The 55,479-nt window shown below is 60.2% G+C and carries 53 protein-coding genes (1 of these 53 cut by a window edge); 17 read left to right on the top strand and 36 right to left on the bottom strand.

The window, feature by feature from the left end; translation table 11 throughout:
* Positions 1 to 324: 324 nt before the first annotated feature.
* Together BLL38_RS08775 and BLL38_RS08770 are read right to left on the bottom strand one after the other, a co-directional pair.
* Entirely contained in the window at positions 325 to 1,344 is a 1,020-nt protein-coding gene (locus BLL38_RS08775) for an IS30 family transposase (RefSeq protein WP_048377755.1), read from the bottom strand.
* 51 nt (positions 1,345 to 1,395) lie between these two features.
* Complete coding sequence (locus tag BLL38_RS08770) at positions 1,396 to 2,091, bottom strand: PA1041 family peptidoglycan-binding anchor lipoprotein (protein WP_076962195.1); 696 nt, start codon at positions 2,089 to 2,091, stop codon at positions 1,396 to 1,398.
* A gap of 190 nt (positions 2,092 to 2,281) precedes the next feature.
* On the opposite strand from BLL38_RS08770, the gene BLL38_RS08765 reads away from it, so the two are divergent.
* The 6 genes from BLL38_RS08765 to BLL38_RS08740 all read left to right on the top strand — a co-directional run bounded on the left by BLL38_RS08765 (position 2,282) and on the right by BLL38_RS08740 (position 7,548).
* Positions 2,282 to 2,779 carry a DUF6231 family protein gene (locus tag BLL38_RS08765; RefSeq protein ID WP_076962194.1) on the top strand — a complete coding sequence of 166 codons (498 nt, stop codon included), beginning with the start codon at positions 2,282 to 2,284 and terminating at the stop codon, positions 2,777 to 2,779.
* A gap of 2 nt (positions 2,780 to 2,781) precedes the next feature.
* A complete protein-coding gene (locus BLL38_RS08760) occupies positions 2,782 to 3,252 on the top strand; it encodes a YchJ family protein (protein WP_076962193.1) in 471 nt (156 codons plus the stop codon).
* Between the two features lie 139 nt (positions 3,253 to 3,391).
* Complete coding sequence (locus BLL38_RS08755; protein WP_076962192.1) at positions 3,392 to 3,883, top strand: LEA/WHy family protein; 492 nt, start codon at positions 3,392 to 3,394, stop codon at positions 3,881 to 3,883.
* Positions 3,880 to 4,080 carry an SEC-C metal-binding domain-containing protein gene (locus BLL38_RS08750; protein ID WP_076962191.1) on the top strand — a complete coding sequence of 67 codons (201 nt, stop codon included), beginning with the start codon at positions 3,880 to 3,882 and terminating at the stop codon, positions 4,078 to 4,080. Before BLL38_RS08755 ends, BLL38_RS08750 begins: the two co-directional genes overlap by 4 nt.
* A 155-nt stretch (positions 4,081 to 4,235) precedes the next feature.
* Positions 4,236 to 4,880 (top strand): glutathione S-transferase N-terminal domain-containing protein, encoded by a 645-nt coding sequence (locus BLL38_RS08745; protein ID WP_076962190.1) that lies wholly within the window; start codon positions 4,236 to 4,238, stop codon positions 4,878 to 4,880.
* Positions 4,881 to 5,106: 226 nt separating this feature from the next.
* The gene (locus BLL38_RS08740) at positions 5,107 to 7,548 is read left to right on the top strand and encodes a penicillin acylase family protein (protein WP_076962189.1); all 2,442 of its coding nucleotides are present in this window, start codon (positions 5,107 to 5,109) and stop codon (positions 7,546 to 7,548) included.
* A gap of 64 nt (positions 7,549 to 7,612) precedes the next feature.
* On the opposite strand, the gene BLL38_RS08735 is transcribed toward BLL38_RS08740, so the two are convergent.
* Complete coding sequence (locus BLL38_RS08735; protein ID WP_076962188.1) at positions 7,613 to 7,810, bottom strand: hypothetical protein; 198 nt, start codon at positions 7,808 to 7,810, stop codon at positions 7,613 to 7,615.
* A gap of 107 nt (positions 7,811 to 7,917) precedes the next feature.
* Complete coding sequence (gene dcd / locus BLL38_RS08730; protein ID WP_003219273.1) at positions 7,918 to 8,484, bottom strand: dCTP deaminase; 567 nt, start codon at positions 8,482 to 8,484, stop codon at positions 7,918 to 7,920.
* Between the two features lie 390 nt (positions 8,485 to 8,874).
* On the opposite strand from dcd, the gene BLL38_RS08725 reads away from it, so the two are divergent.
* Positions 8,875 to 9,084 carry a cold-shock protein gene (locus BLL38_RS08725; protein ID WP_002554837.1) on the top strand — a complete coding sequence of 70 codons (210 nt, stop codon included), beginning with the start codon at positions 8,875 to 8,877 and terminating at the stop codon, positions 9,082 to 9,084.
* A gap of 226 nt (positions 9,085 to 9,310) precedes the next feature.
* Here the strand turns inward: BLL38_RS08725 and rpoS are convergent, their stop codons facing one another.
* The 8 genes from rpoS to BLL38_RS08685 form a co-directional block, all read right to left on the bottom strand.
* A complete protein-coding gene (rpoS, locus tag BLL38_RS08720; RefSeq protein WP_038446486.1) occupies positions 9,311 to 10,315 on the bottom strand; it encodes an RNA polymerase sigma factor RpoS in 1,005 nt (334 codons plus the stop codon).
* 105 nt (positions 10,316 to 10,420) lie between these two features.
* Positions 10,421 to 11,254, bottom strand: coding sequence for a peptidoglycan DD-metalloendopeptidase family protein (locus BLL38_RS08715; protein WP_076962200.1), 834 nt, complete (start codon positions 11,252 to 11,254; stop codon positions 10,421 to 10,423).
* Between the two features lie 211 nt (positions 11,255 to 11,465).
* A complete protein-coding gene (locus BLL38_RS08710; RefSeq protein WP_169865481.1) occupies positions 11,466 to 12,101 on the bottom strand; it encodes a protein-L-isoaspartate(D-aspartate) O-methyltransferase in 636 nt (211 codons plus the stop codon).
* Positions 12,102 to 12,142: 41 nt separating this feature from the next.
* Positions 12,143 to 12,892, bottom strand: a complete 750-nt coding sequence (surE, locus tag BLL38_RS08705) for a 5'/3'-nucleotidase SurE (RefSeq protein ID WP_076962187.1) — start codon at positions 12,890 to 12,892, stop codon at positions 12,143 to 12,145.
* Positions 12,880 to 13,938, bottom strand: coding sequence for a tRNA pseudouridine(13) synthase TruD (gene truD, locus BLL38_RS08700; RefSeq protein WP_076962186.1), 1,059 nt, complete (start codon positions 13,936 to 13,938; stop codon positions 12,880 to 12,882). The genes surE and truD overlap by 13 nt, the downstream gene beginning before the upstream one ends.
* Positions 13,935 to 14,408 carry a 2-C-methyl-D-erythritol 2,4-cyclodiphosphate synthase gene (gene ispF / locus BLL38_RS08695; RefSeq protein WP_029297241.1) on the bottom strand — a complete coding sequence of 158 codons (474 nt, stop codon included), beginning with the start codon at positions 14,406 to 14,408 and terminating at the stop codon, positions 13,935 to 13,937. Before ispF ends, truD begins: the two co-directional genes overlap by 4 nt.
* 54 nt (positions 14,409 to 14,462) lie before the next feature.
* Positions 14,463 to 15,308, bottom strand: coding sequence for an S-formylglutathione hydrolase (gene fghA / locus BLL38_RS08690; RefSeq protein WP_076962185.1), 846 nt, complete (start codon positions 15,306 to 15,308; stop codon positions 14,463 to 14,465).
* An 8-nt stretch (positions 15,309 to 15,316) separates the two neighbouring features.
* Positions 15,317 to 16,429, bottom strand: a complete 1,113-nt coding sequence (locus BLL38_RS08685) for an S-(hydroxymethyl)glutathione dehydrogenase/class III alcohol dehydrogenase (RefSeq protein ID WP_076962184.1) — start codon at positions 16,427 to 16,429, stop codon at positions 15,317 to 15,319.
* Positions 16,430 to 16,538: 109 nt separating this feature from the next.
* On the opposite strand from BLL38_RS08685, the gene BLL38_RS08680 reads away from it, so the two are divergent.
* Positions 16,539 to 17,435 carry a LysR substrate-binding domain-containing protein gene (locus BLL38_RS08680; RefSeq protein ID WP_038446476.1) on the top strand — a complete coding sequence of 299 codons (897 nt, stop codon included), beginning with the start codon at positions 16,539 to 16,541 and terminating at the stop codon, positions 17,433 to 17,435.
* 611 nt (positions 17,436 to 18,046) lie between these two features.
* Here the strand turns inward: BLL38_RS08680 and ispD are convergent.
* The 23 genes from ispD to rpsB form a co-directional block, all read right to left on the bottom strand.
* Positions 18,047 to 18,754, bottom strand: a complete 708-nt coding sequence (gene ispD, locus BLL38_RS08675; RefSeq protein ID WP_076962183.1) for a 2-C-methyl-D-erythritol 4-phosphate cytidylyltransferase — start codon at positions 18,752 to 18,754, stop codon at positions 18,047 to 18,049.
* Positions 18,751 to 19,029, bottom strand: coding sequence for a cell division protein FtsB (gene ftsB, locus BLL38_RS08670; RefSeq protein WP_029297251.1), 279 nt, complete (start codon positions 19,027 to 19,029; stop codon positions 18,751 to 18,753). Before ftsB ends, ispD begins: the two co-directional genes overlap by 4 nt.
* A 171-nt stretch (positions 19,030 to 19,200) precedes the next feature.
* A complete protein-coding gene (gene eno, locus BLL38_RS08665) occupies positions 19,201 to 20,490 on the bottom strand; it encodes a phosphopyruvate hydratase (RefSeq protein WP_076962182.1) in 1,290 nt (429 codons plus the stop codon).
* A gap of 156 nt (positions 20,491 to 20,646) precedes the next feature.
* On the bottom strand, positions 20,647 to 21,492 hold the full coding sequence (kdsA, locus tag BLL38_RS08660; protein WP_076962181.1) for a 3-deoxy-8-phosphooctulonate synthase: 846 nt from the start codon (positions 21,490 to 21,492) through the stop codon (positions 20,647 to 20,649).
* 5 nt (positions 21,493 to 21,497) lie between these two features.
* Positions 21,498 to 23,129: a CTP synthase gene (gene pyrG, locus BLL38_RS08655; RefSeq protein WP_076962180.1), complete on the bottom strand. Its 1,632-nt coding sequence runs from the start codon at positions 23,127 to 23,129 to the stop codon at positions 21,498 to 21,500.
* Between the two features lie 273 nt (positions 23,130 to 23,402).
* Positions 23,403 to 24,722 (bottom strand): tRNA lysidine(34) synthetase TilS, encoded by a 1,320-nt coding sequence (gene tilS, locus BLL38_RS08650; protein WP_076962179.1) that lies wholly within the window; start codon positions 24,720 to 24,722, stop codon positions 23,403 to 23,405.
* A 206-nt stretch (positions 24,723 to 24,928) separates the two neighbouring features.
* On the bottom strand, positions 24,929 to 25,876 hold the full coding sequence (locus BLL38_RS08645) for an acetyl-CoA carboxylase carboxyltransferase subunit alpha (protein ID WP_029297260.1): 948 nt from the start codon (positions 25,874 to 25,876) through the stop codon (positions 24,929 to 24,931).
* A gap of 139 nt (positions 25,877 to 26,015) precedes the next feature.
* Positions 26,016 to 29,537, bottom strand: a complete 3,522-nt coding sequence (dnaE, locus tag BLL38_RS08640) for a DNA polymerase III subunit alpha (protein WP_076962178.1) — start codon at positions 29,535 to 29,537, stop codon at positions 26,016 to 26,018.
* 77 nt (positions 29,538 to 29,614) lie between these two features.
* Positions 29,615 to 30,247: a ribonuclease HII gene (gene rnhB / locus BLL38_RS08635; protein WP_076962177.1), complete on the bottom strand. Its 633-nt coding sequence runs from the start codon at positions 30,245 to 30,247 to the stop codon at positions 29,615 to 29,617.
* On the bottom strand, positions 30,244 to 31,383 hold the full coding sequence (lpxB, locus tag BLL38_RS08630; RefSeq protein WP_076962176.1) for a lipid-A-disaccharide synthase: 1,140 nt from the start codon (positions 31,381 to 31,383) through the stop codon (positions 30,244 to 30,246). Before lpxB ends, rnhB begins: the two co-directional genes overlap by 4 nt.
* A 2-nt stretch (positions 31,384 to 31,385) precedes the next feature.
* The gene (lpxA, locus tag BLL38_RS08625; RefSeq protein WP_076962175.1) at positions 31,386 to 32,162 is read right to left on the bottom strand and encodes an acyl-ACP--UDP-N-acetylglucosamine O-acyltransferase; all 777 of its coding nucleotides are present in this window, start codon (positions 32,160 to 32,162) and stop codon (positions 31,386 to 31,388) included.
* Complete coding sequence (gene fabZ / locus BLL38_RS08620) at positions 32,159 to 32,599, bottom strand: 3-hydroxyacyl-ACP dehydratase FabZ (RefSeq protein WP_029297270.1); 441 nt, start codon at positions 32,597 to 32,599, stop codon at positions 32,159 to 32,161. Before fabZ ends, lpxA begins: the two co-directional genes overlap by 4 nt.
* 110 nt (positions 32,600 to 32,709) lie before the next feature.
* Entirely contained in the window at positions 32,710 to 33,765 is a 1,056-nt protein-coding gene (gene lpxD / locus BLL38_RS08615) for a UDP-3-O-(3-hydroxymyristoyl)glucosamine N-acyltransferase (RefSeq protein ID WP_076962174.1), read from the bottom strand.
* Positions 33,766 to 33,768: 3 nt separating this feature from the next.
* Positions 33,769 to 34,272 carry an OmpH/Skp family outer membrane protein gene (locus BLL38_RS08610; protein ID WP_003219314.1) on the bottom strand — a complete coding sequence of 168 codons (504 nt, stop codon included), beginning with the start codon at positions 34,270 to 34,272 and terminating at the stop codon, positions 33,769 to 33,771.
* A 45-nt stretch (positions 34,273 to 34,317) separates the two neighbouring features.
* Entirely contained in the window at positions 34,318 to 36,705 is a 2,388-nt protein-coding gene (bamA, locus tag BLL38_RS08605) for an outer membrane protein assembly factor BamA (protein ID WP_076962173.1), read from the bottom strand.
* Between the two features lie 74 nt (positions 36,706 to 36,779).
* Positions 36,780 to 38,132, bottom strand: coding sequence for a sigma E protease regulator RseP (rseP, locus tag BLL38_RS08600; RefSeq protein WP_076962172.1), 1,353 nt, complete (start codon positions 38,130 to 38,132; stop codon positions 36,780 to 36,782).
* Between the two features lie 35 nt (positions 38,133 to 38,167).
* A complete protein-coding gene (gene ispC, locus BLL38_RS08595; protein WP_076962171.1) occupies positions 38,168 to 39,358 on the bottom strand; it encodes a 1-deoxy-D-xylulose-5-phosphate reductoisomerase in 1,191 nt (396 codons plus the stop codon).
* Complete coding sequence (locus BLL38_RS08590) at positions 39,355 to 40,161, bottom strand: phosphatidate cytidylyltransferase (protein ID WP_076962170.1); 807 nt, start codon at positions 40,159 to 40,161, stop codon at positions 39,355 to 39,357. Before BLL38_RS08590 ends, ispC begins: the two co-directional genes overlap by 4 nt.
* Positions 40,161 to 40,916 (bottom strand): polyprenyl diphosphate synthase, encoded by a 756-nt coding sequence (gene uppS / locus BLL38_RS08585; protein ID WP_076962169.1) that lies wholly within the window; start codon positions 40,914 to 40,916, stop codon positions 40,161 to 40,163. Before uppS ends, BLL38_RS08590 begins: the two co-directional genes overlap by 1 nt.
* A 17-nt stretch (positions 40,917 to 40,933) precedes the next feature.
* Complete coding sequence (gene frr, locus BLL38_RS08580) at positions 40,934 to 41,491, bottom strand: ribosome recycling factor (RefSeq protein ID WP_076962168.1); 558 nt, start codon at positions 41,489 to 41,491, stop codon at positions 40,934 to 40,936.
* Positions 41,488 to 42,231 carry a UMP kinase gene (gene pyrH, locus BLL38_RS08575; RefSeq protein ID WP_003172271.1) on the bottom strand — a complete coding sequence of 248 codons (744 nt, stop codon included), beginning with the start codon at positions 42,229 to 42,231 and terminating at the stop codon, positions 41,488 to 41,490. The genes frr and pyrH overlap by 4 nt, the downstream gene beginning before the upstream one ends.
* Positions 42,232 to 42,442: 211 nt before the next feature.
* Positions 42,443 to 43,306 (bottom strand): translation elongation factor Ts, encoded by an 864-nt coding sequence (gene tsf, locus BLL38_RS08570; protein WP_029297289.1) that lies wholly within the window; start codon positions 43,304 to 43,306, stop codon positions 42,443 to 42,445.
* Positions 43,307 to 43,499: 193 nt separating this feature from the next.
* Positions 43,500 to 44,240 (bottom strand): 30S ribosomal protein S2, encoded by a 741-nt coding sequence (gene rpsB / locus BLL38_RS08565; RefSeq protein ID WP_029297291.1) that lies wholly within the window; start codon positions 44,238 to 44,240, stop codon positions 43,500 to 43,502.
* A 386-nt stretch (positions 44,241 to 44,626) separates the two neighbouring features.
* On the opposite strand from rpsB, the gene map reads away from it, so the two are divergent.
* The 4 genes from map to BLL38_RS08545 all read left to right on the top strand — a co-directional run bounded on the left by map (position 44,627) and on the right by BLL38_RS08545 (position 50,386).
* Positions 44,627 to 45,409 carry a type I methionyl aminopeptidase gene (gene map, locus BLL38_RS08560; protein WP_038446451.1) on the top strand — a complete coding sequence of 261 codons (783 nt, stop codon included), beginning with the start codon at positions 44,627 to 44,629 and terminating at the stop codon, positions 45,407 to 45,409.
* A gap of 66 nt (positions 45,410 to 45,475) precedes the next feature.
* Complete coding sequence (locus tag BLL38_RS08555) at positions 45,476 to 48,178, top strand: [protein-PII] uridylyltransferase (RefSeq protein ID WP_076962167.1); 2,703 nt, start codon at positions 45,476 to 45,478, stop codon at positions 48,176 to 48,178.
* Positions 48,179 to 48,323: 145 nt separating this feature from the next.
* On the top strand, positions 48,324 to 49,523 hold the full coding sequence (dapC, locus tag BLL38_RS08550) for a succinyldiaminopimelate transaminase (protein ID WP_076962166.1): 1,200 nt from the start codon (positions 48,324 to 48,326) through the stop codon (positions 49,521 to 49,523).
* 122 nt (positions 49,524 to 49,645) lie between these two features.
* Positions 49,646 to 50,386 (top strand): M12 family metallopeptidase, encoded by a 741-nt coding sequence (locus BLL38_RS08545; protein ID WP_083743047.1) that lies wholly within the window; start codon positions 49,646 to 49,648, stop codon positions 50,384 to 50,386.
* A gap of 171 nt (positions 50,387 to 50,557) precedes the next feature.
* Here the strand turns inward: BLL38_RS08545 and BLL38_RS08540 are convergent, their stop codons facing one another.
* Positions 50,558 to 52,201 carry a Na+/H+ antiporter gene (locus BLL38_RS08540; protein WP_076962164.1) on the bottom strand — a complete coding sequence of 548 codons (1,644 nt, stop codon included), beginning with the start codon at positions 52,199 to 52,201 and terminating at the stop codon, positions 50,558 to 50,560.
* A 192-nt stretch (positions 52,202 to 52,393) separates the two neighbouring features.
* Between BLL38_RS08540 and BLL38_RS08535 the strand changes: the two genes are divergently transcribed.
* The 5 genes from BLL38_RS08535 to BLL38_RS08515 form a co-directional block, all read left to right on the top strand.
* Complete coding sequence (locus BLL38_RS08535) at positions 52,394 to 52,735, top strand: type II toxin-antitoxin system RelE/ParE family toxin (RefSeq protein ID WP_076962163.1); 342 nt, start codon at positions 52,394 to 52,396, stop codon at positions 52,733 to 52,735.
* Between the two features lie 10 nt (positions 52,736 to 52,745).
* A complete protein-coding gene (locus BLL38_RS08530) occupies positions 52,746 to 53,048 on the top strand; it encodes a helix-turn-helix domain-containing protein (protein WP_076962162.1) in 303 nt (100 codons plus the stop codon).
* A gap of 104 nt (positions 53,049 to 53,152) precedes the next feature.
* On the top strand, positions 53,153 to 53,515 hold the full coding sequence (locus BLL38_RS08525; RefSeq protein ID WP_076962161.1) for an ArsC family reductase: 363 nt from the start codon (positions 53,153 to 53,155) through the stop codon (positions 53,513 to 53,515).
* Between the two features lie 32 nt (positions 53,516 to 53,547).
* The gene (gene dapD / locus BLL38_RS08520) at positions 53,548 to 54,582 is read left to right on the top strand and encodes a 2,3,4,5-tetrahydropyridine-2,6-dicarboxylate N-succinyltransferase (protein WP_076962160.1); all 1,035 of its coding nucleotides are present in this window, start codon (positions 53,548 to 53,550) and stop codon (positions 54,580 to 54,582) included.
* A 70-nt stretch (positions 54,583 to 54,652) separates the two neighbouring features.
* Positions 54,653 to 55,479: the 5' portion of an aminotransferase class V-fold PLP-dependent enzyme gene (locus BLL38_RS08515; protein WP_076962159.1), read on the top strand. The gene runs 379 nt beyond the window's last position; 827 of the gene's 1,206 nt are visible here — the first part of the coding sequence; the start codon lies at positions 54,653 to 54,655; its stop codon lies beyond the right edge, outside the window.

The raw sequence follows: 55,479 nt of genomic DNA, 5'->3' as shown, positions 1-55,479 counted from the left end.
AGTTGTCTCAAGGAGCAAGTGCAACAGTCAGTTAATTTTCTGAGCTTGCTAAGCGAAACAATCCCGCTTCCAAAACATCGTTATCAATGGGCGTCTGACCGAACCGAGCTTACCTGACTAAGCACAATTTCCACTACCAAGTGCTTAGCCGTGATCAAGCCCTTCGGTGGCTGCAGCAGCGGCTATACACACCCCCCCCTCATCGCTTAAACAATGGCTATACACACCCCCCCCTCCATCGCCAATGTGACGGCTTGGAATGACCCAATAGAAACACCCATTAGACGCATCCACCAGATAACTTGGAGGGCTTGCCCTTACCGGTCAGTTTATCGTTTCAAGCTTGTTGGTCGCGGAAAGCTGAAGATGATCTACTAGCACCTCAACCGGAAATTTCCAGCCCAGTGTCTGGCGGGGTCGGGTATTGAGCAGATCAGCGATTTCGTCCAGCCGTGCCTGCGTCACCAGAGAGAGATCTGTGCCTTTGGGGAGGTACTGACGCAACAAACCGTTCGTATTTTCATTGCTACCACGCTGCCAAGGCGAGTGTGGATCGGCGAAATAAATCTTCATCCCCGTGCGCGCAGTAATTTCGGCATGACGGGCCATTTCGCTGCCTTGATCATGCGTCATGGTTTTTAGGAGCGATGGCGCCATCCGCGACATTTCCCTCACGATCGCTTCCGCCGCCGCCTCTGCGGTGGGGGCTTCGAGCTTGGCGAGAATCACATAACGGCTCGTACGCTCGACCATGGTGGCAACCGCTGAGCGATTATTGGCGCCCATGATCAGATCACTCTCCCAATGCCCAGGGACCAGACGATCTGCAACCTCAGGGGGGCGTAGGTGAATACTCAGATGCGCAGGGTAACGTTCTCGACGCACATTGCTTTGGGTTCGCTTAGGACGTTTGCCGTCAGCCTGACGTAGATAACTGATCAACTGGCGTTTCAGCTCGCCGCGCGGATAGGCATAGATGGCGAGGTAGATAGTTTCGTGGCTCACATGTCGCTCGGATTGGCCTGGCCAGATACTGCGTAGTCTGCGGGCAATTTGTTGCGGTGACCAGCCGATGCGGAGCATTTCGACGACCACTTGAAATAGCTCTGAGTCTGGAGACAAACGCCGCTGACGGCGAGGCGCATGTCGAAGCTGTTGAGCCCTGCTGGTAGCTTGGATGGCGTCATAGTGAGGCTGCTGGGGGTTGCGTTTGATCTCACGACTAATGGTGCTGGGGTGACGGCCTAGCAAAGCGGCAATAGCTCGCAGCGTCTGTCGTTGAAAGAGCATCACCATAATGGTGACGCGCTCCTCGGTACTCAGGTGGTTGTATTGGGTAGACATGGCAACACCTTACATGAGGTGTTGCACTTGCTCCTTGAGACCGCCAACCCCTTAACGGTTGATCTGGATTTCCACACGGCGGTTCTGGGCCCGACCGTCGGCGGTTTTGTTATCGGCCACCGGGTGGGTCTCGCCGGCGCCCGTCACCGAGACAAAGTTGCTGCGGGGCACGCCGGAGCGGACCAGGTAATCGGTCACCGAATGGGCGCGTTTTTCCGAGAGCCTCTGGTTGTAGGCATCTTTACCGACGCTGTCGGTATGCCCACTGACCCGCAACCGGGCACCCGGAGCCTCCTGTTTCAGGCGCGTGGCGACCGTGTCGAGCTTGGTTTTATCCGCCGCCGTCAGCCGGGCCGAGTCAAACTCGAAGCGTACATCACGAATCACAATGGTCTCTTCCCGGACCACCACTACTTCTTCCACGACAACCGCCTCAGGCACCGGTGGGCAGCCATTGGCATCGACCTGTACGCCTTTGGGGGTGCCCGGGCACTGGTCACGGCTGTCGGGTACGCCATCGCCGTCCTCGTCACCGTCGCCATGGACCCAGCAATAGGCGCCGGCCATGCTGCCAATCAACAATGCGCCACCGCCGGCCCATGACGAGCTTTCGGTCGCGCCCAGTGCCGCACCGGTAACACCGCCAAGGGCCGCACAGGTGGGCCAGTCGGTTTTTTGCAAGCCTGCGCAACCTGTCAATACTCCGGTTAGCAGAACCAAGGGTAGAGCTGTCCGCATGATGCTCATTTGCTTTCTCCTGAGGGATCGGCCGCAAGCCGATAGGTGGAGTAAAGACCGCTCTTTTCATCTGCGCCAGCCCGCCAAACCCCCGTATTCATTGGCCAAGGCGGCTTTTACCGAGCAACAGGCCAGCGCCGGCTCTAGGCCCGCACGCTCAAGCAGGCTAGTCTTCATGGTTCTGATATGAGGATCTTCGATGACCGCCGGCAATTCTTCCCGTACGCCACAGCAAGCACTCGCGGCCCTGCTTGATCGCCAAGCCCCCAAACGCCTGCTGGTCCTGGGCTCCAGCCACTTCCCGGCGCTGGAGGCGTTCCAGCAGGCGCACCCTGAGACCGTCGTCTGCGTCGCAGGGCCAGGGCCATTGCCTGGCGAACTGGCCGCCCAGCGCTTTGACCTGGCCCTGGTGGTCGATTGCCTGGAGCACCTGTCAAAACGTGCAGGGTTGGAGCTGCTGGGCGGGGTGCGCAACCTCAACGCCAGCCGCATCGCAGTACTCGCCGACCTGGCTGCCTGCGGCTGGAAGGACACCGACTTTTTCTCCCTGGCCCTGCAGACCAGCGAACAGTTTTGCCGCGACAATCAGGTACTGACGCTGTTTACCTACGATCTGCTTGAATACAAACAGGTACCGGACTGGCTGAACGCCCGGTTCTGGGCCAACCCGGAAAACTTCGGAAAGTATTGGTGGTAACCATGAGTACATCCATTTGCCCCTGCGGCAGCGGCAACCTGCTGGATGCCTGCTGCGGCCATTACCACACTGGCCACCCTGCGCCCTGCGCCACCGCGCTGATGCGTTCACGCTACAGCGCCTATGTACTGGGGCTGGTGGACTATCTGGTGGCGACCACGCTACCGGCGCAGCAAAGCGGCCTGGACCGGAATGCCATCGGGGCCTGGAGCGCGCAAAGCACCTGGCTGGGCCTGGAAGTGGAAAGTTCCGAGGTGTTTGGCGGGCAGCCGGAACATGCCTTCGTCACCTTTACCGCGCGCTGGCATGACAGCACCGGCGAACACAGCCACCGGGAACAGTCATCCTTCGTACAGAACGATGGGCGCTGGTACTTTATTGATCCTACGGTGGAGGTGAAGAGCGGGCGCAATGATGCCTGCCTGTGTGGCAGTGGGCAGAAGTTCAAGAAGTGCTGTTCCGGCTATTTGTAAAAAACCGGTTCTTTGTAGGCCCGGGCTTGTCTGAGGGCGGCGTTCCGACAAAGCACTGTAAGGACACCGCGTTTATCCAGGCTGTGTGCGTTATCGTTAACGCCTTTCGCGAGCAAGCTCGCTCCTACAGGATCACGCCATGGTTAGCCGGTTATTCGCCTATAGCTGCCTGCTCGCAGTGACCGTTGGCCTCTCGGGCTGTGCCTCGTGGTTCGCCGATGAGACGCCGCCACCGCAAACCCACCTGGTCAAGGTCGAGTTGGTACGCGCCAAGCTGCTGGAGCAGAAGTTCAAGCTGCATTTTCGCGTGGATAACCGTGGCGACTCGGACCTCACCGTGCGCGGCCTGATCTACAAGATCAGCCTGGCTGACGTGGAGCTGACCGAAGGCGAGTCCGACGAGTGGCTGACCATACCGCCCCATGGCCGGGGATTTTTCAAGGTCACGGTGCGCACCAACCTGTGGCCACAGGTGCGGGAAATCGCCGACCTGCTGAAAAACCCGGACCGTCCCATCCCCTATCGCCTGGAAGGTGAGCTGAAAACCGGATTATTCATCGGTAACGACGTGCACGTGATACGCAATGGCGAGATAATCCCCGGCGATTTTATTCCGGAGCGACACCAATGACCCAGCAACCCCATGTCCATGGTCCTGACTGCAACCACGATCACGATCACCACGATCACGACCAAGGCCATGTGCACGGCCCGAACTGCGGCCATGCCCACCAGGAACCGGTGCGCAACGCCCTGAAGGACGTTGGCCGCAACGATCCATGCCCATGCGGCAGCGCCAAAAAGTTCAAGAAGTGCCACGGCGCCTGATACACATCCTGCAGGAGTCGGTAACCCGGCTCCTGCAGTTATATCGATAGATGCAAATGTTTCATTGAATTTTCCCTGGTCGAGCATTACCTATACCTACAGGCACATCAGCGAGCGTCCTGCCCGTTCAAGCATCACCAATCCTGGAGAGCTTCATGATCGACCTGTATTACTGGACCACCCCCAACGGTCACAAGATTTCGTTGTTCCTGGAAGAAGCCGGCCTGCCCTACGAGGTGCATCCGATCAACATCGGTCAGGGCGACCAGTTCAAGCCAAACTTCCTGAAAATCGCGCCCAACAACCGTATTCCCGCCATTGTCGATCAGCAGCCGAGCGATGGTGGCGCGCCCATTTCCCTGTTTGAGTCCGGCGCTATCCTGCTGTACCTCGCGGAAAAAACCGGCCAGTTCCTGCCCAAGGACCTGCGCGGTCGCCAGGAAGTGCTGCAATGGCTGTTCTGGCAAATGGGCGGCCTGGGCCCGATGGCCGGGCAGAATCACCATTTCAGCCAGTTCGCCCCGGAAAAAATCCCCTACGCCATCAAACGCTACGTCGATGAAACCGCGCGCCTCTATGGCGTGCTGGACCGGCGCCTGGCGGACCGCAGCTTCGTGGCCGGCGAGGCCTACAGCATTGCCGATATGGCGATCTACCCGTGGATCGTTTCCCACAAGTGGCAAAGCCAGCGCCTGGAAGACTTCCCCCATCTGCATCGCTGGTTCAACCTGATCAAGGAACGTCCGGCGACGGTGCGGGCCTATGACCTGGTGCAGAAGGTCAACCCGCCAAAATCCTGATACACGCCCCCCTGTGGGAGCTGTCGAGCCCCGGTGAGGCGGCGATGCAGGCGCTGCGGTCTGCCAGATACCGCGCGGTGATCCTATCGTCGCCTCGCTAAAGCCCGACAGCGCCCACATTTGCTCAATCAAATCCTGAAAATTAGCATCGCCTCCCGCTTGCGTCGGTTCGCCGCGCTCACTAACGTAGCGCCTTTACTGACGTTACCCCCGCAGGAGCTTTGCCATGGCCTCGCCAGCCCTCTCACATTTTCTTCCCCGGTTCGGCGTTGCCGCGGCAATGGCCAGTGCCTTGGGCCTGGCCGGTTGCCAGTCACTGAACAGCCAGGACACCCTGCCTCCCGTTTCCGGCGTGCAGCCGCTCAAGGGCCTGGCGCAGAATGTTTCCGTGCGGCGCAACAGCCAGGGCATGCCGCTGATTGAAAGCAATACCTTCCACGACGCGCTGTTCACCCTCGGCTATGTGCACGCCAGCGACCGGATCAACCAGATGGTCACCCTGCGCCTGCTGGCCCAGGGCCGCCTGGCGGAAATGTCCGGGCCGGACGTGCTGGATGTGGACCGCTTCATGCGCGCCGTCAACCTGAAAAAAAGCGCCAGCGAGCTGTACAACGCCTCGTCGCCGCGCCTCAAGCGCTTCTTTGAAGTGTATGCGCGCGGGGTCAACGCCTACCTGTTCCGCTACCGTGACAAACTGCCGGCAGACCTGGCCCAGACCGGCTACAAGCCCGAATACTGGAAGCCGGAGGATTCGGCGCTGCTGTTCTGCCTGCTCAATTTCAGCGAGTCGGCCAACCTGCAGGAAGAGTTGTCCGCCCTGGTCCTGGCGCAAAAAGTCGGCGCCGACAAACTCGCCTGGCTGACCCCAAGCTACCCGGACGAACCACTGCCGGTGGCCGAGTCCGACAAGCTCAAGGGCATCAACCTCGGGCAAATTCCTGGCCTTGCCACGCTCAACAACATCAACGAGCACCTGGCCAGCCTCAACACCCTTGGGGTTTCCACCTCCAGCAACTGGGCCATCGCCCCGCAACGCAGCCGCAGTGGCCGCAGCCTGCTGGCGAACGACCTGTCAACACCGATGCAGGCGCCGTCCCTGTGGAATTTCGTACAAATCCGCGCGCCAAAATACCAGGCGGCCGGGGTGTCGCTTGCCGGGATTCCTACATTGCTCTCGGGCTTCAACGGCAAGGTGGCCTGGAGCATGAGCCAGGTGTCCGGCGATACCCAGGACCTGTTCCTGGAGAAGGTCAAGCGCCAGGGCGGCGCGCTGTACTACGAGCACAACGGCAAATGGCTACCGGCCATCGTGCGTAACGAAACCTTCTTCGCCAAAGGCCAGCGGCCGATTCGCGAGGCGGTGTACGAAACCCGCCACGGGCCGCTGCTCAACAGCGCCCAGTCGCTGAGCAGCGGCTACGGCCTGGCCCTGCAAACCGCCGACTTCAAGGATGACAAGAGCCTGGATGCGTTCTTCGACCTGTCCCGGGCGCAGAACGTGGAAAAAGCCTCGGACGCCAGCCGCGAGATTCGGGCCATCGCCCTGAACATGGTATTTGCCGATGCCAGCAATATCGGCTGGCAGGTCACCGGGCGCTTCCCCAACCGCCGCGAAGGCGAAGGCCTGCTGCCCTCACCGGGCTGGGACGGGCGCTTTGACTGGGATGGCTACGCCGACGCGATGCTGCACCCCTATGACCAGGACCCGCCACAGGGTTGGGTCGGCACGGCCAACCAGCGCAGCGTGCCCCATGGCTATGGCATGCAACTGTCCAACTCCTGGGCCGCGCCGGAGCGCAGCGAACGCCTGGCGCAACTGGCCGGCAACGGCAAGCACGACAGCCGCAGCGTGATCGCCATGCAGTACGACCAGACCACGCTGTTCGCCGCCAAACTCAAGAGCATGTTCCAGGCGCCGGGCATGGCCCAGCCATTGAAACAGGCGATCGATGCCCTGCCCGCCGCCGAGCGGGCCAAGGCCCAGCAAGCCCTGGGCCGCCTGATGGCGTTCGACGGGCGCCTGGCCGCCACGTCGGCCGACGCCGCGATCTACCAATTGTTCCTGCAGGAAAGCGCCAGGCAGATTTTCCTCGACGAACTGGGCCCGCAAACCAGCGCCACCTGGAAAGCCTTTGTCAGCAACGCCAACCTGTCCTACGCGGCCCAGGCCGACCATCTGCTAGGGCGTGAAGACAGCCCCTTCTGGGACGACCTGCGGACCCCGGCCAAAGAAGACAAACCGGCGATTCTCGCCCGCAGCCTGGCCGCCGCGATCACCGCCGGCGACAGCCAGTTGGGTGCGGATCACAAAGCCTGGCAATGGGGCAAGTTGCATAGCTACACCTGGAAAAACACCCGCGGCCAGACCCTGCGCGGCCCATTGGCAGCAGGCGGCGATCACACCACGTTGAACGCTGCGCCCTACAACTGGGGGCAGGATTTCGCCACCACCCAGGTCCAGGCCCTGCGCATGATTGTGGATTTTGGCCAGGTGGAACCGATGATGGGCCAGGGCGGGATCGGCCAATCCGGCAACCCGGCCAGCCCGAACTATGTGAACGGCATCGATCCGTGGCTCAAGGCACAATATTTGAGCTTCCCGATGCAGCCGCAGAACCTTGACAAGGTGTATGGCAAGACCCGATTGACCCTGGTCCCGGGAAAATAAAACCGGTTCTACGGCCTACCCGCAGCCGCGCCCCAGCGGCTACAGGGCGGTTGTGGGAGGTCTATCAGGCCACTGGCGCGGGAGGTGGCTCGTCCGGCAGGGTCGGCACACCAGGCTCGGTGGGTTGTTCCGGGGTATCGGGGTCAGGCTGGCCCGGGATGCCGCCGGCGGCGGGGTCGGCCATCAGGGACCAGGCCAGAACACCAATCTGATTGGGTTCCAACCGGGCAAGTTCGGCGCTGATTCGCGGGTCGAGCTTCATAGGGTACTCCTCAAGCGTGGCTCGGCGCGCTGTGCACGCGCCGAGGCAGTACACCCAATAGAGTGCCTGCCCGCTGACAAATTCCCTTGTGCTGTAAGACGTTTCTATCAGGTGCGTGGCAGAGTGACGCCGCGCTGGCCCTGGTACTTGCCGCCCCGGTCCTTATAGGACACTTCGCACTCTTCATCGGATTCAAAAAACAGCATCTGCGCCACGCCTTCATTGGCGTAGATCTTGGCCGGCAAGGTGGTGGTGTTGGAGAACTCCAGGGTCACGTGGCCTTCCCATTCCGGCTCCAGCGGGGTCACGTTGACGATGATGCCGCAGCGCGCGTAGGTGCTCTTGCCCAGGCAGATGGTCAGGACATTGCGCGGGATGCGGAAGAACTCGACGGTACGCGCCAGGGCGAAAGAGTTTGGCGGGATGATGCACACATCGCTCTTCACATCGACAAAGCTCTTTTCATCGAAGTTTTTCGGGTCGACGGTGGCCGAGTTGATGTTGGTGAACACCTTGAACTCATCGGCGCAACGCACATCGTAGCCGTAGCTGGAAACCCCGAACGAAATCAGGCGCTCGGCGCCCTCTCCGCGCATCTGGCGCTCGACGAAGGGTTCGATCATGCCGTGCTCTTGCGCCATGCGGCGAATCCACTTGTCCGATTTGATGCTCATGGCGGGTGTCCTGAATAGCGAGGTGGAAAAATTCTGTTGGGCATCTTACCGGGGCTGGCCTCGCGGTTCAAAGGAGGCGGGGGTTTTTCTTGATTAAGTTGCGCCGGGGCATTGTCAGCCGTAAAGATCGGGCCAGCCCCTGAATTGACGGGGCGCGGGCCTGCAAAGCGCGCCGCCAGTCACGAAAATAGAGAAACCTTCGGAAATACCATTGGCACGTTCCAGAAAAAGGGTTAAGGTGGCGCCACTGTGCTGCTTGTGTCACTGAGAATCTCTACACGATGTTGAATTTCGATCCAACCATCTCCAAGAATTTTTCCTGCTCTTTGCACTCAGTCTCGGCCAGGGCTTTTCCTGAGTCGCAGTTAACTTTGTCCAAGGAGATACACCATGTCTAATCGCCAAACTGGTACCGTTAAGTGGTTCAACGATGAAAAAGGCTTCGGCTTCATCACTCCACAATCCGGTGACGACCTGTTCGTTCACTTCAAAGCTATCCAATCCGACGGCTTCAAAAGCCTGAAAGAAGGCCAACAGGTTTCTTTCATCGCTACCCGCGGTCAGAAAGGCATGCAAGCTGAAGAAGTTCAAGTTATCTAACTTGTACTGACTTAGTCGAAAGAACCCCGCCCTTAAAAGCGGGGTTTTTTTATGCCTGATCGTTCCTACGCTCCGCGTAGGAATGCAGCCCAGGACGCTCCGCGTCCCCCATGCGACGCAGAACGTCACAAGAGGCGCTACGTAGAGCGTGGGCGCGATCAGTGCATAGCAAAACGCCCGGTGCATTCCCATGCACCGGGCGTTCTTATCGCCAGCTTACAAGCCGCTATTGAAACAACGACTCACTCGACAAGCCATTCTTCTCCAGGATCTCCCGCAAGCGCTTGAGACCCTCCACCTGGATCTGCCGTACCCGCTCACGGGTCAAGCCGATCTCCAGGCCAACGTCTTCCAGGGTGCTGCTTTCATGGCCACGCAGGCCGAAGCGGCGAATCACCACCTCGCGCTGCTTGTCCGTCAGCTCTGAAAGCCATTGGTCGATACTCTGTGATAAGTCATCGTCCTGCAACAGCTCACACGGATCCGTTGGTCGGTCATCCGTCAGGGTGTCCAGCAGGGTTTTATCCGAATCCGGGCCCAGCGAGACATCGACCGAAGACACACGCTCATTAAGACCCAGCATGCGCTTGACCTCTCCCACTGGTTTTTCCAGCAGGTTGGCGATCTCTTCAGGCGAAGGTTCATGATCCAGTTTCTGGGTGAGCTCACGTGCTGCCCGCAGGTAGACGTTAAGCTCCTTGACGACATGAATCGGCAACCGGATGGTCCGGGTCTGATTCATGATTGCGCGCTCAATGGTCTGGCGAATCCACCACGTCGCGTAGGTCGAGAAGCGGAAACCCCGCTCGGGGTCGAACTTCTCCACCGCCCGGATCAAGCCGAGGTTGCCCTCTTCGATCAGGTCCAACAGGGACAGCCCACGATTGACGTAGCGTCGGGCGATTTTCACCACCAGGCGCAGGTTGCTTTCAATCATGCGCTTGCGCCCAGCCGGATCGCCCTTTTGCGACAATCGCGCAAAATGGACTTCTTCTTCGGGAGTGAGCAAGGGGGAAAAGCCGATTTCATTGAGGTACAACTGGGTCGCATCGAGCGCCCGGGTGTAATCAATATACTTATGCTGTTTTAACGCTGTGGAGTTTTTGGACTTGGTACGAACTGAAGGTACAGCGGGTCCCTCATTCGACATCGATTCCGTACCGATGCCGGTCTCCATAAGGAGAACCTCATCGTCGATGTCAAACTCCGGCGCTTCTTTACTGAGAGCCATTGTTATAGTCCTTTGGTGAGTTCGACCTCAAGCTCAAGCGACGCCTTTATCCTTGGCAACGCTGGAGCCTGTTCCTTCTACGTGAGGGAACAGGCTGACAACACATCAACGCCGGGGTAGGAATTGCAGTGGATCTACAGGTTTACCTTGGCGGCGAATCTCAAAGTGCAGTTTCACCCGGTCTGTACCAGTCGACCCCATTTCGGCAATTGTCTGTCCGACTTTGACCTGCTGCCCCTCCCGAACCAACAACCTGCGGTTATGACCGTAGGCACTGACGTAGGTATCGCTGTGTTTGATGATGACCAATTCGCCGTAGCCCCGTAAACCACTCCCGGCGTATACAACAGTCCCATCAGACGCAGCTAAAACAGGCTGTCCCAAATCCCCGGCGATATCAATGCCTTTATTCAAACTACCGTTTGAAGAGAATTTTCCAATAAGGATGCCATTTGAGGGCCATCCCCAACCGGTCGGCGCCGGTCCCGCAGGCGGCAACGGCGCGGGTGCCGGCTTGCTCGCAACCTTAGGCGCAGCGGTGCCTGCAGGCCGGGTGAAGACCGTCGTCCTGCTGGAGGAAGAGGCCGACGAACCGGATTTTGTCACAACTGCCGTGGGCGCCGACCCCGTGCGTCCATCGAAACGGATAGTTTGCCCCGGATGGATCGTATAGGGCACGGGAATGTTGTTACGTGCAGCCAGCGCCTTGTAATCCCAGCCATAACGGAAGGCGATGGAAAACATCGTATCGCCCTTGCGCACCACGTATTGCCCGGTGGTTACCGTAGGCCGTTGTGGCGCCGCATTATTGCGGTCGACTACCCGCGCCCCGCTACCAGTGCTGGAGCAGGCCGCCAACAAGGAACTCAAGACAAGGCCAATCACCAGTCGCTGAAAGCTCGTTTTACTCATACGCTGCGCAATGACCGTGAGACTCACCCGCCGCTCCCTTTGTGGTGGCTGAAACATGAACGCCTGTATCAGGCTTGAAATATGTCGCAAGTATAACTGGCTGCCGGACTTTAACCGGCAACAAGGTAGAAACGAAAAATTCATCTCGTTTAATAACTACCCAACTTGATGTTGACTCAACGAACCCCGCTGTAAGACACATACCCGACAATAGAATTCAGTACGCCGTGATAAATGATCAGGCCAGCGGGCCATTGAGTAACGGAACGAAACGCACCGCCCCCAGGACATGCCGTGAAAAACCCTCTTCTTCGCGCACGATCAACATCAGTTGTTGCACTTCCCCCGAGCCCACTGGAATCACCAGACGCCCACCCGGGGCCAACTGGTCGAGAAGCGCCTGGGGTACATCGGTGGCCACGGCCGTCACGATGATGCCGTTGTAGGGTGCCAGTGCCGGCCAACCTTCCCAGCCGTCGCCCCAACGGAACACCACATTGCGCAGGTTCAACTCCACCAGGCGCTCCTTGGCCCGGTCCTGCAATACCTTGATCCGCTCGACCGAGAACACCCGCTCCACCAATTGCGAGAGCACGGCGGTCTGGTAGCCGGAGCCGGTGCCGATCTCCAGCACCTTGTCCAGGGGCCCCGCCGCCAACAGCAGCTCACTCATCCGCGCCACCATATAAGGCTGGGAGATGGTCTGGTTATGGCCAATGGGCAACGCGGTGTCTTCGTAGGCGCGATGGGCCAGGGCCTCATCGACAAACAGATGGCGCGGGGTACGACGGATGACTTCCAACACCTGGGCGTTGGACAGTCCCTCTTCATAGAGTCGCTGGATCAAACGCTCACGGGTGCGTTGGGAGGTCATGCCTATGCCCCGGCGCAACAGGTCGTCCTGTTCACGAGCCATCAGCGCAGCCCCTCCAGCCAGGGATCGAGACCACCGAAGGCATCATTGAAGGTGCGATCGAGTTGCAGCGGGGTAATCGAAACATAACCTTGCATCACCGCATGAAAGTCCGTGCCCGGCCCGCCATCCTCGGCGTCGCCCGCTGCGGCAATCCAGTAGCCTTCCCTGCCACGGGGATCCACCACTTTCAGCGGTGCCGCAGCGCGGGCGCGGTGGCCCAGGCGGGTCAACTGGATGCCGCGAATATGGTCCAGGGGCAGATTGGGAATATTGACGTTGAGCACCGTACGCGGCGGCAGCACCAGAGTGCCATGGGCCTCCACCAGTTTGCGCGCAAAATACGCCGCAGTGGCCAGGTTATCCACCTGCCGCGACGCCAGCGAAAAGGCAAATGCCGTGCGCCCCAGGAAACGCCCCTCAAGGGCCGCCGCCACAGTGCCGGAATACAGCACATCATCGCCCAGGTTGGCGCCCAGGTTGATCCCGGACACCACCAGGTCCGGCTCATCGGCCAGCAAGCTGTTGATCGCCAGGTGCACGCAATCGGTCGGCGTGCCATTAACGCTGATAAAGCCATTGGCCAGGGTCTGCGGGTGCAACGGACGGTCGAGCGTCAGCGAACTGCTGGCGCCGCTTTTGTCCTGGTCCGGGGCAACCACCACGCACTCGGCATAATCTGCCAGCGCAGCATAAAGCGCGGCAAGGCCGGGTGCGGTGACCCCGTCGTCGTTAGATATCAGAATACGCATGGGCTGTCCGTCTGCCCCACCGGCACCAGATCAACAAGCTCGCGCACCAAGACAGTGGCGAAGCATCCGGCCGGCAGGACGAATTCCAATTGCAGAATGTCAGTCTCGGGATAATGCCACGTCAACCCGCCAATGGGCAGTCGCAGAATGCGCCGTTCCTGGCTCATGCCGGCTTTGGCCAGCCACTCGCACAGGTGCGCCTCGCTCGCGGCGACGGCTTGCTCCAGCTCATGGGTGGCGCCAGCGGCGGGCGAATCGCCTTCACCCCACTGTGGGCCGGTGGGATGCAGGTCGAGGATGGCCAGGCGCGGATCGCTGCACTGCGCCTCCCCCGCCGGGAAAAAGCTGCGGCTGTCGGTGAACGCCAGCAGGTCACCGACCTGGGCACGCTGCCATGAACCATCGGCAACCCGCGCCGCCAACACCTTATTGAACACAAAGCTGCGCGCGGTCGACAGCAGGCGCGAACGTACATTGCGCTGTTCCGGCAAGGCCTTGCGGGCCGCCCAGTCGCGGGCATCGACGATGTTGCCGCCGTTGTGGCCAAAGCGCTGGGCGCCGAAATAATTGGGAATCCCATGCTTGGCGAGCAGTTGCAGGCGCGCATCGATAGCGGCCTGGTCGCCCACTAGTTGGGTCAGGCGCAGGGTAAAACCATTGGCCGCATGCGCGCCACGCTGCAACTTGCGCTTGTGGCGGGCGGTCTTGAGGATCTTCAGGGTGTCGTTTTGCGCCGCACTCAGGTCCGGGTCGGCCTTGCCCGGCAGTTGCACGCTGAACCACTGGCGCGTCAACGCCTGGCGGTCCTTGAGGCCGGCATAGCTGACCGTGCGCAACGGCACGCCGGCAGCCTTGGCAATGCGCCGCGCCGCTTCCTCGGTGTTCAGGCCGCGCTTTTCCACCCACAGCCACAGGTGTTCACCCTCGCCGGTCAGCGGGATATCCAGCACTTCATCGACCTGAAAATCTTCGGCTGTCGCCTTGAGCACCGCACTGCCCAGTGCCTCGCCATAGGCCCGCGGGCCCAATAGTTGCAGGTCGTTCATGCGCGCAGCAACAAGGCGACGGAGTGCACCGCAATGCCCTCTTCACGACCGGTAAACCCGAGCTTTTCGGTGGTGGTGGCTTTCACGTTGACTTGATCCAGTTCTATTTGCAGGTCGGCGGCAATCACTGCGCGCATCGATTCGATATGCGGGGCCATTTTGGGTGCCTGGGCGACGATGGTGTTATCGACATTGCCGACCTTCCAGCCCTTGGCATGGATCAGGCCGACCACATGCCGCAGCAGCACGCGACTGTCCGCGCCCTTGAAGGTGGGATCGGTGTCCGGGAAGTGCTTGCCGATATCCCCCAACGCCGCCGCGCCGAGCAAGGCATCGCTCAAGGCATGCAGCACAACGTCGCCGTCGGAATGAGCCAGCAACCCATGGTGGTGCGCAATGCGCACGCCGCCCAGGGTGATGAAGTCGCCTTCGGCGAAACGGTGCACATCATAGCCGTGGCCAATACGCATAAAAAAACGCCCCGAGTTAATTCAGGGCGTGATTCTACCTACTTTTGCCGGACATTAACCGAGCAAAGCACGTCCATGATGACGCAAGTGGTCCTCGATGAAGCTGGCGATAAAGAAGTAGCTGTGGTCATAGCCCGGTTGCAGGCGCAGCTCCAGCGGATGGCCGGCGGCCTTGGCGGCGTGTTGCAAGGCCTCGGGCTTGAGTTGGGTGGCGAGGAAGTCGTCGCGATCGCCCTGGTCGACCAGCAGTGGCAGTTTTTCCGAGGCTTCGCTGAGCAGCACGCAGGCGTCCCATTCGCGCCACTTGGAGCGCTCTTCCCCCAGGTAGCGGGCAAAAGCCTTCTGCCCCCAAGGGCAATCCATCGGATTGTTGATCGGCGAAAACGCCGACACTGACTGGTAGCGCCCCGGATTGCGCAAGGCGCACACCAACGCACCGTGGCCGCCCATTGAATGCCCGCTGATGCCGCGCTTGTCGGACGCCGGGAAATGAGCTTCAACCAACGCCGGCAATTCCTGCACGACATAGTCATGCATCCGATAGTGCTTGCTCCACGGTTCTTGCGTGGCATTCAAGTAAAACCCGGCACCCAGGCCAAAATCCCAGGCATTGTCCGGGTCGCCCGGCACACCCGGCCCACGGGGGCTGGTGTCCGGGGCGACGATGATCATCCCCAGCTCAGCCGCCACACGCTGCGCGCCGGCCTTCTGCATAAAGTTTTCATCGGTGCAGGTCAGCCCCGACAACCAGTACAACACCGGCAGCTTGCCACCCTGCTCCGCCTGCGGTGGCAAGTAGACGGCGAAGGTCATATCGCAGTCCAGCACATCGGAATGATGTTTGTAACGCTTATGCCAGCCGCCGAAGCTCTTCTGGCATGACAGGTTTTGCAGACTCATGGCCGACCTCAGAAATGGATGACGGTGCGAATGCTCTTGCCTTCATGCATCAGGTCGAATGCCTTATTGATATCTTCCAGGCCCATGGTGTGGGTGATGAAGGTATCCAACGGGATTTCGCCGGTCTGGGCCATTTCCACATAGCTTGGCAACTCGCTGCGGCCACGCACGCCACCAAAGGCCGAACCGCGCCAGACGCGACCGGTCACCAGTTGGAATGGACGGGTGGCGATTTCCTGGCCAGCCCCGGCGACACCGATGATTACCGACTCGCCCCAGCCTTTGTGGCAGCACTCAAGGGCCGCACGCATCAGTTGGACGTTGCCGATGCACTCGAAGGAAAAGTCCACGCCACCGTCGGTCAAATCGACAATCACGTCCTGGATCGGCCGGTCGTAGTCTTTCGGGTTGATGCAGTCGGTGGCGCCCAGTTGCTTGGCGATCTCGAACTTGGCCGGGTTGATGTCGATGGCGATGATACGAGCGGCCTTGGCTTTCACCGCACCGATCACAGCCGACAAGCCGATCCCACCCAGGCCGAAGATGGCCACGGTGTCGCCAGGCTTGACCTTGGCGGTGTTGATCACCGCACCGATACCGGTGGTGACGCCGCAGCCCAGCAGGCAGACTTTTTCCAGCGGGGCTTCTTTGGGGATCTTGGCCACGGAGATTTCCGGCAACACGGTGTATTCGGAAAAGGTCGACGTGCCCATGTAGTGGAAAATCGGCTGCCCCTTGTAGGAAAATCGTGTAGTACCGTCCGGCATCAGGCCTTTGCCCTGGGTTGCACGGATGGCCTGGCACAGGTTGGTCTTGCCCGACAGGCAGAACTTGCACTTGCCACATTCCGGGGTGTACAGCGGGATCACATGGTCACCCACCGCGACCGAGGTCACACCCTCGCCAATCGCTTCTACGACCGCGCCGCCTTCGTGGCCGAGAATCGATGGGAAGATGCCTTCCGGGTCGGCACCCGACAGGGTGTAGGCGTCGGTATGACACACCCCGGAAGCGACCACGCGCAACAGGACTTCGCCGGCCTTGGGCATGGCCACATCCACTTCCACGATCTCCAGCGGTTTCTTGGCTTCAAAGGCGACAGCGGCGCGTGACTTGATCATCCGGGTTTCTCCAGGAACTTTAAAAGTGAGACGGGCAGTGTAAAACAGGGCTCTTTGATTAATAATCCAGGCAAAAGCAAAACATTATTGCTGTACTGGGATAATCACCATGCTGGAAAACCGCTGGGAAGGCATCGATGAGTTCGTCGCCGTGGCCGAGTGCAGCCAATTTACCGCGGCCGCCGAACGCCTGGGCGTGTCCTCGTCCCATATCAGCCGCCAGGTGGCACGCCTGGAAGAACGCCTGCAAACCCGCCTGCTCTACCGCAGCACCCGGCGTGTCACGCTGACCGAGGCCGGGCAGACCTTCCTGCAACACTGTCAACGCCTACAGGATGGGCGCGAAGAAGCCCTGCGCGCCGTAGGCGACCTGACCAGCGAACCCAAGGGCATGTTGCGCATGACCTGCGCCGTGGCTTATGGCGAACGCTTTATTGTGCCGCTGGTCACGCGTTTCATGGGGCTGTATCCGCAATTGCGCGTGGATATCGAACTGAGCAACCGCCCCCTCGACCTGGTGCATGAGGGCCTGGACCTGGCGATCCGCCTGGGCCGCCTGCAGGATTCGCGGATGGTCGCCAGCCGCCTGGCGCCGCGACGCATGTATCTGTGCGCATCGCCATCCTACCTGGAGCGGTATGGACGCCCACATAGCTTGTCGGAACTGAGCCGGCACAACTGCCTGATCGGCAGCTCGGATATTTGGCAATTGGCCCAGGATGGGCGCGAATTTTCCCAAAGGGTGCAGGGAAACTGGCGCTGCAACAGCGGGCAGGCAGTGCTGGATGCGGCGTTGCAGGGGGTGGGGTTATGCCAGTTGCCGGATTATTACGTGCTGGAGCACTTGCACAGCGGCGCGCTGGTTTCACTACTTGAGGCCCACCAACCGCCGAATACTGCAGTGTGGGCGCTGTATCCGCAGCAGCGGCATTTGTCGCCGAAGGTGCGCAAGTTGGTGGAGTTTTTGAAGGAGGGGCTGGCTGGGCGGCCGGAGTATGGCGGGTGATCTGGGGTGTCAGGTCTGGCCTCATCGCAGGCAAGCCAGCTCCCACACTTGACCGCATTCCAACAGGCACATGCAGTCGAGTGTGGGAGGGCTGGCTGGGCGGCCGGAGTATGGCGGGTGATCTGGGGTGTCAGGCCTGGCCTCATCGCAGGCAAGCCAGCTCCCACACTTGACCGCATTCCAGCAGGCACATGCAGTCGAGTGTGGGAGGGCTGGCTGGGCGGCCGGAGTATGGCGGATGATCTGGGGTGTCAGGCCTGGCCTCATCGCAGGCAAGCCAGCTCCCACACTTGACCGCATTCCAGCAGGCACATGCAGTCGAGTGTAGGAGGGCTGGCTGGGCGGCCGGAGTATGGCGGATGATCTGGGGTGTCAGGCCTGGCCTCATCGCAGGCAAGCCAGCTCCCACACTTGACCGCATTCCAGCAGGCACATGCAGTCGAATGTGGGAGGGCTGGCTGGGCGGCCGGAGTATGGCGGGTGATCTGGGGTGTCAGGCCTGGCCTCATCGCAGGCAAGCCAGCTCCCACACTTGACCGCATTCCAGCAGGCACATGCAGTCGAGTGTGGGAGCTGGCTTGCCTGCGATGAAGTCACCTCGGTCCAGCAGCCTACCGGCGATTAGCCCACCGCAACCTAAGCCACTCCAGATCCTCCGGCCGGGTCACCTTGATATTGTCCGCACGCCCTTCGACCAGGCGTGGCGCCTGGCCGGACCATTCCATGGCCGAGGCTTCATCGGTGATGAGCGCATCGGCCACCAGGCTATCGGCCAAGGCCCGATGCAAGGCGCCCAGGCGGAACATTTGCGGGGTGTAGGCTTGCCAGATCAGGCTGCGGTCAATGGTTTCCACCACCCGCCCCTGCTTGTCGACGCGCTTGAGGGTGTCGCGGGCCGGCACCGCCAGCAAGCCGCCCACCGGGTCGTCCGCCAGCGCCGCCAGCAACGTGTCGAGATCCTCGCGGCTCAGGTTCGGCCGGGCGGCATCGTGCACCAGCACCCAATCGTCATCGCTGGCGCCCAGGGCATTGAGTTGCAGCAACGCATTAAGCACCGAGCCTGAACGCTGTGCCCCGCCATCCGCGCGCTGGATACGCGGGTCGCCGGCACACCCCAGGTTGGGCCAGTAAGGATCATCCACCGCCAGGCTGACCACCAGCCCCTTGAGGCTCGGGTGGTCAAGGAAACAGCCCAGGCTGTGTTCGAGAATCGTGCGCCCGCCCAACTGCAGATATTGCTTGGGGCGGTCCGCGGCCATACGGGCACCGACGCCCGCGGCAGGAATCACGGCCCAGAAGGCCGGTAAACAGGCGTTCATTGGGCCAACTGGTAGAGGGTTTCGCCCTCCTTGACCATGCCCAATTCATGACGAGCCCGCTCTTCAACGGTCTCCATGCCTTTTTTCAACTCAAGCACTTCGGCATCGAGTACACGGTTGCGCTCCAGCAACACCTCATTCTCGGCGTGCTGCGCGGCAATTTGCTGGGTCAGGTCGGTTACCTGCGCCAGGCTGCCATTGCCCACCCAAAGGCGGTACTGCAGGCCAGCCAGCAGCAAGAGCAAGACGAGGAACAACCAATTGGGACTGCGCATCGAATATCGGGTATCCAGTGAAAAAAGACAGCCATGCAAAACTTTTGAAGCAACTGATAGCACGAAGCCTGGAAGACCCAGGCTTGTGCTTGATAGGCATCAGATTAGTGCGCAAATTCACTCTAAAGTGAGTTTTCCGACACAATCCGTTGTCTTTTTACCATCAACGACTCAGCCGCGAAACTCACCACGACCGTTGTATTTGGCTTTACCGCCCAATTGCTCTTCGATACGCAGCAGTTGGTTGTACTTGGAAACGCGGTCGGAACGGCACAGGGAACCGGTTTTGATCTGGCCTGCCGAGGTGCCCACGGCCAGGTCGGCAATGGTCGAATCTTCGGTTTCGCCGGAGCGGTGCGAGATCACGGCGGTGTAGCCCGCAGCCTTGGCCATCTGGATGGCTTCCAGGGTTTCGGTCAGGGTGCCGATCTGGTTGAACTTGATCAGGATCGAGTTGGCGATCTTCTTGTCGATGCCTTCTTTCAGGATCTTGGTGTTGGTCACGAACAGGTCGTCACCGACCAGTTGGGTCTTCTCGCCGATCTTGTCGGTAAGGATTTTCCAACCGTCCCAGTCAGACTCGTCCAGGCCGTCTTCGATCGAAATGATCGGGTAGCGCTGGGTCAGGCCCTTGAGGTATTCCGCGAAACCTTCGGAGTTGAACACCTGGCCTTCGCCGGACAGGTTGTACTTGCCGTCTTCATAGAACTCGCTGGCCGCGCAGTCCAGGGCCAGGGTCACGTCGGTGCCCAGCGTGTAGCCAGCGTTGGCCACGGCTTCAGAGATCACTTTCAGTGCATCTTCGTTGGACGCCAGGTTCGGTGCAAAACCCCCTTCGTCACCCACCGCAGTGCTCAGGCCACGGGCCTTCAACACAGCCTTGAGGTGATGGAAAATCTCGGTGCCCATGCGCAGGCCTTCGGAGAAGGTCTTGGCGCCCACTGGCTGCACCATGAATTCCTGGATATCGACGTTGTTGTCTGCGTGTTCGCCACCGTTGATGATGTTCATCATGGGCACCGGCATCGAGTAGACGCCTGGGGTGCCGTTCAGGTTGGCAATGTGCGCGTACAGCGGCAGGTCCTGGTCCTGGGCAGCGGCCTTGGCAGCAGCCAGGGATACAGCGAGGATCGCATTGGCGCCGAGGCTGCCTTTGTTTTCGGTGCCGTCGAGCTTGATCATCGCGTGATCGAGGGCTTTCTGGTCCAGCGGGTCCTTGCCCAGCAACAGGTCGCGGATCGGACCGTTGATGTTGGCTACGGCCTTGAGGACACCCTTGCCCAGGTAACGGCTCTTGTCGCCATCACGCAGTTCCAGCGCTTCGCGCGAACCGGTGGAAGCACCGGACGGCGCGCAGGCGCTGCCGATGATGCCGTTATCGAGAAGCACGTCGGCTTCGACGGTGGGGTTGCCACGGGAGTCGAGAACTTCACGACCTTTGATGTCGACGATTTTTGCCATTGTTGTAAACACTCCAAAGTTGACGAAAACGACGCAGCTGAAGGAAATCTTTTGACCGACCGCAAGGGTGGAACAACGGGGCAGGCTTGCAGACGACAAGGCTCAGGCCCGGGGGCCTGAGCATAAAACGCGGAAAGTTTACCGGAGAAACGCGGGTTACGCGGTCTCTACCGTCGGAAAACTCTTGACCAGTTCGTCCAACTGCTTGAGCTGGGCCAGGAATGGCTCCAGCTTGTCCAGGCGCAGGGCACACGGGCCGTCGCATTTGGCGTTGTCCGGGTCCGGGTGGGCTTCCAGGAACAGGCCAGCCAGGGACTGGCTGATACCGGCCTTGGCCAGGTCCAGCACCTGGGCACGTCGGCCACCGGCGGAATCGGCGCGACCACCCGGCATTTGCAGCGCGTGGGTCACGTCGAAGAACACCGGGTATTCAAACTGTTTCATGATGCCGAAACCGAGCATGTCCACCACGAGGTTGTTGTAGCCGAAGCTCGAACCACGCTCGCAGAGGATCAACTGGTCGTTACCCGCTTCCACGCACTTGCTCAGGATATGTTTCATTTCCAGGGGTGCGAGGAACTGGGCTTTCTTGATATTGATCACCGCGCCGGTCTTGGCCATCGCGACGACCAGGTCGGTCTGGCGCGACAGGAAGGCCGGCAACTGGATGATGTCGCACACCTCGGCGACCACCGCAGCCTGCTCAGGCTCGTGGACGTCGGTGATGATCGGCACGCCGAAGGCTTGCTTGATGTCCTGGAAGATCCGCATGCCTTCTTCAAGGCCCGGGCCGCGATAGGAGGTCACGGACGAACGGTTGGCCTTGTCGAAGCTGGCCTTGAACACGTACGGGATACCCAGCTTTTGGGTAACGCGCACATACTCTTCACAGACCTGCATCGCCATGTCGCGGCTTTCCAGCACGTTCATGCCGCCAAACAGCACCATGGGCTTGTCGTTGGCAATTTCGATATCGCCTACGCGAATGATCTTCTGGGCCATCAGGTTTACGCCTTCTTCTGATGTTGCGTCAGTGCAGCCTTGACGAAACCGCTGAACAACGGGTGACCGTCGCGTGGAGTCGAGGTGAACTCAGGGTGGAACTGGCAAGCGACGAACCATGGATGATCCGGGGCTTCGACCACTTCAACCAGCTTGCCATCGCCGGAGCGACCGGAGATTTTCAGGCCGGCTTCCTTGATCTGCGGCAGCAGGTTGTTGTTCACCTCATAACGGTGACGGTGACGCTCGACGATCACATCCTTGCCGTAGCAGTCGTGCACCAACGAACCGGACTCCAGCAGGCAATCCTGTGCGCCAAGGCGCATGGTGCCGCCCAGGTCGGAGCTTTCGGTACGGGTTTCGACAGCGCCGGTGGCATCTTCCCACTCGGTGATCAGGCCCACGACCGGGTGGCCGCTGGTGTGATCGAACTCGGTGGAGTTGGCGTCTTTCCAGCCCAGCACGTTACGAGCAAACTCGATAACGGCCACTTGCATGCCCAGGCAGATCCCCAGGTACGGCACCTTGTTCTCACGAGCGTACTGTACGGCGGTGATCTTGCCTTCCACGCCACGCAGGCCGAAACCGCCTGGTACGAGGATCGCATCAACGCCTTCGAGCAGCGCGGTGCCCTGGTTCTCGATGTCTTCGGAGTCGATGTAGCGCAGGTTGACCTTGGTCCGGTTGCTGATGCCGGCGTGGCTCATCGCTTCGATCAGCGACTTGTACGCGTCCAGCAGTTCCATGTACTTGCCGACCATGGCGATGGTCACTTCGTGCTCGGGGTTGAGCTTGGCATCAACCACCGCTTCCCACTCGGACAGGTCCGCGCCATTGCACTGCAGGCCGAAACGCTCGACCACAAAGTCATCCAGGCCCTGGGAATGCAGGATGCCCGGGATCTTGTAGATGGTGTCGGCGTCTTCCAGGGCAATCACCGCACGTTCTTCAACGTTGGTGAACTGGGCGATCTTGCGGCGCGAGGAAATGTCGATCGGGTGATCGGAGCGGCACACCAGCACGTCCGGCTGCAGGCCGATGGAGCGCAGCTCCTTGACCGAGTGCTGGGTAGGCTTGGTCTTGGTTTCGCCAGCGGTGGCGATGTACGGCACCAGCGTCAGGTGCATCAGCATCGCGCGCTTGGCGCCGACTTCAAAACGCAACTGGCGGATGGCTTCGAGGAACGGCTGGGATTCGATGTCACCCACGGTGCCACCGATCTCGACCATGGCCACGTCGGCATCACCTGCACCCTTGATGATGCGGCGCTTGATTTCGTCGGTGATGTGCGGGATCACCTGGATGGTTGCACCCAGGTAGTCACCACGGCGCTCCTTGCGCAGCACGTGCTCGTAGACACGGCCAGTGGTGAAGTTGTTGTTCTGGGTCATGGTCGTGCGGATGAACCGCTCGTAGTGGCCCAGGTCCAGGTCGGTCTCGGCGCCGTCGTGGGTGACGAACACTTCACCGTGCTGGAACGGGCTCATGGTGCCCGGGTCGACGTTGATGTACGGGTCCAGCTTGAGCATGGTGACCTTAAGTCCCCGCGCCTCCAGGATGGCCGCCAACGAAGCGGAGGCAATGCCTTTCCCCAATGAAGAAACAACACCGCCCGTGACGAATATGTAGCGCGTCATGAAAAACCCTAGAAGTCTGCGTTAAAGCGGTCGGAGCCGCCGGGGAAAGCGAAGGAAGGCCGAAGCCCCCGATCACCTGCATTAATCACAGTGCACCTTTCAAAAAAACCGCCGCGTTGTGACAGACCAGCAATGGAACACCGGTACGTTGATCGCTACACATTTTTTGGAATCGCCCAGCAAAGACTGCTTGGTAATCGGCAACGACTGTGTTTCAGGAGAATCCACAGAAGTTGTATCAAGAAGGGAGCGTAGTCTACCGGAAAGGCGCTATCAGCTCAAACCTTGATCGCAGGTGGGTGGCGCCCACTGTAATTGCCAGTCATCCCCCTGCCCTGTCGAGGCCCTGGCCAGGTTGGCCACAGCCAGTAAACGGGAGCCCTGGTACAGCAGCGGCAATCTGCCACGGATAAAGCCCGGCACAGCACTTTCGTTGAGCAAACGCTTGAGGTCGCGACGGCCGCGGCCTGGCAGTTCCATGACTTCACCGCCCTGGCGATAGCGGACGCTCAACGGGCCATCAGGGGCGTGCCCGCTGAAATACAACTGGCCGTTACCGGGTAACTGTAGTGGGGTTTGCAGGTGCGACCAGCTCAATGGACTGTCGGAAAACTCTGACCATTTGGTAGGGATCCACCAGATACGATCGTTGCAACGCTGCAATTGGCCATCGGCCAAACGCCAGATTGGCTGTGCATCGCCTTTGGCATCGCGCAGGGTGCTCCAGCCAATCCAGTGCTCGCTGTCAGGCAAGGGTGTCAGCGGCGCCAGCCAGTAGCGCAGGGCATTGCGCTGCCGGGCGTCAGAAAGATCGCATAGCGGGGCAAGCGCCAACGATGGCAGCCCCAACCAGGGAAACGCCGACGGCAGTTGAGCGGCCTGCATATCCAGTTGCGCCAACTCATCGAGCAGCCCCTGGGCCTCTGCCACATGCCCGGCGGTACGGGCCAGGCTATTCACGGCCTGGGGCCAGCGCGCCGCCAGTACGGGAAACACATGATGACGCAGGTAATTACGGGAGAAACGTGGATCGCCGTTGGAGGGATCCTCGATCCAGCTCAACGACTGCTCGCGGGCGTAGGTTTCCAGCTCGGCTTGCGACACCTCCAGCAGCGGCCGTACCAGGTGCCCCTTGCCCAAGGGGCGCTGTGCTGGCATGCCGGTCAGGCCCCGCACCCCAGCGCCCCGCAGCAGGCGGAACAGCAAGGTTTCGGCCTGATCATCACGGTGCTGGCCAGTCAGTAGCAACTCCCCTGGGCCGATCGCCTCGGCGAACGCCTGGTAGCGCGCATCACGGGCTGCACGCTCCAGGCTTGCGCCCGGTTGCACGCTCACACGCATGACGCGTAGCGGCACGCCTGCGGCCTCACAGACCGCCTGGCAATGAGCGGGCCAGGCGTCAGCTGCGGCTTGGAGGCCATGGTGCACATGGACGGCATGCAGTGGCGGTAGAGGTTGGGTTTTTGCCAGACCGGCGAGAAGGTGCAGCAGGACTGTGGAGTCGAGCCCGCCGGAGTAGGCGATATGCCAGGCCGGAGCGTTGTGCCAGGGGGCCAGGGCTTGCAGGAGTTTGGCGGGGAGGGTTGGTTTCATCGCACGTTACCGCCGCAAAACTGGAATACGTTAGCCAAGCATATACAACGCAAATGTGGGAGCGGGCTTGTCGGGTCGCCGCATCGCCGCGATAGCGGTGTCCCAGTCAACCCATCTGGCACTGATACATTGCTATCGCGGGCAAGCCCGCTCCCACACAAGCCTGCTCCCACATAAGCCCGCTCCCACAGGGGTGATGCAGTGGCTTAGAGGCCGTAGCTCATCAGGCGCTCGTAACGACGGGCCAGCAGCGCCTCGTTGTCGAATTTCTTGAGCATGTCCAACTGCGCGCAAAGTTCGGCGCGGATGGTGGCCGATGCAGCAGCCGGGTCGCGGTGGGCGCCGCCCAGGGGCTCGGCGATCACTTTGTCGACGATGCCCAGGCCTTTGAGGCGATCAGCGGTGATGCCCATGGCTTCGGCGGCATCCGGGGCCTTTTCGGCGGTTTTCCACAGGATCGAGGCGCAACCTTCCGGCGAGATCACCGCGTAGGTGGAATATTGCAGCATGTTCAGTTGGTCGCAGACGCCAATGGCCAGCGCACCGCCAGAACCGCCTTCACCGATCACGGTCGCGATGATCGGGGTTTTCAGGCGTGCCATCACTCGCAGGTTCCAGGCAATCGCTTCGCTCTGGTTGCGCTCTTCAGCGTCGATGCCTGGGTAGGCGCCCGGGGTGTCGATAAAGGTCAGGATCGGCATTTTGAAGCGTTCGGCCATTTCCATCAGGCGGCAGGCCTTGCGGTAGCCTTCCGGGCGCGGCATGCCGAAGTTGCGACGCACTTTCTCGCGCACTTCACGGCCCTTCTGATGGCCGATCACCATCACTGGCTGGTCGTCCAGGCGGGCAATACCGCCGACAATCGCCGCGTCATCGGAGAAGTGACGGTCGCCATGCAACTCGTCGAACTCGGTGAAGATGTGATCGATATAGTCCAGGGTGTACGGACGGCGCGGGTGGCGGGCCAGGCGCGCGATCTGCCAGCTGGTCAGCTTGCCGAAGATGTCTTCGGTGAGCGTCTTGCTCTTGTCTTGCAGGCGGGAGATTTCATCGCCGATATTCAGCGAATTGTCATTGCCGACCAGGCGCAGCTCTTCGATCTTGGCTTGCAGGTCAGCGATCGGCTGTTCGAAATCAAGAAAATTCGGGTTCATAAGCGTCCGTCTTGGGTCGACGGCCAGGGAGTGCCTGGCCAGCCGGTGGTCTATTCGCGCCCTACCTTAAGGGAGAGGCGCGTCAAGGTCGAGATTAAATGTTGAGTCGAGGTCAGGGGTAAAAAACCAGCCCTGACCGTCAACGGTATTGGAGGAAGACGTTGTCACGCCCGAACTGGTCACGCAATGCTTGAATCAAGCCATCGGCCGGGTCAATTCGCCACGTCTCGCCAAACTGCAACATCGCCTTGGCATCGCTGCCGGTGTATTCCATGGTCACCGGGCACGCGCCACGGTGACGCTTGAGCAAGTCCCCCAGCCAGCGTAGCTGATCGCCCTTGAGCGCTTCGGTTTTCACCTTCAGGCGCAGGCTTTCGGCCAGGTTGGTGCGGGCATCTTCCATGCTCATCACGCGCTTGATCCGCAGGCGCAGGCCGCCGGAGAAGTCATCGTTGCTGACCTCGCCCTCCACCACCACCATCGCGTCGGTCTGCAACAGCGACTGCGCGGAATGGAACGCGTCGGCAAACAGCGACGCTTCGATACGCCCGGAGCGGTCGTCAAGGGTGATGAACCCCATCTTGTCGCCCTTTTTGTTCTTCATCACCCGCAGGGCAATGATCATCCCGGCCACGGTCTGGGTATCGCGCGCCGGTTTCAGGTCGATGATGCGCTGGCGGGCGAAACGGCGGATCTCGCCTTCATATTCGTCAATCGGGTGACCGGTGAGGTACAGGCCCAGGGTGTCTTTTTCACCCTTGAGCCGCTCCTTGAGGGTCAGCTCCTTGGCCTTGCGGTGGTTGGCGTACACATCGGCGTCTTCTTCGACGAACAGCCCGCCAAACAGGTCGGCATGCCCGCTGTCATGGGTGCGGGCGGTCTGTTCGGCGGCCTTGATCGCTTCTTCCATGGCGGTCAGCAGCACCGCGCGGTTACGGTCGATATTGGCCTGGTAGGCCTTCGGCTCGTCATGGAAGTACGGGCCGAGACGGTCGAGTGCGCCGCTGCGGATCAGGCCATCCAGGGTCCGTTTATTGATGCGTTTGAGGTCGACCCGGGCGCAGAAGTCGAACAGGTCCTTGAACGGCCCATCCTGGCGCGCCTCGGTGATCGCCTCAACCGGGCCTTCGCCCACGCCCTTGATCGCGCCCAGGCCGTAGATGATGCGGCCTTCGTCGTTCACGGTGAACTTGAACTCCGAGGCGTTCACATCCGGCGCGTCGAGACGCAGCTTCATGGTCCGCACTTCTTCGATCAAGGTCACGACCTTGTCGGTGTTGTGCATATCCGCCGAAAGCACCGCCGCCATAAATGGCGCCGGGTAGTGGGCCTTCAGCCAGGCCGTCTGGTACGACACCAGGCCGTAGGCGGCGGAGTGGGATTTGTTGAAGCCATAACCGGCGAATTTTTCCACCAGGTCAAAGATGTTACCGGCAAGGTCAGCATCGATATTGTTGGTGGCGCAACCTTCAATGAAACCGCCGCGCTGCTTGGCCATTTCTTCGGGTTTTTTCTTACCCATGGCCCGGCGCAGCATGTCCGCGCCACCCAGGGTGTAACCGGCCATGACCTGGGCGATCTGCATCACCTGTTCCTGATACAGGATGATGCCGTAGGTCGGCGCCAGTACCGGCTTGAGGCCTTCGTACTGGTAGTCGGAGTGCGGGTAGGCCAGTTCGGCACGCCCGTGCTTACGGTTGATAAAGTCGTCAACCATGCCCGATTGCAGCGGGCCCGGACGGAACAGGGCCACCAGTGCGATCAAGTCTTCCAGGCAGTCGGGCTTGAGCTTTTTGATCAGCTCCTTCATGCCGCGGGATTCAAGCTGGAATACCGCCGTGGTTTCGGCTTTTTGCAGCAGGGCGTAGGTCGGCTTGTCGTCCAGCGGGATAAAGGCGATATCCAGCGGTGCTTCATTGACCTTGGCGCGCTCGCGGTTGATGGTCTTGAGCGCCCAGTCGATGATTGTCAGGGTTCGCAAGCCGAGGAAGTCGAACTTCACCAGGCCGGCCGCCTCCACGTCGTCCTTGTCGAACTGGGTTACCAGGCCATCGCCTTCTTCGTCGCAATAGATCGGCGAAAAGTCGGTCAGCTTGGTCGGCGCGATGACCACACCACCGGCGTGCTTGCCGACGTTACGCACCACGCCTTCGAGCTTGCGCGCCATCTCCCAGATTTCGGCGGCTTCTTCATCGACCTTGATGAAGTCGCGCAGGATTTCTTCCTGCTCGTAGGCTTTTTCCAGGGTCATGCCGACTTCAAAGGGGATCATCTTCGACAGACGATCCGCCAGGCCGTAGGACTTGCCCTGCACCCGCGCCACGTCGCGGATTACCGCCTTGGCCGCCATGGAACCAAAGGTAATGATCTGGCTTACCGCGTTGCGGCCATATTTCTCGGCCACATATTCGATGACCCGGTCACGACCATCCATGCAGAAGTCGACGTCGAAGTCGGGCATCGATACCCGTTCCGGGTTCAGGAACCGCTCGAACAGCAGGTCATATTCCAGCGGGTCAAGGTCGGTGATCTTCTGCACATAAGCCACCAGCGAGCCGGCACCCGACCCCCGGCCAGGCCCAACCGGCACGCCGTTGCTTTTGGCCCACTGGATAAAGTCCATTACGATCAGGAAGTAACCGGGGAACCCCATCTGGATAATGATATCCAGCTCGAAATTCAGCCGGTCGACATACACCTGGCGCTTGGCGTCATAATCTTCGGTGGTGTCCCTGGGCAGCAGGACGGACAGACGCTCTTCCAGGCCATCGAACGACACCTTGCGGAAATATTCATCGATGGTCATACCATCGGGAATCGGGAAGTTGGGCAAGAAGTGCTTGCCCAGCTTCACTTCGATATTGCAGCGCTTGGCAATTTCGACGGAGTTTTCCAGGGCCTCGGGCAGGTCGCTGAACAGCTCGGCCATTTCCTCGGCGCTCTTGAGGTACTGCTCTTCGCTGTAGTTCTTCGAGCGACGCGGATCGTCCAGCGCCCGGCCTTCGCCGATGCACACGCGGGTTTCGTGGGCCTCGAAGTCTTCCTTCTTGATAAAGCGCACATCGTTGGTCGCCACCAGCGGCGCGCCCAGCTTTTCGGCCAGGGCCACGGCGGCGTGCAGGTGTTCTTCGTCGTTGGGGCGGTTGGTACGCTGGATTTCCAGGTAGAAGCGGTCAGGGAATACCGTCATCCAGTCACGGGCGAGAACCTCAGCCTCCTGGGGGTTGCCGCCCAGCAAGGCAATCCCGACCTCCCCTTCCTTGGCCGCCGACAGCATGATCAGCCCTTCACTGGCCTCGGCCACCCATTCGCGCTCGATGATGATCGAGCCATTGCGCTGGCCATCGATAAAACCACGGGAAATCAGTTCAGTCAGGTTGCGATAACCTACGCCGTTCATCGCCAACAGGCTGATACGGCTCAATGGGTTATCGGGGTCCTTGTTGGACAGCCACAAGTCGGCGCCGCAGATCGGCTTGATGCCCGCGCCCATGGCGCTCTTGTAGAACTTGACCAGGGAGCACATGTTGTTCTGGTCGGTCACCGCCACCGCAGGCATATTCATGCCCACCAGGGTTTTGACCAGCGGTTTGATCCGTACCAGGCCGTCGACCAGGGAGTATTCAGTGTGCAGGCGCAGGTGAACGAATGAAGCCGGCATAGTGATCCTGTCTAGATACGTGTGAAAACAACAAGGCCCGGATTGTACCGGGCCTTGCGTAAAACATCAGCCTGCGCCTAAATCTCGACCTGGCTTTCGCGTGCCTCGTAAGCCTGGCGGACCGGGGCGAACGAGCGGCGGTGGATCGGCGTGGGGCCCAACCGGGCCAGGGCTTCCAGATGAACGGGCGTCGGGTAGCCTTTATGGCCGCCAATGCCATAGCCCGGATAGATCAGTTCAAACGCCGCCATTTCACGGTCGCGACTGACCTTGGCCAGGATAGAGGCGGCGGCAATCGCCGGCACCTTGCTATCGCCCTTGACCACGGCTTCGGCCGGCATCGCCAGCTTCGGGCAGCGATTACCGTCGATCATCGCCAGTTTTGGGGTGATGTGCAGCCCCTCGACAGCGCGCTGCATGGCCAGCATCGTGGCATGCAGGATGTTCAGTTCGTCGATTTCCTCGACTTCGGCCCTGGCAATATGCCAGCTGAGGGCTTTTTCGCAGATTTCGTCAAAAAGCTTTTCACGACGGGCTTCGGTGAGTTTCTTCGAGTCATTGAGGCCGAGAATCGGACGACTCGGGTCAAGAATCACCGCTGCCGTGACTACCGCACCACACAACGGGCCGCGCCCGACCTCATCGACACCGGCGACCAGTTCGTGGGTTTGGGCGACCAGGCTGAAATCCAGGCCCATTTGCGTCTTCATAGGGTTTCCTGATGGCGGCCGATCAAGGTCAACACGGCATCGGCGGCCTGGTTTGACGCATCACGGCGCAAGGTACGGTGAATTTCGTCAAACCCACGGGTCTGCTCTTCGCCACCGTCGATCAACGGCAGAAGGGTCTGGGCCAAGGCGTCGGGGGTTGCAGCATCCTGCAACAGCTCCGGCACCAACAACCGCTGGGCCAGCAGGTTGGGCAAGGAGATGTAGGGACTTTTGACCATGCGCTTGAGAATCCAGTAGGTCAGCGGCGCCAGGCGGTAGGCCACGACCATCGGGCGCTTGTAGAGCAAGGCCTCCAGCGTGGCGGTGCCGGAAGCAATCAGCACCGCATCACACGCAGCCAGGGCCAGGTGCGAACCACCGTCGAGCAGGGTCAAGGGCAGGTCGCGCCCCACCAGCAGGGCCTCGATCTGCGTACGCCGCTGCGGGCTGGCGCATGGCAGTACAAAACGGACCCCAGGCTTCAAGGCCTGTAGGCGCTCGGCCGCATCGAAAAATAGTGCGCCCAGGCGCCCGACTTCACCGCCACGGCTGCCGGGCATCAACGCCACCAGCGGCCCTTCGGGCAAGCCCAGCTCGGCGCGGGCGGCGGCGCGATCCGCTTGCAGCGGGATGGTATCGGCCAGGGTATGGCCGACAAACTTCACCGGCACGCCCTTCTCTTCGTAGAACCGCGCCTCGAACGGCAGCAGGGTCAGCATCAGGTCGCAGCCTTCGCGGATCTTCAGCACGCGCTTCTGCCGCCACGCCCACACGGACGGGCTGACGTAATGCACAGTCTTGATCCCGGCCTGACGCAACTTGAGTTCGATATTGAGGGTGAAGTCCGGTGCGTCGATACCGATAAAGACGTCCGGCTTTTCGGCAATCAGGGTCTGGATCAGCAGTTTGCGCCGAGCCAGCAGCTCACGCAGGCGCCCCAGCACTTCCACCAGCCCCATGACCGACAAACGCTCCATGGGAAAGTAGGAGGTCAGGCCTTCAGCCTGCATCAGGGGGCCGCCGACCCCAATGAATTCCACCGCCGGATGCTGCGCCTTGATGGCTCGCATCAGGCCCGCGCCGAGAATATCGCCGGAAGCTTCTCCGGCCACCAATGCAATACGCAGTGTGGCCATGGTCAGCGGGTGATGCCGCGAGTCGATGCCTGGATCGAATCACGGAATATGGCAACTTCTGGAAACAGCGCTGCCGGCTCGGCCAGATCGGCCAGTGCCTGGTCAACCGTCAGGCCCTGGCGATACACCACCTTGTAGGCTCGACGCAGGGCGTGGATGGCATCTTCGCTGAAACCACGGCGGCGCATGCCTTCAAAATTCATGCTGCGGGCTTCGGCAGGGTTGCCAAAGACCGTGACGAACGCCGGTACATCCTTGCCGATAGCCGTACCCATGCCGGAAAAGCTGTGGGCGCCGATATGGCAGTACTGATGCACCAGGGTGAAACCAGACAGGATCGCCCAGTCGTCAACGTGTACATGACCAGCCAGCGCGGTGTTATTGACCAGGATGCAATGGTTGCCAATCACGCTGTCATGACCGATATGGGCATAGGCCATTACCAGGTTGTGATCGCCCAGGGTGGTTTCTGCCCGATCCTGCACGGTGCCACGATGAATGGTCACGCCTTCACGAATGATGTTGTGATCACCGATTACCAGGCGGGTTTCTTCACCCTTGTACTTCATGTCCGGCGTGTCTTCACCTACCGAGGAAAACTGGTAGATGCGGTTGTGTTTGCCAATGCGGGTCGGACCCTTGAGGATCACGTGCGGCCCGATGACTGTCCCCTCGCCGATTTCCACACCTGCGCCGACGATCGACCAGGGGCCGACCTCAACGTCGGCGGCCAGTACGGCCGTCGGATCGATGATTGCGCGAGGGTCAATCAAACTCATAGTTTGCGTTCCGCGCAGATGATTTCGGCGGAGCACACAGGCTTGCCATCAACGGATGCCTGGCATTCAAACTTCCAGATCTGGCGCTTGCAACTCACAAACTTGGCTTCCAGGATCAACTGGTCACCTGGGGTGACCGGATTGCGGAAACGCAGTTTGTCGGAGCCCACGAAATAATAAAGCGTGCCATCGGCAGGCTTCAGGTCGAGCATTTTAAAACCCAGGATACCAGCGGCCTGCGCCATTGCTTCGATGATCAACACGCCCGGCATGATCGGGTGCGCGGGGAAGTGACCATTGAAGAAGGGTTCGTTGATGCTGACATTCTTGTAGGCACGAATGCGCTTCTCCTCAACATTCAGCTCCACTACACGGTCCACCAGCAGGAACGGGTAACGGTGAGGCAGGTATTCGCGAATCTCGTTGATGTCCATCATTTCGGGGGGAAGCCTGTAATAAAGATTGGGAGCGCGCGGACTAAGGCACGCCCCTCTAGCAAATCAAGAAGGCAGTCTAGCTGCTGTGCACACTTGATATGGAAATGGTATCAGCCATCTGATGAAACATTACTGCCAGGGGTCACGTCCCCAACACGTTTTTCCAGATGTTTCAGGCGCCGGGCTATGTCGTCCAACTGCCTTAAACGGGCCGCGCTCTTGCGCCACTCGGCCGCGGGTTGCATCGCTGTACCGGAAGAGTAAGCCCCAGGCTCGGTAATCGAGTGGGTGACCATGGTCATGCCAGTAATGAATACGTTGTCGCAAACTTCAATATGACCCACCAGCCCGACACCACCGGCCAGCATGCAATGCTTGCCGATCCTGGTGCTACCGGAGATGCCAACGCACGCGGCCATGGCCGTGTGATCGCCAATCTGTACGTTGTGGGCGATCTGGATCTGGTTGTCCAGCTTCACACCATTGCCAATCACGGTATCGGCCAAGGCCCCGCGATCGACGGCGGTGTTGACGCCAATCTCCACATCGTCACCGATCAGCACACCGCCGACCTGGGCGATCTTCTGCCAAATGCCCTTCTCATTGGCAAAGCCGAAGCCTTCGCCGCCGATCACGGCACCCGACTGAATCACTACCCGCTGCCCGATACGCACATCGTGGTATAGGGTCACGCGCGGCGCGAGCCAGCCGCCTGCGCCGATTTCGCTGCGAGCACCGATAAAGCAATGGGCACCAACAGTCACGCCGGCACCAATGCGCGCACCACTCTCGATCACCGCAAACGCACCAATGCTCGCCGCAGGATCAACCTGGGCGTCATCGGCAACCACGGCCGACGGATGAATACCTGGGGCAGCCTTGGGTTTCGGGTCGAACAAATGGGAAACCCGCGCATAAGCCGCGTAAGGGTCAGCCACCACCAGCGCATCCCCGGCAAACGTCTCGGCGTCAGCGGCCTTCAGCAATACGGCTGCGGCCTGGCTGTCGCCCAGGTATTTACGGTATTGGGGGTTTGCGAGGAAGCTCAACTGAGCTGGGCCAGCCTCCTGCAAGGTGGCTAGCCCAGTGATTTCCTTCTCCTTGGAGCCACGCAAGGTAGCTCCCAGGAACTCGGCCAATTGACCGAGTTTGATAGTCGCAGTCATGGTTTACTTCAGCTGGTTCATGCGCTCGATCACCTGGCGGGTGATGTCGTATTGAGGCTTGACGTCAATCACGGCGCCACGCTCGAAGACCAGGTCAAAAGCACCTTTCTTGATGACTTCTTCCACGGCGCTGTCGAGTTTTGGCTTCAGTTGCTTGAGCATTTCGCGGTCGGCAACAGCCTTGGCCTCGTTCAGCTCCTTGGACTGGAACTGGTAGTCACGGGCCTTTTGCTTGAATTCAAGCTCCAGACGCTCACGCTCGCCTTGCTGCATTTTATCGCCACCGGCGACCAGACGATCCTGGATACCCTTGGCGCTGCTTTCCAGGGTCTTGAGCTTGGTCAGTTGCGGACCGAATTTTTTCTCGGCATCCACGGCGTACTTCTTGGCCGCGTCGGATTCCAGCAGGGCCATCTGATAGTTCAGGACGGCGATTTTCATTTCGGCAAACGCCGGGGTTGCGACCAGCACGGTTGCCAGAAGAACCAATTGAGTCAACTTACGCACGATGCACTCCTACAGAATCCGTTGTCGTTATCTTGGGTCGGACGCTTAGAACGTCTGGCCGAGGGAAAATTGGAAAATCTGGGTTTCAGCGTTATCCGGTTTCTTGACTGGCATCGCCAAGGCGAAGCTCAACGGGCCCAGGGCGGTAATCCAGGTCACACCCACACCCACGGAACTGGCCAGATTGCTCAGGCTGACGTCGTTGCACTGGGTGTTGGACTTCAAGCCACTCGGGTTACGGATCTGCTCGCACTTGGAGTCGAATACGTTACCCACATCCCAGAAGACCGAGGTCCGCAGGGAACGCTGGTCCTTGACGAACGGCAGCGGGAATAGAATTTCCGCACCGCCTTGAATCAGCACGTTACCACCAAATGGCAGCGGATCATTGTCCGAGTCCGCAACTGTGCCCACGTTACCCGTCTTATCAACACCACGGCTCGGCGTACCGCGAGGACCCAGGGTACTGTCCTTGAAACCACGTACCGAGTTGAAACCACCGGCGTAGTAGTTCTCGTAGAACGGCAGGCCATCGGTCGAACCGTAGCCATCACCATAGCCCAATTCCGTGTGCAGGCGCATGGTGTAGTTATCGCTCAACGGTGTGAACAACTGGCCACGGTAGTCGAGCTTGAAGAACGACAGGTCGCTACCTGGGGTGGTGGCTTCCAGGGTCAGGCTCTGGGAGTGACCACGGGTGGCCAGCACACCTTTGTTCAGGGTGGACTCGGACCAACCGGCCGAGGCCTTGAAGTTGAGGAACTTGTCACCTTCGCGGCGGGTGAAGTCGAAGATCTCGTCCACGGTGTAGACACCGGTCTTGATCTCATCCTGCTGCGCGGTCAGACCGAAGGTCAGGCGCGAGGTCTCGCTGATCGGGTAGCCCACGTTGACACCGGCACCCAGGCTGTCGATCGCATAGCTTGCCACGTCGACGTCGAGGTCTTTGTAGTCGGTGGTGCGGTAGAAGGCGTTGTAGCCCAGGCTCACACCGTCAGCCGTCCAGTAGGGGTCCACATAACCGAAGTTGTAGCGGCTCTGGTATTCGCTACGGGTCAGGCCGATGGAAACCTTGTTACCGGTACCCAGGAAGTTGTTCTGGGTGATCGAGCCACCGAGGATCAGGCCGGCACTCTGTGCAAAGCCGACACTGGCGGTGATCGAGCCGGACGCCTGTTCTTCCACGGCGTAGTTCACGTCGACCTGGTCATCCACACCCGGTACGGCCGGGGTTTCGACGTTGACTTCCTTGAAGAAGCCCAGGCGCTCAAGACGGGTCTTGGACTGGTCGATCAGGTAGGTCGAAGCCCAGCCTCCTTCCATCTGGCGCATTTCGCGACGCAGCACTTCGTCCTCGGACTTGGTGTTGCCACGGAAGTTGATGCGGTTGACGTAGGCACGCTTGCCCGGGTCGACGACAAAGGTGATGTCCACAGTGTGGTCATCATCATGGGGGGTCGGCACGCCGTTGACGTTGGCGAAGGTATAACCTTCGTTACCCAGGCGACGGGTGATCAGTTCGGACGTAGTGGTCATCAGCTTGCGCGAGAACACCTGGTCCTTCTGGACCAGCAGCAGGGACTTGACCTGGTCTTCAGGCACTTTCAGGTCGCCGCTGAGCTTCACGTCGCGAACGCGGTACTTCTCGCCTTCGTTGACGTTGACCGTGATGTACACGTGCTTCTTGTCCGGGGTGATGGACACCTGGGTCGAAGCGATATCCATGTTGATATAGCCACGGTCCAGGTAGTAGGAACGCAGGCGCTCCAGGTCACCGGAGAGTTTTTCACGGGCGTACTTGTCGTCGTTCTTGAAGAACGACAGCCAGTTGGTGGTCTTGAGCTCGAACAGGTCGATCAGGTCTTCGTCGGCAAACTTGGTGTTGCCCACTACGTTGATGTGCTGGATCGCCGCCACGGTGCCTTCGTTGATGTTGACCTTCAGGCCGACACGGTTGCGCGGCTGCGGGACCACTTCGGTTTCCACGGAAGCAGAGTAGCGGCCCTGGGCAACGTATTGACGTTGCAGCTCGTTACGCACGCCTTCAAGGGTGGCACGCTGGAAGATCTCGCCTTCGGCCAGGCCGGATTGCTTGAGCCCCTTCATCAGGTCTTCAGTGGAGATCGCCTTGTTGCCTTCGATCTCGATACTGGCGACAGAAGGTCGCTCGACGACAGTGATGACCAGGACGTTGCCTTCACGGCCCAGCTGGATATCTTGAAAGAAGCCGGTTTTGAACAGCGCTCGAGTGGATTCCACCAGGCGACGGTCGTCAGCCTGTTCCCCAACGTTCAACGGCAAGGCGCCAAAGACGCTACCCGCGGAAACCCGCTGGAGGCCGTTGACGCGAATATCGGAGATGGTGAAGGACTCGGCGTGAACTTCGGCGATCATCAATACGGTGAGAACCGCAGTTAGCAGCAGACGTTTCATGAAGTCCTTTCTTATTCCAACTGGCAATAAACAAACTGCCGCAAAATGCGGCAGATTCGCAATTCAGCGAAGCGTTACAGACGTCCCAGATCGTTGACCAAGGCTAACAACATCACCCCGACCACCAAACTGATACCGATCTGTATCCCCCAACCCTGCACCCGATCCGACAAGGGGCGACCACGCACCCACTCGACGAGATAAAACAACAGATGCCCCCCATCCAATACTGGAATGGGCAACAAATTCAGAACCCCAAGGCTAATACTCAGATAAGCCAGGAAATTCAGGAAATCAGCAACACCCGACTGGGCAGAAGCGCCCGCCACTTTAGCAATGGTTATCGGTCCACTCAAGTTTTTTACCGAGAGCTCGCCGAACAACATTTTCTTCAGTGAATCGAGGGTCAGCACACTCATGGTCCAAGTGCGTCGTGCACCCTCGCCAATTGCCGCCAATGGCCCGAAGCTGACCTCCCGCACCATCGATGGCGGCCAGTCGACAGCCTTGACCCCGGCGCCCAGATACCCGCCGGCCGCCTTGGCCTCCCCGCGCACCGCGAGGGTGACCGGGACGTCGATTTGAGCACCGTCGCGCTCAATTTTCAGCACAATTTTCGTATCAGGACGTACACGAACCAGATCGACCACTTGCTGCCAGTCGCCCAGTGCCTGGCCATCAAGGGCCAGCAAACGGTCGCCGGTCTTCAGGCCGGCAGCCTGGGCCGGGCCTTTGGGATCGAGTTCCGCCAAGACCGGCGGCAGCGCCGGGCGCCATGGACGAATCCCCAGGGACTTGATCGGATCAGGCTCATCAGCACCCTTGAGCCACTTGTCCAATATCAGTTCACGCGGCGTCTCGGCCGTCGAGTCCTGCTCGCGCACCATCAGCTGTACGGTGCCGCTTTCACCCAGGCGTCGCACCAACTGCAGATTGACCGCGCCCCAGCCGGTAGTTGGCTCGCCATCAATAGCAACAATTTCCTGCCCGGCGCTCAAACCAGCCTTGGCGGCGATACTGCCCGCCTCCACCGCCCCGATGACCGGACGCACTTGCTGGCTGCCCAGCATGGCCAGAACCCAGAAGAACACCATGGCCAGCAGGAAGTTGGCGATCGGGCCGGCGGCCACGATGGCGATACGCTGACGGACGGTCTTGCGGTTGAAAGATTGGTCCAGTTGATCAGCCGGCACTTCGCCTTCACGCTCGTCGAGCATCTTGACGTAGCCGCCCAGGGGAATGGCGGCAATCACGAATTCGGTGCCCTGCCGGTCGTGCCAGCGCAGCAGCGGCATGCCAAACCCCACGGAAAAACGCAGGACCTTGACGCCACAACGGCGCGCCACCCAGAAATGACCGAATTCGTGGAAGGTGACCAGCACACCCAGAGCAACCAGGGTGCCGACAATCATGTAGAGCGCACTCATCTAATCTCTCCGCATTCCAATCCCGCGCCTGCCGACTAACCTGCGTGGCGTTTCAACCATTGCCAGGCCAAGAGCCGGGCCTTGGCATCCGCCTCGAACACGGCGCCCAAATCATTCACGGCAACCACCGGCTCAAGGCTCAAAATTTCCTCGATGATACTCGCGATCTGTGGAAAGCGGATGCGCCGCTCAAGAAACGCGGCAACCGCCACTTCATTGACCGCATTGAGCATCGCCGGAGCACTGTTACCCGCCTCTGCCGCCTCACGCGCCAGGCGCAGGCAAGGGAAGCGCTGATCATCCGGCGCCTCGAAATCCAGGCGTGCAATGGCAAACAGGTCCAGGGGCGCCACACCCGAGTCAATCCGCTCGGGCCATGCCAGGGCATTGGCAATCGGCGTGCGCATGTCCGGGTTGCCCAACTGGGCCAGCACCGAACCGTCCACATAGTCGACCAGGGAGTGAATCACGCTTTGCGGATGAATCACCACTTCGACCTGATCGGCACGGGCATCAAACAGCCAGCAGGCCTCGATCAGCTCCAGACCCTTGTTCATCATGCTCGCCGAATCCACCGAGATCTTGCGCCCCATCGACCAATTGGGGTGGGCACAGGCCTGATCGGGAGAAACGTGTTCCAGCTCGGCCAATGGCGTCTGGCGGAACGGGCCGCCGGAGGCGGTCAGCAGAATACGCCGCACGCCGACCTGGCTCAGGCCGCGGGCGAAGTCACCCGGCATGCACTGGAAAATCGCGTTGTGCTCGCTGTCCAGCGGCAGCAGCACGGCGCCGCTCTTGCGCACGGCCTGCATAAACAGCGCGCCGGACATCACCAGCGCTTCTTTATTGGCTAGCAGGATTTTCTTGCCGGCATCAACCGCCGCCAGGGTCGGACGTAAGCCGGCAGCACCCACAATAGCAGCGACCACCGTGTCCACCTCAGACGCGGCGGATACCTGGCACAAACCCTCCTCGCCGACCAAGACCTCGGTCGCCAGGCCCGCCGCCCGCAGGTCGTCCTGCAAACCACGGGCGGCGGCCGCATCCGGCACCACCGCGAACTGCGGCACATGGCGCACGCACAGCGCCAACAGCTCGCTCAAGCGGCTGAAGCCGGTCAGGGCGAATACCTGATAGCGCCCAGGGTGACGGGCAATCACATCCAGGGTGCTCAACCCGACCGAGCCGGTAGCCCCCAGCACGGTCACTTGCTGTAGGCGGCTCACGAAGCAGCCATCCACAACAGCACGGCAAACACCGGGATCGCCGCCGTCAGGCTGTCGATGCGGTCCAGTACGCCGCCATGGCCCGGCAGCAGGTTACTGCTGTCCTTGATCCCGGCCTGGCGCTTGAACATGCTTTCGGTCAGGTCGCCGACCACCGAAATCAGTACGACCACCGCTGCGCCGACCAGGGCCAGGAGGATTTGCCTGGCATCCCACTCGCGCACAACGCCGACGACCAGGGTAATCAGCAACGTCAACGCCAGCCCGCCGTACACCCCTTCCCAGCTCTTGCCAGGACTGACCGCCGGGGCCAGCTTGCGCTTGCCAAAGGCACGGCCGGAGAAGTACGCCCCGATATCCGCGCCCCAGACCAGCACCATCACCGCCAGGATCAAGCCGTTGCCCAGGGCCATATGCTTGATAGAGACCAGGCCCTGCCAGGCCGGCAGCAGGATCAGCAGGCCGATCACCAGCTTGCAGGCGACGCTGGACCACTGGCCGCTGGTACGCGGGTAGGTCAACACCAGGAATGTCGCCAACGCCCACCACAGCACCGCCGCCCCCAGCACCCAGGGGGCGACATCCGGCAGGATGTACATCAAAAACAGCAATACCGCGACAACAGCGGCGTACACCACCCGCGGCAGTTGCTCGGCAAACCCGGCCAGGCGCGCCCATTCCCAGGCGCCCAGGGTCACGACCAGGCCAATGAACAGCGCAAAGCCGGCGCCTTCAAGCAGGAAAAACCCGCACAGGGCAATCGGCAGCAGGATCAGTGCCGTGATGATTCGTTGTTTAAGCATTAAACCCGGGCTCCAGCTTCGATCTGCTCGCTCGTTTTACCGAAGCGACGCTGACGGGAAGCGAAATCGGCCAGCGCATTGCGCATGGCATCGTGTTTGAAGTCCGGCCAGAACAGGTCGGAGAAGTACAGCTCGGTATAGGCCAACTGCCACAACAGGAAGTTGCTGATACGGTGCTCGCCACCGGTACGGATGCACAGGTCCGGCAATGGCAGGTCGCCAGTCACCAGGCAGGTTTGCAACAACTCGGGCGTGATGTCTTCCGGCCGCAGATGGCCGGCCTGCACTTCACGCGCCAGGCGCTGTGCAGCCTGGGCGATATCCCATTGCCCGCCATAATTGGCGGCGATTTGCAGGACGAAACGGTTGCTGCCAGCGGTGATCGCCTCGGCCTCGCGCATGGCTGCCTGCAGCTCCGGGTGGAACCGCGAGCGATCGCCAATGATGCGCAGGCTGATATTGTTGTCGTTCAGGCGCTTGGCCTCACGACGCAAGGCCTTGAAGAACAGGTCCATCAAGGCGCTGACCTCGTCGGCCGGCCGTTGCCAGTTTTCACTGGAGAAGGCAAACAAGGTCAATACCTCGACCTTGGCCTCGGCACACACCTCGATCACGGCCCGCACCGCATCGACACCCGCCTTATGCCCGGCGACACCCGGCATAAAGCGTTTTTTCGCCCAGCGATTATTCCCGTCCATGATGATCGCGACATGGCGCGGCACCACGGCGGGCACAGTCTGCTTGGTCTTTTCCATGAAGGCGTCCTGACCCCTTATACGGCCATCAGGTCCTTTTCTTTCTCTTCCGTGGCCTTGGTGATCAGGGCCTCGGATTCCTTGGTCAGCTTGTCGATATCGGCGATTGCGCGACGCTCTTCGTCTTCGCTGATTTCCTTGTCCTTGACCAGCTTCTTCAGGTCACCCAAGGCATCGCGACGGATGTTGCGCACGGCAACACGGGCATCCTCCGCTGCGCTGCGCGCCTGCTTGGTGAAGCCCTTGCGGGTTTCTTCGGTCAGGGCCGGCATGGAGATCAGCAGCAGCTCACCCAGGTTGGTCGGGTTGAGGTTCAGGCCGGCGCTCTGGATGGCTTTGTCGACGGCGGCGAGCATGTTGCGCTCGAAGGCCACGACTTGCAGGGTGCGCGAGTCTTTTACGGTCACGTTGGCCACGCCGCTCAGCGGAGTGTCGGAGCCGTAGTACGGCACCATCACACTGCCCAGAATGCTTGGGTGGGCCTTGCCGGTACGAATCTGGCCAAATGCATGGGCCAGAGACTCCAGGGATTTTTGCATACGCGCTTGGGCGTCTTTCTTGATTTCATTGATCATTGTTGGCCTTCCTCGATCAGAGTCCCTTCTGCGCCGCCGTGTACGATATTCAGCAGGGCGCCGGGCTTGTTCATGTTAAATACGCGCAGCGGCATCTTGTGGTCGCGGCACAGGCAGATTGCCGTCAGGTCCATTACACCCAGCTTGCGATCCAGCACTTCATCATAAGTCAGATGATCGAACTTCTCGGCATGGGGGTCTTTGAATGGATCGGCCGTGTAGACACCATCGACCTTGGTGGCCTTGAGCACGACGTCAGCATCGATTTCGATGGCACGCAGGCAGGCAGCCGAGTCGGTGGTGAAGAACGGGTTGCCAGTACCGGCGGCAAAGATCACCACCTCTTTGGCGTTCAGGTGGCGCATGGCTTTGCGGCGATCATAGTGATCGGTCACGCCCACCATGGAGATGGCCGACATCACGATGGCCGAGATATTGGCCCGCTCCAGGGCGTCGCGCATGGCCAGGGCGTTCATCACAGTGGCCAGCATGCCCATGTGGTCGCCAGTGACCCGGTCCATGCCAGCCGCACTGAGCGCTGCACCACGGAACAGGTTGCCACCACCGATCACCAGGCCGACCTGGACGCCGATGCCGACCAGTTGGCCGACTTCCAGCGCCATGCGGTCAAGCACCTTGGGATCGATCCCGAACTCTTCCGAGCCCATCAGGGCCTCGCCGCTAAGCTTGAGTAGAATGCGTTTATAGCGAGCCTGATAACCACTGCCCTGCTGAGCCATTGCGAATCTCTCCTGCGGCGTATTTTTAAAAAATTCTTGGCGAGCCGTTTACGGCTTGCGTTCACTCTAGCTGGACGCTGTCACAGCGCCATCGGAACACGGCTTTGTAAGCCAGTTCCAAAGGGAAGCCAAATAAAATTGAGCCTCCCATTTGAAAAGAGGCTGCGCGCGTGAGCGGGCAGCCTCTCTTGGGCGACAGTTGAAAACTGTCTTATTGCTTGGCGGCAGCCAGCTGGGCAGCAACTTCTTCAGCGAAGTTGTCGACCGGCTTCTCGATGCCGTCGCCTACTTTGAAGTAGGTGAAGGAAACGATTTCAGCACCGGCTTTCTTGGCCAGTTCGCCAACCTTGATTTCAGGGTTCTTGACGAACGCCTGCTCAACCAGGCTTGCTTCGGCCAGGAACTTGCTGATACGGCCTTTGACCATGTTCTCAACAATGTTTTCTGGCTTGCCTTTGATTTTTTCTTCGTTCAGCTGCAGGAACACAGCTTTTTCGCGCTCGATCGCTTCGGCAGAAACTTCCGAAGGCAGCAGGAACTCAGGGTTGCTGGCCGCTACGTGCATAGCGATGTCTTTGGCCAGCTCAACGTTGCCGCCCTTGAGGACAACGGCAACACCGATCTTGTTACCGTGCAGGTAACCACCAACCACGTCACCTTCAACACGTACCAGGCGACGGATGTTGACGTTTTCGCCAACCTTGCCGACCAGTACCAGACGATCAGCTTCTTGAGCTGCGATCAGCGGAGCGACGTCAGTCAGTTTGTCGGCGAACGCTTTTTCAACGCTGGCAGCAACAAATGCCTTGAAGTCGTCTTGCAGGGCCAGGAAGTCGGTCTGCGAGTTCACTTCCAGCAGAACGGCGGATTTGCCGTCTTCCTTCAGAGCGATCGCGCCTTCAGCAGCGACGTTGCCTGCTTTCTTGGCAGCCTTGATCGCGCCCGAAGCACGCATGTCATCAATGGCTTTTTCGATGTCGCCGTCAGCCTTTTCCAGGGCTTTCTTGCAGTCCATCATGCCTTCGCCAGTACGCTCACGCAGTTCTTTAACCAACGCTGCAGTAATTGCTGCCATTTTCAAATTCCTCTTGGATAGGTTTTCAACCATTCCACCCGACTTGTACGGGCGTTCAATTCTTCCCGAACCACCCTTGTTAACCGCTGCACGTTACAGATGCTGTAGCTGTGCCGCTCACAAATGGTTTTCGAGGTGGCAAAAAGGGGGCCAAGCCCCCTTTTTGCTTACTGAGTCAACGCCAGGGCGTCAGTTACTCAGCTGCAGCGACCGGTGCTTCTTCAGCAGCGAACTCTACGGTGCCGCCGCCAACATTGTTGCGGCCACGGATTACAGCGTCAGCCATCGAACCCATGTACAGCTGGATAGCGCGGATTGCGTCATCGTTGCCTGGGATGATGTAGTCAACGCCTTCCGGGCTGCTGTTGGTATCGACTACGCCGATAACCGGGATGCCCAGCTTGTTGGCTTCGGTAATCGCGATGCGCTCGTGATCAACGTCGATAACGAACAGTGCGTCAGGCAGACCGCCCATGTCCTTGATACCACCCAGGGAACGATCGAGCTTTTCCAGGTCACGGGAGCGCATCAGCGCTTCTTTCTTGGTCAGCTTGGCGAAAGTACCATCTTCGGCTTGCACTTCAAGGTCACGCAGACGCTTGATGGAAGCACGGATGGTTTTGAAGTTGGTCAGCATGCCGCCCAACCAGCGGTGATCGACGTACGGCGAACCGCAACGTGCTGCTTCTTCAGCAACGATCTTGCCAGCGGAACGCTTGGTGCCGACGAACAGAATCTTGTTTTTGCCCTGGGCCAGGCGCTCTACGAAAGTCAGCGCTTCGTTGAACATTGGCAGGGTTTTTTCAAGGTTGATGATGTGGATCTTGTTACGCGCGCCGAAAATGTATTTACCCATTTTCGGGTTCCAGTAACGGGTCTGGTGACCGAAGTGCACACCGGCCTTCAGCATATCGCGCATGTTGACTTGGGACATGATAGTTCCTTAATAAGTCGGGTTTGGCCTCCACGTATCCCAATGACCAACCAGCGGCTTCAAGGCCTCCGGCACCCAGGTCATCGTGTCGACACGTGTGTGGATTTAAGCTTTGCGGGGTATCCCCGGAAAGCGGCGCATTTTATACCACAGCAACGACCAAAACGAAACCCGCAATCGCATTTGCTTGCCGGCATTGCTACCCAAGCCATTGAATCGGGTGAAAATACCCGCACCTTATAGAGAGAAGCGATAGCCAGACACTCATGGTTTGCACCTTGCGTCTGTTAGAATCGCGTTTTTTGGGCTTGTGCGAACGCTGCACCTTTTTGTCGCACGCCCGTAAACCGTATTGATTTCAGCGCCTCGCGCTAGAGAGAGCCTGTATGACCGTTACCCTGAAAACCGCTGAAGACATCGCAGGCATGCGCGTTGCCGGCAAACTGGCTGCCGATGTGCTGGAAATGATTGCCGAGCATGTCAAACCCGGTATCACCACCGAGGCCCTGGACCGTATCTGCCACGACTATATTGTCGACGTGCAGAAAGCCATCCCCGCGCCGCTGAACTACAAAGGCTTCCCCAAGTCGATCTGCACCTCGATCAACCACGTGGTCTGCCATGGTATCCCGGGCGACAAACCGCTCAAGGACGGCGACACCCTGAACATCGACGTCACGGTGATCAAGGACGGCTATCACGGCGATACCAGCCGCATGTTCCACGTTGGCAACGTACCGGTGTGGGCCGAGCGCCTGTCCCAGGTCACCCAGGAATGCATGTACAAGGCCATTGAACTGGTCAAGCCGGGCTGCCGCCTGGGCGATATCGGCGAAGTGATCCAGAAACACGCCGAAAAGAACGGTTTCTCGGTGGTCCGCGAGTTCTGCGGCCACGGCATCGGCAAGGTGTTCCACGAAGAGCCACAGATCCTGCACTACGGCCGTGCCGGCACCGGCATGGAACTCAAGGCGGGCATGACCTTTACCATCGAGCCGATGATCAACCAGGGCAAGGCCGACACCAAGGTGCTGGGCGACGGCTGGACCGCCATCACCAAGGACCGCAAGCTCTCGGCGCAGTGGGAACACACCCTGCTGGTCACCGAGACAGGCTACGAGATCTTCACCCTGCGCGCCGATGACACGATTCCCCGCGTTTCGGCCTGATGCTTGCAGCGGGCTTTCCAGATAGCGACGTTGTGACCACACCTAGATAGAAAGGAAAGCCGATCGATGCCCCAGGTGGATCCCGAACTCTTCGACCGCGGCCAGTTCCAGGCGGAACTGGCGCTGAAGGCAAGCCCCATTGCCGCCTTCAAGAAGGCCATCCGCCAGGCCCGCGAGGTGCTCGACGGGCGCTTTCGCAGCGGTCGGGAGATTCGCCGGCTGATCGAGGATCGCGCCTGGTTCGTCGATAACATCCTGCAAAAGGCCTGGGAACAGTTCGACTGGAGCGAGGACGCCGATATCGCCCTGGTGGCCGTCGGCGGCTACGGCCGGGGCGAACTGCACCCCTACTCCGACATTGACCTGCTGATCCTGCTGGACAGCGCCGACCACGAGATCTTTCGCGATTCCATCGAGCGTTTTCTGACGCTGCTATGGGACATCGGCCTGGAAGTCGGCCAGAGCGTGCGCTCGGTGGCGGAATGCGCCGAAGAAGCCCGAGCCGACCTGACGGTGGTCACCAACCTGATGGAAAGCCGCACCATCTGCGGCCCCGAGCGCCTGCGCCAGCGCATGCTGGAAGTCACCAGCACTGCGCATATGTGGCCGAGCAAGGAGTTCTTCCTGGCCAAGCGCACCGAGCAGAAAGCCCGGCATCACAAGTACAACGACACCGAATACAACCTGGAACCCAACGTCAAGGGCTCGCCCGGCGGGCTGCGGGATATCCAGACCATCTTGTGGGTAGCCAGGCGCCAGTACGGCACCCTGAACCTGCGGGCCCTGGCCGGCGAAGGCTTTTTGGTCGAAAGTGAAAACGCCCTGCTGGCCTCGTCCCAGGAGTTTTTGTGGAAGGTGCGCTACGCCCTGCATATGCTGGCCGCACGCTCCGAAGATCGCTTGCTGTTCGACCACCAGCGCTCCATCGCCACCCTGCTGGGCTTCGAGGGCGAAGACGCGAAGACCAGCATCGAAAGCTTTATGCAACAGTACTACCGGGTGGTCATGAGCATCGCCCAGCTCAGCGACCTGATCATCCAGCACTTTGAAGAAGTGATCCTGGCCCCCGAAGACGAAGCGCCGCCGCAACCGATCAATGCGCGCTTCCAACTGCACGATGGCTATATAGAGGCACGCAACGACAACGTGTTCAAACGCACGCCCTTTGCCATGCTGGAAATCTTCGTGCTGATGGCCCAGCAACCGGAAATCAAGGGCGTGCGCGCCGATACCATCCGCCTGCTGCGGGAAAACCGCCACCTGATCGATGACGAGTTCCGCCACGACATCCGCAATACCAGCCTGTTTATCGAGCTGTTCAAGTGCAAGATCGGCATCCACCGCAACCTGCGGCGCATGAACCGCTACGGCATCCTCGGGCGCTATCTGCCGGAGTTCGGCTTTATTGTCGGGCAGATGCAACATGACCTGTTCCACATTTATACGGTCGATGCCCACACCCTGAACCTGATCAAACACCTGCGTAAGCTGCAATACACCCAGGTGTCGGAAAAATTCCCGCTGGCCAGTAAGCTGATGGCCAAGCTGCCCAAGCCCGAGCTGATCTACCTGGCCGGCCTGTACCACGATATCGGCAAGGGCCGGCATGGCGACCATTCGGAAATCGGCGCGGTGGATGCCCAAGCCTTTTGCCAGCGCCACCAGTTGCCGCAATGGGACAGCCGCCTGATCGTCTGGCTGGTACAGAACCACCTGGTGATGTCCACCACCGCCCAGCGCAAGGACTTGTCCGACCCGCAGGTGATCCATGACTTTGCGCAGATCGTCAGCGACGAAACCCGTCTCGACTACCTGTACGTGCTGACCGTCTCCGACATCAACGCCACCAACCCCACGCTGTGGAATTCGTGGCGCGCCAGCCTGTTGCGCCAGCTCTACACCGAGACCAAGCGCGCCTTGCGTCGCGGCCTGGAGAACCCGGTGGACCGCGAAGAACAGATCCGCCGCACCCAAAGCGCAGCCCTGGATATCCTGGTGCGTGGCGGCAACGATCCCGACGATGTGGAACAGCTGTGGTCGCAACTGGGCGATGATTACTTCCTGCGCCACACCGCAGGCGATGTGGCCTGGCACACCGACGCGATCCTCCAGCAGCCGGCCGATGGCGGCCCATTGGTGCTGATCAAGGAAACCACCCAGCGCGAATTCGAGGGCGGCACGCAGATCTTCATCTATGCCCCGGACCAGCATGACTTCTTCGCCGTGACCGTGGCCGCGATGGACCAGCTCAACCTGAATATCCATGACGCGCGAGTGATTACCTCCAGCAGCCAGTTCACCCTCGACACCTACATCGTGCTCGACACCGAAGGCGAGTCCATCGGCGACAACCCCGAGCGCGTGAAAAAGATCCGCGAAGGCCTGACCGAAGCCCTGCGCAACCCCGACGACTACCCGACCATCATCCAGCGCCGGGTGCCGCGCCAGCTCAAGCATTTTGCCTTTGCGCCCCAGGTGACCATCCACAACGATGCCCAGCGCCCGGTGACGGTGCTGGAACTCAGCGCCCCGGATCGCCCTGGCCTACTGGCGCGGATCGGCGGGATTTTCCTGGAGTTTGACCTGTCGTTGCAGAACGCCAAGATTGCCACCCTGGGCGAGCGGGTCGAAGATGTGTTCTTTATTACCGATGCCGACAACCAGCCGCTGTCCGACCCTGAATTGTGCCGCCGCTTGCAGGACGCCATTGTTGCGCAATTGAGCGTGAACCAGGAGCCTGGGGCGCAGACGATGCGATTATCCATATGAACACGCAGCTTCCCTTGTGGGAGCGGGCTTGCTCGCGATGGCGGTTCGCCTGACACACCGCTATCGCGAGCAAGCCCGCTCCCACATTTAGTTCTGCTGCGCCCGACAGACCGCATGCTTACAACCGAATTGAACGAGATTTGCGATGAACAACGCCCTGAACCAACTGCAGCCCTACCCGTTCGAGAAACTGCGCGCCCTGCTGGGCAGTGTCACGCCGAACCCGGACAAGCGCCCGATTGCCCTGTCCATCGGCGAACCCAAGCACAAATCCCCGGATTTCGTGGCCCAGGCCCTGGCCAACAACCTGGACCAGATGGCGGTGTACCCCACCACCCTGGGCATTCCTGCCTTGCGCGAGGCGATTGGCGCCTGGTGCGAACGACGTTTCAGCGTGCCCCAGGGCTGGCTGGACCCGGCGCGCAATATCCTGCCGGTCAATGGCACCCGTGAAGCGTTGTTCGCCTTCACCCAGACCGTGGTCAACCGCGGCGACGATGCCCTGGTGGTCAGCCCAAACCCGTTCTACCAGATCTACGAAGGCGCAGCGTTCCTCGCCGGGGCCAAGCCGCATTACTTGCCGTGCCTGGATGAAAACGGCTTCAACCCGGACTTCGATGCGGTGACGCCGGCTATCTGGAAACGCTGCCAGATCCTGTTCCTGTGCTCCCCCGGCAACCCGACCGGCGCGCTGATCCCGGTCGAGACCCTGAAAAAACTGATTGCCCTGGCCGACCAGTACGATTTCGTGATCGCCGCCGACGAGTGCTACAGCGAGCTGTACTTCGACGAGCAAACCCCACCGCCAGGCCTGCTCAGCGCCTGCGTGGAGCTGGGGCGCGAGGACTTCAAGCGTTGCGTGGTATTCCATAGCCTGTCCAAGCGCTCCAACCTGCCGGGCCTGCGCTCCGGGTTTGTGGCCGGCGAGGCCGAGATCCTCAAGGCCTTCCTGCTGTACCGCACCTACCACGGCTGCGCCATGCCGGTGCAAACCCAGCTGGCGAGCATCGCCGCGTGGCAGGACGAGGCCCATGTCCAGGCCAACCGTGACCTGTACCGGCAGAAATTCGACGCCGTGCTGGCGATTCTCAAGCCGGTATTGGACGTGCAGAACCCGGACGGTGGTTTCTACCTGTGGCCGAACGTCAAGGGTGACGATGCCGCGTTCTGCCGCGATTTGTTCGTGGAGGAGCATGTGACCGTGGTGCCGGGCTCGTACCTGTCGCGGGAAGTGGACGGTTTTAATCCCGGTGCCGGGCGGGTACGCCTGGCATTGGTTGCGCCATTGGCCGAATGCGTCGAGGCGGCTGAACGGATTCGTGACTTTATCCAACGCCGTCGTTGATGCCTGGTGGGCCGCCCCCCATGTGGGGGGCGACCACATTTGGACACCGTTGAGCAGGAACACAAACGCACAAGAACGCCACCCAACGCCTGTCAAGCATTGACCATAATGGGTGGAAGAATATGGCACTCACTGTTTCAACCCGCATTCCTGCGCAACACCCCCTCGACGCCCCTACGCCCGGCCTCAACCGGAACAAACGCGGGGTAGTCTCCCCCGAAAAAATGTGGCCGCAACATTCCGTGCTGAAAATCTCGTTGCTGGACATGACCGATGAGCAAAAGGCCCTGATCAAAGACAACATCAACAAATGGGCGCCGCACACCAACCTGTACTTCAAGTTTATCGACAGCCCCAACGGCGACATCCGCATCGCCGCAGACAACAACACCAACGCGGGCTGGTCGTGGCAGGGCACCAGCGCAAAAAAAGCACCCGCCTCGGAACCGACCATGAGTATCGGATTTGCCACACCGTCAATCTACACGGCCGGCAAAATACAGCACGAATTCGGCCACGCCCTGGGCTTGAGGCACGAGCACAAACACCCGGACCGCCAGCTGGATATCAACAAAGAGAAAATCTACGAAGACTATAAGTCACGGGATAAAACCCGCCGCCAGGCCGATCACGACATCATCGACCCCTTTCACCACAACGACGTCAAAGTCAGCGCTTATGACCGAGCCTCCATCATGCATTACGGGTATTCCAAAGAGGTCATGAACGACGGCCATGCGATCTTCACTAACACGCAACTGTCTGACGGTGACAAACAGTTCATCCGCTCACTGTACCCACCCGACAACTCCCCCCTGGGCAAACTGCTGAATACCGCAATCAGGAGCTTGATCAATACCTGAAGGTACAGCCGCTTTACCTGAAACCCGGGAACCAACCCCCTTTGACTCTCCACTACCTGGGAACCGCCCAGCGAGCAGAGACCATGAGCCTGATAACCCCGTTATCCCCTGACATCCCCATCCATCGACTCGTGCCCACCCGCAACGACACGCCTGCCGAACGCATGGGGGCTATTTCTGAGTCCCCAGGTTCGCCTCACTCATATCCAGGTCCGCCAACACTTCGCGTAGCACATCATCACCAATCTGGTGATGGCGACTCAGGCTATACAGCTCCAAGCGTTGCGCGCGCAAAGCCTTGAGCCGCCATTTACGCTCCAGGTGATCCATCTGCAGCGCCAGTGCCTGGGCTTCGGCCGAGTCGTTGAATACCTCCAACTGATGGCGGTATTCCGACATGATCCGGGCCTTGAGCTCCGCCGCCAATGCGGCCTGGGTCGCGTCCAGGGGCACCCCGTCGGCGGTTTCCTCCACCTCCAGGGCATGAATCGCCGCCTCGGCAGTTTTTTTCCAGGCATCGCGCACCTCGCCACGCCGCTTGTCATCCGGGCTCTTTTCGATCCCCCGCAGCAACAGCGGCAAGGCAATACAGGCGGCGACCAACGACAACAGGATCACCCCAGCGGCAATAAAGATCAGCAAGTCACGCTCGGGAAACGCCTGGCCGGGTGCCAACAGCAACGGCACGGACATCACACCGGCCAGGGTCACTGCCCCGCGCACCCCGCCAACCGTCAAGAGCCAGCAGGACCGGGCGGTTGGCACCAGGGTCAGCTCGCTTTTACCGCGCAGGCGCCGCAGCAGGCCGGACAGGCGCCAGATGCTCTGCACCCAGATAAACCGCAGCACCAGCAGCACCAGGAAGATCGCGATCACATCCAGGCAGCGATAGAGCAAGGTCGGCCACAGCGTGGCTTCGTGGCTGGTTACCGCCTTGATGATGTCCGGCAATTGCAGGCCCAGCAGCAGGAAGATCAAACCGTTGAAAGCAAACTCCAACAGCGACCAGACACTGCGATTGAGCAAGCGCGTACTGGTCTGGCGTGGCAGCAGGTCCAGCCAGCTCTGCATCATGCCCGCCGCCACCGCCGACAGAATCCCCGACGCCCCCAGACGCTCGGCCAGTACATAAGCAGCGAACGGCAGCAGCAACATAAACACCACATGGGTCGCCGGGTCATCCCAACCCCGGGCAATCATCCAGGCCCGCAGGCGCCCCACCAGCCAGCTCAGGGCCACGCCGATGGCCAGGCCACCGACCGCCACCAGCACAAACGTCAGGCTGGCATCAGCCAGGGAAAACACCCCGGTCAGCGCGGCCACCAGGGCGAACTTGAAGGTCACCAGGCCCGACGCATCGTTCATCAAGGCTTCGCCCTGGAGCATGTGCATCAAGGGGGTGGGCAAGCGGTTCTGGGAAATCGCCGACACGGCCACCGCATCCGTCGGCGATAAAACGGCCGCCAGGGCGAAGGCCACCGGCAGCGGAATGCTCGGCAGCAGCCAGTGGATAAAATACCCGGCGCCCACCACGGTAAACAGCACCAGCCCCACTGCCAGCGTCAGGATCGGCCCACGCAGGCGCCACAGCTCACGCTTGGGCATGCGCCAGCCATCAGAAAAAAGCAGCGGCGGCAGGAACAGAAAAAGAAACAATTCCGGGTCCAGGGCCACATGCAGCCCCAGGGTCGGCCATGCCAGCAAGGCACCGGCGGCAATCTGCACCAATGGCAACGGCAAAGGGATCACACGCCCGACCAGACGCGAAACGCTGACCAGCATCAGCAGGATAAGAACGGTGTAGGCGGTTTGCATAAAGCGGGGTTCCCGGACAATCGACTTGCGATGACACACTTGAGGCAGCAACGCGCCTTTGAAGTGCCATATTAGCTGCCTATGCTGCTCCATGACCGTTGCACATAAGTCGCAGCCAGGGCCAAGCCCCATGGATGGCGGACTGGAGAGCGACACATTGAAAAATGCACCATTTTAGGTACACTTCGACACATGAGTAAAAACCCACTCACTTTACATGTGAGTTTTTTTCGCACTGACGCAGGTAACGAGCCGGTACGTGAATGGCTGACAAACTTACCTCGTGAACATCGACGACTCATTGGAGTGGAAATAAAAACTGTGCAACTGGGATGGCCAATCGGCATGCCCGTGGTGCGCAAGCTCGATTCCGGGCTATGGGAGGTCAGGGCTGACCTGGAAGACACCATCACCCGCATTATCTTCACGGTGGTCGGCAGCAACACGGTGCTACTCCATGGCTTCATCAAGAAAAGCCAAAAAACACCGGCGCACGACATGGCAACCGCCAAGCAGCGCAAGGCAAGGTTATGAGGTACAACACATGAACAAACATATAGGCTCTGACTTTGATGATTTCCTCGCTGAGCAAGGGCTCGGCGAAGAGGTCTGCGCGGCGGCCCTCAAGCGTGTTATCGCCTGGCAGCTCAGCCAGGCGATGAAGCATCAGCGAGTCAGCAAAAAAGCGCTGGCAGAACGGATGCATACCAGCAGAACCGCCGTGGACCGTGCCCTTGATCAAAATGACTCGGGCATGACCCTCGCCACTTTAGCCAGCGCCGCTCGGGCCCTGGGCCAGCGCGTGGAAATCCGCCTGGTTCCAGAGGATCAAGCAGCCTACGCGTGACCTTACCGCCTTTGGGCCAGGTAGCCTGCGCGCAGTGGTTCTACGTGGCATAATCCTTGGCTGATTTTTTGCGACCCTATTGGGGCGATTTTTAGGAATGAAATATGCCCAATAAAAACAAACAGTTACAAATTTTCGGCATCAAAGCCTGCGACACCATGAAAAAGGCCCGTACCTGGCTCGATGAAAATGCCATCAGCTATACGTTTCATGACTACAAGACGGCCGGTATTGACCGCGAACACTTGACCCAATGGTGCAACGAGCACGGTTGGCAGGTGGTTTTGAACCGTGCAGGCACGACCTTTCGCAAACTCGAAGACGAACGCAAAGCCGATCTCGACCAGGCGAAAGCTATTGAACTGATGCTCGCACAACCCTCGATGATCAAGCGCCCGGTGCTCGATCTCGGTGACAGAACCCTGATTGGCTTCAAGCCAGATAGTTATTCGGCGGCCCTCAAGTAGGCCAGCCACTTCATTTTTGCAGAGGTAACAGCATGTCCAATTCCCTGTTCAGCCTGGGCTTCGGCGTCGGCACCCAGAACCGCCAAGGTGCTTGGCTGGAAGTATTTTACGCGCAACCGTTGCTCAACCCTTCGGCCGAAATCGTCGCCGCCATCGCGCCGATCCTTGGCTATAGCGAAGGCAACCAGGCCATCACGTTTACCATTGCCCAGGCCTCGCAACTGGTCGACGCCCTGAAAAATGTAGATGCCACCCAGGCCGCCCTGCTGACGCGCCTGGCCGAAAGCCACAAGCCGCTGGTCGCCACCCTGCTGGCCGAAGACGCCGCGCTGACCTCCACCCCAGAGGCCTACCTCAAGCTGCACCTGCTGTCCCACCGCCTGGTCAAGCCCCATGGCCTGAGCCTGGCCGGAGTGTTCCCGCAACTGCCGAACGTGGCCTGGACCAGCCAGGGTGCGATCGACATCGGCGAACTGGCCGAGCGCCAGCTGGAAGCACGCCTGCGTGGCGAACTGCTGGAAGTGTTCTCGGTGGACAAGTTCCCGAAAATGACCGACTACGTGGTGCCGGCCGGTGTGCGTATCGCCGATGCCGCACGCCTGCGCCTGGGCGCCTATGTAGGCGAAGGCACCACAGTGATGCATGAAGGCTTCATCAACTTCAACGCCGGCACCGAAGGCCCGGGCATGATCGAAGGCCGTGTATCGGCTGGCGTCTTCGTCGGCAAGGGTTCGGACCTGGGCGGCGGTTGCTCCACCATGGGCACCCTGTCGGGCGGCGGCAACATTGTGATCAAGGTCGGCGAAGGCTGCCTGATCGGTGCCAACGCCGGTATCGGTATCCCATTGGGCGACCGCAACACCGTGGAATCGGGCCTGTATGTGACCGCCGGCACCAAAGTGGCGCTGCTCGACGAGCAGAACCAACTGGTCAAGGTGGTCAAGGCCCGTGAATTGGCCGGTCAGCCCGACCTGCTGTTCCGCCGCAATTCCGAGACCGGTGCCGTGGAGTGCAAAACCCACAAGTCGGCCATCGAACTGAACGCAGCGCTGCACGCTCACAACTAAGCAGCGACTCGATGCCACCGGAACCGGCCGCATTTTCCAACGCGGCCGGTTCATATGAGTCTTCAATCCCATGCTTGTGCCCTCGCCCTGGCGCGCCGATTTCCCGGCCATCGCTACCTTGCAACGGCAAGACCAGACCTACCTGGACAACGCCGCAACCACGCAAAAACCTCAAGCCCTGTTGGACGCCCTCAGCCATTACTACGCCAATGGCGCGGCCAATGTGCACCGTGCCCAGCATTTGCCGGGCGCCCATGCGACTCAAGGGTTCGAGGACAGTCGCAGCAAAGTGGCGCAATGGCTCAACGCAGGTGACAACGGGCAGATCATCTTTACCCACGGCGCGACGTCTGCGCTGAACCTCCTGGCCTATGGCCTCGAGCACCTTTTCAACCCGGGCGATGAGATTGTCATCAGCGCCCTGGAACATCACGCCAACCTGCTGCCCTGGCAGCAACTGGCCAAGCGTCGCGAACTCACGCTGGTGGTGTTGCCCCTCGACAACGAGGGCTTGATCGACCTGCAAGCCGCCGCCGCGATGATCGGGCCACGCACCCGGCTGCTGGCGGTGAGCCAGTTGTCCAACGTGCTGGGTGTCTGGCAGCCATTGCCGCAGTTGCTGGCACTGGCCAAGGCCCACGACGCCTTGACCGTGGTGGATGGCGCCCAGGGGGTTGTCCACGGTCGCCATGACGTGCAGGCCCTGGGTTGCGACTTCTATGTGTTTTCCAGCCACAAACTCTACGGCCCCGACGGTGTCGGCGTGCTGTATGGGCGCAACGAGGCCCTGCATCGGCTACGCCACTGGCAGTTTGGTGGCGAGATGGTGCAACAGGCGGACTACCACAGCGCCAGCTTCCGCCCGGCGCCCCTGGGTTTTGAAGCGGGCACGCCACC

This window comes from Pseudomonas gessardii, from assembly GCF_001983165.1.
In the GTDB taxonomy this organism is placed as follows: Bacteria; Pseudomonadota; Gammaproteobacteria; order Pseudomonadales; family Pseudomonadaceae; genus Aquipseudomonas; species Aquipseudomonas gessardii.
Note: the sequence above shows the minus strand (reverse complement) of the source record. Positions and strands in the feature narration are given on the sequence as shown.

Coding starts and splice junctions, on each gene's coding strand:
- BLL38_RS08775 (WP_048377755.1), bottom strand. CDS start 1,344: ATGTCTACCCAATACAACCACCTGAGTACCGAGGAGCGCGTCACCATT.
- BLL38_RS08770 (WP_076962195.1), bottom strand. CDS start 2,091: ATGAGCATCATGCGGACAGCTCTACCCTTGGTTCTGCTAACCGGAGTA.
- BLL38_RS08765 (WP_076962194.1), top strand. CDS start 2,282: ATGACCGCCGGCAATTCTTCCCGTACGCCACAGCAAGCACTCGCGGCC.
- BLL38_RS08760 (WP_076962193.1), top strand. CDS start 2,782: ATGAGTACATCCATTTGCCCCTGCGGCAGCGGCAACCTGCTGGATGCC.
- BLL38_RS08755 (WP_076962192.1), top strand. CDS start 3,392: ATGGTTAGCCGGTTATTCGCCTATAGCTGCCTGCTCGCAGTGACCGTT.
- BLL38_RS08750 (WP_076962191.1), top strand. CDS start 3,880: ATGACCCAGCAACCCCATGTCCATGGTCCTGACTGCAACCACGATCAC.
- BLL38_RS08745 (WP_076962190.1), top strand. CDS start 4,236: ATGATCGACCTGTATTACTGGACCACCCCCAACGGTCACAAGATTTCG.
- BLL38_RS08740 (WP_076962189.1), top strand. CDS start 5,107: ATGGCCTCGCCAGCCCTCTCACATTTTCTTCCCCGGTTCGGCGTTGCC.
- BLL38_RS08735 (WP_076962188.1), bottom strand. CDS start 7,810: ATGAAGCTCGACCCGCGAATCAGCGCCGAACTTGCCCGGTTGGAACCC.
- dcd (WP_003219273.1), bottom strand. CDS start 8,484: ATGAGCATCAAATCGGACAAGTGGATTCGCCGCATGGCGCAAGAGCAC.
- BLL38_RS08725 (WP_002554837.1), top strand. CDS start 8,875: ATGTCTAATCGCCAAACTGGTACCGTTAAGTGGTTCAACGATGAAAAA.
- rpoS (WP_038446486.1), bottom strand. CDS start 10,315: ATGGCTCTCAGTAAAGAAGCGCCGGAGTTTGACATCGACGATGAGGTT.
- BLL38_RS08710 (WP_169865481.1), bottom strand. CDS start 12,101: ATGACCTCCCAACGCACCCGTGAGCGTTTGATCCAGCGACTCTATGAA.
- surE (WP_076962187.1), bottom strand. CDS start 12,892: ATGCGTATTCTGATATCTAACGACGACGGGGTCACCGCACCCGGCCTT.
- truD (WP_076962186.1), bottom strand. CDS start 13,938: ATGAACGACCTGCAACTATTGGGCCCGCGGGCCTATGGCGAGGCACTG.
- ispF (WP_029297241.1), bottom strand. CDS start 14,408: ATGCGTATTGGCCACGGCTATGATGTGCACCGTTTCGCCGAAGGCGAC.
- fghA (WP_076962185.1), bottom strand. CDS start 15,308: ATGAGTCTGCAAAACCTGTCATGCCAGAAGAGCTTCGGCGGCTGGCAT.
- BLL38_RS08685 (WP_076962184.1), bottom strand. CDS start 16,429: ATGATCAAGTCACGCGCCGCTGTCGCCTTTGAAGCCAAGAAACCGCTG.
- BLL38_RS08680 (WP_038446476.1), top strand. CDS start 16,539: ATGCTGGAAAACCGCTGGGAAGGCATCGATGAGTTCGTCGCCGTGGCC.
- ispD (WP_076962183.1), bottom strand. CDS start 18,754: ATGAACGCCTGTTTACCGGCCTTCTGGGCCGTGATTCCTGCCGCGGGC.
- ftsB (WP_029297251.1), bottom strand. CDS start 19,029: ATGCGCAGTCCCAATTGGTTGTTCCTCGTCTTGCTCTTGCTGCTGGCT.
- eno (WP_076962182.1), bottom strand. CDS start 20,490: ATGGCAAAAATCGTCGACATCAAAGGTCGTGAAGTTCTCGACTCCCGT.
- kdsA (WP_076962181.1), bottom strand. CDS start 21,492: ATGGCCCAGAAGATCATTCGCGTAGGCGATATCGAAATTGCCAACGAC.
- pyrG (WP_076962180.1), bottom strand. CDS start 23,129: ATGACGCGCTACATATTCGTCACGGGCGGTGTTGTTTCTTCATTGGGG.
- tilS (WP_076962179.1), bottom strand. CDS start 24,722: ATGAAACCAACCCTCCCCGCCAAACTCCTGCAAGCCCTGGCCCCCTGG.
- BLL38_RS08645 (WP_029297260.1), bottom strand. CDS start 25,876: ATGAACCCGAATTTTCTTGATTTCGAACAGCCGATCGCTGACCTGCAA.
- dnaE (WP_076962178.1), bottom strand. CDS start 29,537: ATGCCGGCTTCATTCGTTCACCTGCGCCTGCACACTGAATACTCCCTG.
- rnhB (WP_076962177.1), bottom strand. CDS start 30,247: ATGAAGACGCAAATGGGCCTGGATTTCAGCCTGGTCGCCCAAACCCAC.
- lpxB (WP_076962176.1), bottom strand. CDS start 31,383: ATGGCCACACTGCGTATTGCATTGGTGGCCGGAGAAGCTTCCGGCGAT.
- lpxA (WP_076962175.1), bottom strand. CDS start 32,162: ATGAGTTTGATTGACCCTCGCGCAATCATCGATCCGACGGCCGTACTG.
- fabZ (WP_029297270.1), bottom strand. CDS start 32,599: ATGATGGACATCAACGAGATTCGCGAATACCTGCCTCACCGTTACCCG.
- lpxD (WP_076962174.1), bottom strand. CDS start 33,765: ATGACTGCGACTATCAAACTCGGTCAATTGGCCGAGTTCCTGGGAGCT.
- bamA (WP_076962173.1), bottom strand. CDS start 36,705: ATGAAACGTCTGCTGCTAACTGCGGTTCTCACCGTATTGATGATCGCC.
- rseP (WP_076962172.1), bottom strand. CDS start 38,132: ATGAGTGCGCTCTACATGATTGTCGGCACCCTGGTTGCTCTGGGTGTG.
- BLL38_RS08590 (WP_076962170.1), bottom strand. CDS start 40,161: ATGCTTAAACAACGAATCATCACGGCACTGATCCTGCTGCCGATTGCC.
- uppS (WP_076962169.1), bottom strand. CDS start 40,916: ATGGAAAAGACCAAGCAGACTGTGCCCGCCGTGGTGCCGCGCCATGTC.
- frr (WP_076962168.1), bottom strand. CDS start 41,491: ATGATCAATGAAATCAAGAAAGACGCCCAAGCGCGTATGCAAAAATCC.
- pyrH (WP_003172271.1), bottom strand. CDS start 42,231: ATGGCTCAGCAGGGCAGTGGTTATCAGGCTCGCTATAAACGCATTCTA.
- tsf (WP_029297289.1), bottom strand. CDS start 43,306: ATGGCAGCAATTACTGCAGCGTTGGTTAAAGAACTGCGTGAGCGTACT.
- rpsB (WP_029297291.1), bottom strand. CDS start 44,240: ATGTCCCAAGTCAACATGCGCGATATGCTGAAGGCCGGTGTGCACTTC.
- map (WP_038446451.1), top strand. CDS start 44,627: ATGACCGTTACCCTGAAAACCGCTGAAGACATCGCAGGCATGCGCGTT.
- BLL38_RS08555 (WP_076962167.1), top strand. CDS start 45,476: ATGCCCCAGGTGGATCCCGAACTCTTCGACCGCGGCCAGTTCCAGGCG.
- dapC (WP_076962166.1), top strand. CDS start 48,324: ATGAACAACGCCCTGAACCAACTGCAGCCCTACCCGTTCGAGAAACTG.
- BLL38_RS08545 (WP_083743047.1), top strand. CDS start 49,646: ATGGCACTCACTGTTTCAACCCGCATTCCTGCGCAACACCCCCTCGAC.
- BLL38_RS08540 (WP_076962164.1), bottom strand. CDS start 52,201: ATGCAAACCGCCTACACCGTTCTTATCCTGCTGATGCTGGTCAGCGTT.
- BLL38_RS08535 (WP_076962163.1), top strand. CDS start 52,394: ATGAGTAAAAACCCACTCACTTTACATGTGAGTTTTTTTCGCACTGAC.
- BLL38_RS08530 (WP_076962162.1), top strand. CDS start 52,746: ATGAACAAACATATAGGCTCTGACTTTGATGATTTCCTCGCTGAGCAA.
- BLL38_RS08525 (WP_076962161.1), top strand. CDS start 53,153: ATGCCCAATAAAAACAAACAGTTACAAATTTTCGGCATCAAAGCCTGC.
- dapD (WP_076962160.1), top strand. CDS start 53,548: ATGTCCAATTCCCTGTTCAGCCTGGGCTTCGGCGTCGGCACCCAGAAC.